The organism is Desulfovibrio sp. DV (assembly GCF_001936595.1).
In the GTDB taxonomy this organism is placed as follows: Bacteria; Desulfobacterota; Desulfovibrionia; order Desulfovibrionales; family Desulfovibrionaceae; genus Solidesulfovibrio.
Genome location: NZ_MLBG01000022.1, coordinates 1 through 46348 on the forward strand (window position 1 = coordinate 1; position 46348 = coordinate 46348).

Below are 46348 nucleotides of genomic sequence, written 5' to 3' on the forward strand. Positions count from 1 at the left end.
CCCCCCCGGCCGCCGGAGGCACTCCCCCTTCTCATTCCCGACCCGCCTCGCGCGGCATAAAATCGCGCAGGGTCGTTTCCAGTTCGGTCTGTCGGCTGCGGCAGGCGGCCAGGGTCTGGCTGCGGGTGGTGATGTCGGCAAAAAACGGCGCAAACCGGCTGGCCAATTCGCGGAAAATCCGATCCAGGCGGGCGGACAGGCGTTCGCTCAGTTCCTGACGCAGGGTTTCGCCGCCGACGGCCAGCCGCCGGCGCATCTCCCGCAGGAGCCTTGGCCGCTGCCAGTACAGGGCGCTGCCGGCCAGCAAGGCTCCCAGGGCCGCCACCACGCCGCCGGTGACGTCGATGACCGCGCTTTTGACCGACACGGCAAAGATGGTGCCCAAAACCACCAACGCCCCGCCCATGGCTGCCCGCGGGTCCATGGCGGCGACGGTTTTGGGATCAATGCCGGCCATGGGCCCGCCTTCGGCCAGGAGCGATTCCACCCGGCCGGCCACCTCGGCCAGAACCCGGTCGCGCTCCCCGGACAAGGGATCGCCCTCGGGGGCAGCCGCAGCCAGCCGCCGCAGCCGCAGCTCGTCCAGGAGCATCCGGGCATAGCCGGACACGCTTTCGAAAATATGGGCCGCGCCCTGGGTGGCGATGGACTCCACCTCGCGTTCCAGATCCCGGGCAAAGGCCTCGCCCAGTTCCTTGAGGCGGGCCGACGGGCCGCCGCCGCCCTTGCCGCGCCGCCACAGGCCGGTGATGGAGCGGCCAAGCATCCCGGACAGGGTCAGCTCGGCGGCAAAGGCTGCCTCGAACTCCCCGGCCAGCCGGGCGTAGGCAGCCTCGACCCGGGTGCGCAGCACTTCGGCCTCGCGCCCGGCGGCGTGGCGCGCCGCGTCCAGACGATTGCGGATGCGCCCGGCCTCGGTCTCGTCGGCGGCCAGTTCCTGCATCCGGCCATCGAGCATCCGGCCAAGCTCGTCCAGCAGATGGAGAGCCGATCGCCTCGTGGCATCGAGCTTGCCGGCGAAATGCCCGCCGCCGGCCGTGAGCTCCCGGATGTGGCGGCGAAGGGCCTCGATGCCGCCAGCCTCGGCGTCGCTTTGGCTTTTGACCGAGGACACCAGAAAGATCGTCGGTTCGGCAATCCCCCGGTCGCGGGCCAGTTCCCGCAGCCGGCCGGTGTTGACCGCGATCTGCTCGGGGCTGGCCAGATCGGCCATGGTCAGGGCGAAGGCCACGTTTCTGCCCCAGGTGTCGGCCACCAGATCGAAAAATTCCCAGGCCGAGCGGGAATAGGGATTGAGGGCGGAAAAGGAAAACAGCACCAGATCGGCGCGGGGGATGAAATGCTCGGTGATTTCCTGGTGGCGGTCGATGATGCTGTCCACGCCCGGGGTGTCGACGATGGACAGGCCATTAAGCAGCGGGCTGTCGACAGCCACCCGCACCACCAGTCCCCCGGCCTCGGTTTCGCCCGGCGTCCCGCCCCGGCCGATGATGCGGATGCGGTCGGTGCAGGGGTCCGGGGCCACATCCGTGACCGTTGTCCCGAGCAGGGCGTTAATGAGGCTGCTCTTGCCGGCCTTGACCTCGCCAACCACCACAAAGAGAAACGGCTCGGCCGCATGGGCCATAAGCGCCTGCGCCGTAGCGGCCGCTTCCGGCCGGCCGCAATGGGCAAGCAACTCGCACAGCCGGCCGAGATGTCCCGACAACTCGGCCTGCAGGGCCAGATAACGCGTTTCGAGCAAGGTGGTGGTCACAGGGCTCCCGTGTGCGCCGGCGTCAGCGCGGCAAAAACCAGTCCAGTCCCAGGGCGTCGATGCCGCCGGCATCGGCAGGAACCGGCTGGCCCTTTTTCCCGTCTGCCGGGCCGGAATGGCAGACCTCTTCGGCCCGGACCAGATCCGTGGCCGCGATGCGGATGGAATTGCCGTCGGTAAAGGCCCCGTCATCGCCGACATAGTGCATGAGAATGAGGCTAACCGGGCCGACGTCTTTGGATTTGAGGCTCCATTTCCAGGTGCGCAGGGTGCCAAAGGCATTGCCGCGCCATTCCTTGGGCTCGCCGTAGCGCTTTTTGAGGGCCTCGAGGATGCGGTCAAAGAACTGCAGGGAATCGTCGGCGTAGTTCATCTTGATGCGCACCACCCGCCCCTTGGCGGCGCACAGGCCGTAGTCCACATAGCCGCTGCGATAGCCCTTGAGTTCAGCCACGGGCATGACGCCGAGATAGGGCCGATGAAAGGCCCGATCCGCCTCGGCGGACATGAGCTTGCCGGCTTGTTCTTCCACGGTCTGGCCGAGTTTGATCCCGGCCAGGGAGTCGGGTCCGTCGGCAGCCCGAACCTCCCGGGCAGCCGCCACGAGGACAAAGGCCAGCACTACGGCCAGGACCGTCCGGCCCGGCCCGGCAAAACGTCTACGCATCACGACGACCTCCCCCAGGCCTCAGGAAAAATTGGCCAGGGCTTCTTCCTGGGTCGTAAAAATCGGAAAAATCTCAGTGTATCCCGATATTTCAAAGACTTCCTTCATGTAGTCCTTGATCGATGACAGCACCAGGCGTCCCTGGATCTTTTTAAGCTGCTGCAAAGCCAAAAGCAGCACCCGCAGGCCCGTGGAATTGATGTAATCCACGTCCCTGAAATCCATGAGCACTTTTTTCTTGCCCTGACCGAGTATCTCCATCACCTTGTCTTCCAGGACCTTGGACGTATTGCTGTCGAGCCTGCCGCCAAGCTCCAGCACCGTCACTTCGCCGCTCTCCTTCTCCACCAGTTGCATATCGCCCCCTTTGTGTGTGTCAGATGGTATCTTTTTCCAGCAGCAGGCGGTTGATCCCGCCCACGTGTTCATAGGCCACACGGTCCATGATCGCACGCACCAGGTGGATGCCCAGACCGCCTACGGGCCGGGCGTCGGCAGCGGCGGTGACATCGGGAGTCTTGGCCGTCAGCGGATCGAAGGGCCGGGCGGTGTCTTCCAGGACAAAGCGCAGCCGGCGTCCGTCCTGGGCCATGGTCACGTGGATGGTGTGTTCGCCGTCGTCCGGGTAGCCGTAGCTGATGGTGTTGGTTAGGAGCTCATCCAGGACGAGGCGAATCTGGTAACGCAGTTTGGCCGGCAGGCCATGGGCCTCGCCAAAGGCTTCCACGGCATCGGCCACGCGGTCCAGTTCCAGCAGACGGTTGGTTATGCGCAAGGAAAAACCCGGCAGCATCCTGTCCCCGGCGCGCGGTGCGAGTCACATCCGTCCGCTGCGCGTGAGCTTGGCCGTTGGGCGGGAATAAGGGTCCCTTGACCCGCGCCGGCGGCTCGTCAAATGGCCGGGCACGAACATTAAGCCCATGGCCGATTGCTTCAAAGTCCCCGTTTTCAAAGGCCCTGTCAAGGCGCGCCGGCGCCCTGGCCGGTTGCCAAGGGGCGGCGAGGGGCGCTAAAGGCTCCTGCCAAGGAGCATTGCCGCCATGAAAGACTTAAACTCCGCCCTGGCTGAAAACGAGGCCGACGCCACTGAAGCGTTTCTCAAATCCCTGCCGGAGCTGAAAGCCGGCGAGACCTTCCAGTTTGCCTGCCATCCCGAGGTGCCGTGCTTTAACGCCTGTTGCTCGGATCTGACGCTTATGCTCACGCCCTATGACGCCCTGCGTCTGCGCCGGGCCCTTGGCGTGTCGCCGGCCGATCTCATCAACCACTTTGCCAGTCGCCTCGAAGCACCGGACACCGGCTTTCCCATGCTGCATCTCAAGATGCGCGAGGAACGCCAGAAGCGCTGTCCCTTTGTGTCGCCCGAGGGCTGCAAAATATATGGCGACCGCCCCGGGGCCTGCCGCACCTATCCCCTGGGCCGGGCCACCAAACTCGACGACGACGGCGCGGTCATCGAACAGTTTTTCGTGGTGCGCGAGCCGCATTGCCAGGGTTTTGAGGAAACCAGGGACTGGAGCAGCGCCGGCTGGCTCACGGACCAGGATCTGGCCGTCTACAACCGGTTTAACGACCGCTACATGTTTCTTATGGCGCTCACCCGCGGCAAGGGCGTCGGGCTTTCGCCCAAGCAGATCCAGATGGTCTGGCTGGCCCAGTATCTGCCCGACGAATTCCGGAACCTGATCGGCAAGATGGGCATCTTCAATCTCGTGGAAGTCGATGCCGCCCGCCAGGAGCGCATCATGGCCGACGAGGAGGAAACGCTCCTTTTTGGCCTGGACTGGCTGGAGTTGGTCTTTTTCGGCCGCCAGGAACGCCTGCGCCGCAGACGCCATGACATTTGAGCACGAAAAAATCCTGGCCCGCCCGGCCCTGGCCGCCGCCATCGCCCGGCTGCGGCCGGGCCGCACGGTCGTCTTCACCAACGGCTGCTTCGACCTGCTCCACGCCGGCCATGTGGACGTGCTGACCCGGGCCAGGGCCCTGGGCGACCTGCTTGTTGTCGGCCTTAACGACGACGCCTCGGTGGCCCGCCTCAAAGGCACGCGCCGGCCGGTGACGCCCGCAGCCGAACGGGCCTACATCCTGGCCGGACTGGCCTGCGTGGATTTCGTGTCGCCTTTTGCCGAGGACACGCCGCTTGAACTCATCAAGGCCGTCTTGCCCGACGTGCTGGTCAAGGGCGGCGACTGGCCGGTTTCGGCCATTGTCGGCGGCGACGTGGTCACGGCCCGGGGCGGCCGGGTGGTGAGCCTGCCCCTGGCGCCGGGCCTGTCCACCACTGCCATCATCGAGCGGATCATCGCCTCGCACACCCCGTCCTGACCGAATCCGCCAGAAGGCTACGGCCCGAGCAGCAATTGGCCCGGGAACAGGATACGGCTGCCAAAACGCCACAGTTGGGCGTCCTTGCCGGTCAGCGTGACCTCGAAGACATCCCCGGCCCGGCAATCGGCCGGCAAGGCAAGCGCCACAGGACGCTGGGCCGGGGTCCAGGCTCCCCGGGTCTCGGCGGCAAAGGTCAAAATACGCTGCCGGCCCCCCTCCCCAACCCGGTCGATGGCGACCACATCCTGCGGGGAGGCGCTTCGCGGCAGGGCGACGAGCCCGGCCTGCCGGGGCGTTTCCAGCAGGACCAGGGTCAGCCGGGCCGGCTTTGCGGCATCGGCCGGCTGGTCCACAATCCAGGACCCATCCATGCTTTCGACCAGATTTTGCGCCCCTGTAACGGCCATGGCCGGGGCAAAGCCGAGCAGCCGCCATTTGCCGTCCGGCTCCCGGCGAAGGGCCGGCCAGTCGGACAGTTCCGGAAAGCGTTCGGCCAGTTCGCCGGCCGCAGGCAGCCGCATCCCCCCAAGGAATCGCTGCAGCCCCGGATCTTCGGCCAGACGCGGATAGATGGCCTGGGCCAGGATGAAGTTGCCGTACCGGGTGAAATGCATGGTGTCGGAATAGAGGTCGGCGATGGCGGCCGGATTTTCCGTCAGCCGGTCAAAGAGGGGCTGGGGATCGACCAGGGGCACGCCGGTCTTTTCGGCCACGGCCCGGTTGGCGGCGGCAATGGCCTGGCGGCCGAAGCCGTAGACGGCGTAGTGGCTGTCCTGGAGCGGAAACGGAATGCGGCCTCGTTCGATGGCCGGGGTGGAATCGGGCCGCACGATCCAGGGATAATTGACCAGGATGGTCTCGACGCCGTGGGCCGTGTCATCGGCCACGAGCCGTTCCATGTTGGCGGCGTAGCCGAACAGGTCGAGCTTTCGTTGCAGGATGGCGGCAAACAGGCCGGTTTTCGCCAGGGTTTCGGGCAGCACCCGGGAGCTTGTCCGATACAGGGCGCTTTGCCCAAGCAGCCGGCGCGCAGCAAAAGCCGGTTCTGTTCCGGCCGCACCAGGCTTGTTGACCAGGCCGCCAAGGCGGTCCGAAAGCCGCTCCCGCCCCTGCTCCAGGGCCTGGGTGGGGGTGTTGTAGGCCGCCATGACGTCGTTTATGCCGTCCATGACCACCACCATGTCCGGGGCCAGGAGCCGGCGCTCGGCTTCGAGGCGCAGCACGCTGTGCCAGGAATGGTAGCCGAACACACCGCCGTTTATGACCTCCACGGTCTTGCCTGTGCCGGCCAGGGCAATGGCAAAAAAGTCATTGAGAATGGCCGGGTAGGTATAGCGATTGTGCCCGGCGTTGCTGCCGATGGTGGTTGAGCCGCCAAGGCAGAGAATACGGTAGACGCCTTCTGGCTTGGGCACGGCAACGGGAGCCGCGCGGTAGCCCAGGTTGTTGGTGACGTATTCGGCCACGGCCCGGTCGGGCAGCAGCCGGTAGCCGAGGACCGGATCGACCTGGCCCAGGCCCTCGATGGAGGCCCAGCCGACATTGAGATCGGTCCTGTCCAGGGGCGGGCGGGCAAACAACCGGCAACCGACTTCCAGGGCGGCCAGCACCACCAGCACCGAACCGACGGCCAGGGCGCAATTGATCCAGAATCCGCGGCCAAAACTCCGTGGCATGACACGCTCCTCGCTCGTCTTGGCCAAACAGGCGGCATCGCCCCCTGTCCCGGCCGCAAAACAGCCGGCTTCGCGGGCCTGTCCGCTCCCTGTGGGGTCGGACAGGCACCGCTCGGCACATCCTGCCTCAAAATTGACGGAATATTTCTTGCTTGGTTACACCGGCAGGATTTTTTTGCCGCATCCCCGAATAAAAGAGAGGTCAGCCATGCTTGTCTCCGCCGACTCCATTGCCAGCACCCTGGCCCTGGCCCGCGACATCGCCCCGGCCCGGACCGGCAAGGCCGCCGGGACTGCGGCTTCCTCGCCGTTTGCTTCGGTCCTGGCCGACAACGCTGTCGCCGCAGCCCCGGACGCACCAACTGCCGCCACAGGCAGCCGGCACAGCGCCGCCTGGGAGGATTTTTACAGCCACCCGGTCATCGGCACAAGCGAGGACGGCCTCCCCATTGTCGGGGAAACCGAAGCCGAACTGGCCAACACCCGGGCCACCTACGCCAAAGTCGCAGCCGCCCATGGCCTCGACCCGCAACCCGCCGCAACCATTCAGGCCAGACTGCCGGTCACCGACGGCCTCCTGGGCCCGAAACTCGGCTATCATCAGGTGACGCTCATGCAACTGCCGATGGCCTTGACCCAGGCTTCGCTCAATACCCCGCTCTCCCGGCTGCCCTCCGACGCCGAGGCGTGAGTTACGGCAACCCCCAGCCGGCGGCCAAAGAGCGGTATTCGGCTTGGGGCAATACGGCCAAAAGCGGCCTGGCCCCGGGATCGAGCCAGGCGGCCAGGGCGGCGGCCTGTTCGGACGCCAGGCCGATACTGCCCCCGGTTGGCGGGCCGCCGGCCGGACGCACGTTGACAAACAGGCAGGTCCCGCCTTCGGGATCAATGCTTTGGTTGTTGTGCCCGATGACCACACCCCAGGCGTTGGCGCCGTCGTCGCGCACCATGCGGTCCTGGCGAAGCCCGCCCTCGGGCCGCTCATCCGGGCCGACCACCCGGCCAAACAGCGGTGAGGCCGGGTCGGTGATGCAGGACACGCGGTCCGTCACGGCCATATAGGGCAGCCGGACCCCGGCTGCCGCCGCCGTCTCGGCCCCGGCATAGCCAAAGGCTGCGGGCAGGGCGAAAAGTCCGGCCGGAGTGCGGCCATCACCCTGATGCTTGGCCGGTCCGCCGGCAAGGCCCGGCCAAAGGCCGCGCCCCACGCCAAGCCCTTTGCGGCCGAGCTGGCACGGCACGGGTTGCCCGGCCTCGGTCCAGGGCGCGCCCGGCCCGCTTCGGACAAAGCGCTGCACTGTCCCCCGGGTGGCCTGAAAATCGGCGGCCGTCACCAGCACGAGCTGGCGGGAATCGGCCACGGGAAATCCTGTCGAAGCCCGGCCCGACGCCCCAGGTGCCCCAGCCGTCCCAGGTGTCCCGGACGCCGGCGGCTGGCCGGCCGGGATCTCAGCCCCGGCCCGGCCCGGTGGCTGGGCAGGCGACAAGGCAGTGCCCCCGGCCCCGCCCCCGCCCGAAGCGAGGCCAGGAGCCAGAGGAGCGGCCGGCCCGGATCCGGCTCCCGCGGCCGGGCCGGCGGCAACAAGGCGTCCGGCTGCGGGATCGCCCGGCGTCGTCCCGGGACGGGTTTTGTCCGGGCCGGCAGCCGGCACAGTCCCGGCGGCAAGGCCGGGCGTCATGCCCTGCCGGTAATCCGGGGCCAGGACCGCCGCCCGACCGCCGCTTGGACCATAGACATCTTCCGGGCGCACCACAGGCGTCTTGCCGGTCACGCCCTGTCCGCCGTCCCTGGCCGGTTCGTCGGAACACCCGGCCAGGGCCAGACACACCAGCCCCGCGGCACCCAAATGTCGCAGCCAGGGAAACAACATGGCACCCTTCGCGTCCATCATGCCTCGGGGGATGCGGCCGCCTCGGCCGGGCCATCCCCGGCGTCGGCCTCGGAGGATGCCTGCTTGTCCCGGCGCTTGGGCCGCTTGCCGGACTGCAGCAGGCTGGCGAGCTTTTCAGCGGCCTTGTCGGTTTCCTCGGCCTTGCCGAGGTAATGCATCTCGCCCCGTGGCGAAATCCAGTGCCAACCGGCCGGTTTGACCAGTTCGTTGGCCCCATGACGCTGGAGATATTCCAAGGCCTTGGCCGCATCGAGTTCCCGGGCGCAGGCCGCCAGCATGTCTTCGGCATCAAAAACCGAAGCGGCATGGCGAAAGATTTCAAAAGCGCCGTGCACCACATCAAAAGGGGAAAAATCAGCTTTCCGGCGTCGCCCCGTCAGGACGGCCTCCAGAGTGTTCAAATCATTTCGCAGCGCTTTAAGCTCTTTAAGCGCCGCTTCACGGGCCTGGTCGCGCCTCTCTTCCAATGTTTTGCCGACAGCGGCCGCAGTGGCGTTTTTCGGGGGCATGGATTCCTCGCTGGTTTCCGCCAGCCTAGAAGAAAACCTCGGAAAAGTGGAGAACAAAGAAACGGACGAAAAGACGACCCGACACCTGGCGCAACGCTGCGCCGTCATAGCTATGACATGCAAAATGTGAATAAAGACATTGTCTTTCTCATGAATTACCTGTATCGAACTAAGTGGATAGCATTCATATCAAATCATGCCACGGAGCAGGAACCAAAGGGAGCACCAAATGGCTCAGGACGCCCAATACGGCAGCCAGCGCTTTCTCACGTTAACCCTCGGGGACGAGCTCTTCGCCATCGACATCTTCTCGGTCCGGGAAATTCTCGACTACACGGATATCACCCGCATCCCCCAGACCCCGGAATACATGCGGGGAGTGGTCAATGTGCGAGGCAGTGCCGTGCCTGTGGTGGATTTACGGATGAAATTCGGCCTGGGACAGGTGGAACGCACGCTGAACACCCGCATTGTCATTGTGGAAATCAAAAAAGAGGACACCCTGTCGGTCATGGGAGCCCTGGCCGACTCGGTCAAGGAAGTCCTGGAACTGGAAACCGACCGCATCGATCCGCCGCCGCGCATGGGTGCCGCCGTGCGGGCCGATTTCATCCGGGGCATCGGCAAACACGGGGACCGCTTCCTGCTCGTTCTCGATGTGGACAAGGTCTTTTCCAACGATGAAATACAGGACCTGTCCCGCATGATGGGCGATGAGACAACGACGCCCCCCGAATCGGCTCCCATCGGCTCGGACGAGGATTTCTTCAGATAGTCTGCAACACGCTCCGAATCCCCCTGCGTTGCCAGTGGCAACCGCGATGTCGAGCTTGAAAAGAAGTCACCGCGTCCGAAAGAACAGTTGTGGCTTTCGCTTGTAACACGAATCCGGAGTATATAATGTTTCGTAACCGTGGACTTGCCTTCAAACTCGGATCAGGCTTCGCCCTGCTTATCCTGTTCACTATCATCGTATCCTATATCGGATATATGAGTCTTGGAGACGTACTGTCACGAGTTGATAAAGCGGACAAGGTCAACGCCATCAGCGATGGCGTCACCAACGCCCGGCTGGATATACTCTACTTTATCAACAGCAAAGACACAGCCAAGCTCGACAGCTTCCGCAAGCATATCGGCACTGCCCGGGAAAGCGCCCAATCCCTCAAGCTCAGTCTGAAGGACCCTCGAAATATCGAGCGGATGGAGAATTTTGTTGCAGCGGCAACTGCCTATGAATCAGGGCTCTCACGCTACCTTGAAAGTGAGAAGGCCAGGGAAGATACTTTAAAAGTTGTTGTCGAATCAGCGAATGCCCTGCAAAAGATTACCGAGGAACTGATTGGCCGGCTGGGTGACCAACAAAAAAAGGCCGCTGATCCCGGTGCGGAAAATGCCGGCCGGCTCGCGAGCCTACGTATCAAGCTCGCCGACCTCGAGCAACAGTTCCTGCGCGCCCGCATCGAAGTGTTGTACTATCTCTGGCGGGGCGACAAGACGCACATGGACACCGCCCGCTCCATCCTCGACAAGCTCATTGCCCTCGCCCGCGAAACATCGACCCTGCTGGCCACCGCCGAAGACCGGGCCCTGATGGTCGAACTTATTGCCAAGGCCGAAACCTACAAAAACCGGATGGACGGTTTTGTCCAGGCGGCCGATGCCCAGGCGGTCGTGGTCAAAGACATGGCTGCCACTGCCGACAAGGCCGGCAAAATCGCTGACGACGCCGTGGATGCGCAGCAGCAAGCCATGGCCGCCGAGGCCCGCACGGCCAATCTGACCAGCCTTGGCGTCTCGGCTGCGGCCGTGCTGCTTGGCATCCTGTTTGCCGTCATCATCACCCGGGCCATCCTGCGCGGTGTCCGCGGTGCCATCACCGTAGCCGAGGCCATGTCCCACGGCGACCTCGACGTGGCTGTGGTTATCGACAGCCGCGACGAGATCGGCACCCTGCTCACGGCCATGGACCGCATGATCGCGGCCGAACGCATGGCCGCCGGGGTGGCCGGCAGCTTGGCCGACGGCGATCTCAGCGTGTCCGTCGTCCCCCGGTCGGACAAGGATGTGCTGCTGCGCAGTATGCTCGAAATGATCGAACGCCTGCGCGATGTCGTGGGCGAGGTGCAGTCCGGTGCCGAAAACGTGGCCTCAGGCAGTGAGGAAATGAGCGCCTCGGCCGAATCGCTCTCCCAGGGGGCCACAGAACAGGCCTCGGCCGTGGAGGAATCCTCCTCGGCCATGGAAGAAATGGCTTCCAGCATCCATCAGAATGCCGACAACGCCAGCCAGACCGAATCCATCGCCATCAAGGCGGCCGGCGATGCCCGCGAATCCGGACAGGCCGTGACCCAGGCCGTGGCCGCCATGAAGGAAATCGCCGGCAAGATCTCGATTATCGAGGAAATCGCCCGGCAGACCGATCTGCTGGCCTTAAACGCCGCCGTGGAAGCGGCCCGGGCCGGCGAACACGGCCGGGGCTTTGCCGTCGTTGCCGCCGAAGTCCGCAAGCTGGCCGAACGCAGCCAAGCTGCGGCCTCGGAAATCACCCAGCTGTCGCGCTCCTCGACCAGCGTGGCCGAACGGGCCGGCGAACTGCTCGGCAAACTCGTTCCCGACATCCAGCGCACCGCCGATCTCGTCCAGGAAATAAACGCCGCCAGCCAGGAACAATCCACCGGCTCCTCCCAGGTCAACAAGGCCCTGCAACAGCTCGATCAGGTCATCCAGCAAAACGCCTCGGCCTCCGAAGAGCTGGCCTCCACTTCCGAGGAACTCTCCGCCCAGGCGGAACAGTTGCAAGCGAGCATCTCCTACTTCCGTCTCGACACCTCCATGCAGCGGCCGGTCCAACTCCGTCCCAAGGCCGTCACGGCCTCGCGCAAGGGCAGGCCAACCCCGGCGAAGCCGTCCGCCCCCAAGGCTTCCGGGACAAAGTCCAAGGCCGCAGCCCTGTCCATCGACATGGAAGAGGAGGATGATCAGTTTGAACGCTTTTAAGACGCCGGGGCACACCCGCCCCTCGGTCAAACCGGACGCCATGGAGGCAGCCCATGACGGACATTGATCCCTCCATCGGACTCTATGTCGAAGAAACCCGGGAACTTCTGGGCGAACTCGAACGCGGTCTGCTCGAACTGGAAACCAACCCCGGCGACTCGGAACGCCTTGACGCCTGCTTTCGGGCCATGCACACCATCAAGGGTGGCGGCGCGATGTTCGGCTTTGACGAAATTTCGCGCTTCACCCACGATGTGGAAACCGTCCTTGATCGGGTACGCTCGGGCGAACTCCCCGTGACCAAGGAGCTTTTGACTCTGACCCTGGAGGCCAAAGACCATATTCTGGCCTTGCTCGAGGCTCCCCGGGACGGTGCCGGGACCGAATTGCGCACGGCCTCCGACACCCTGCTCGCCTCCTTTGCCGCATACCTGCCGGCCGGCAGCCATGGCGCTGCAACGGCCGGGGCCACCGCCCACACCCATGCCGCCGCCGAGACCGACGAATACGCCTGCCCGTCCCAACCCGGCCCCCCCGGCATCTACTGGGTGCGCCTTCGTCCTGCGCCAGCCATGCTGCATACCGGCAACGACCCTGTGCGCCTTTTGGCCGAAATGGACACCATGGGCCTGGTCCGCGTCCTGCGGCACGGCCCCATCCCGGCCCTGGACGATGTCGACTATGACCCCGAGGCCGTTTACGGTGTTTTCGACCTGTTTGTATGCACGCCGTGCAGTAGTGAAAACCTGCGGGATGTCTTCATCTTCGTGGAGGGCGACTCGGATATCTCCATCACCCGCATCCACACCGGACTCCTGCGCAGCAGCGACCTCGACGAACTGCTGGCAACCCTTGCGGGCCGGGATGAGGCCGACGACGATACCGTCCGGCGACACCTGGAAGCCGCCTTTGCCGCCAAAGTGGCGACCATCGAAACGGCAAAAAGCACCATCCAGGCCCAGAAGATCCAAAACGCTCCCGGCGTCGCCGCCCCGGCCCGGCAGCACGCCGTGGCCGCGGCGACCACCTTGCGGGTGGATGCCGGCCGACTGGACAGTCTGGTCAGCATGGTCGGCGAACTGGTTATCCTGCAATCCCGCCTGCGACAGGCGGCCAAGGCCAGGGACCTCGACGCCGTGACCGAGGTGGACGAGGATCTCGAACGCCTGACCGACACCCTGCGCGACGTGGCCCTGGGCCTTCGCATGTTGCCCATCGGCTCGGTGTTCAGCCAATTTGCCCGGCTGACCCGCGATCTGGCCGAAAATCTCGGCAAGGATGTGGAATTCGTGGCCCATGGCGGCGAAACGGAACTGGACAAGACGGTTATCGACCGGATCAAGGACCCGCTGGTCCATCTGCTGCGCAACAGCCTCGACCACGGCCTGGAGCCGCCGGCCGACCGGGAAGCCGCCGGCAAGCCCCGGCGGGGCCGCATCACCCTTTCGGCCATGCACTCGGCCGGCAACGTGGTGCTCACCATAAACGATGACGGGCGCGGCATTGATTCGGCAGCGGTACGCCGCAAGGCCATTGAGCGCGGACTCATTGCCGCGGATGCCGAACCTTCGGAAAAGGAACTGCTCGACTGCATCTTCTTGCCGGGCTTTTCCACTGCGGCCAAGGTGTCCGATGTGTCCGGCCGGGGTGTCGGCATGGATGTGGTCAAGCGCAACATCGAAGCGCTTCGCGGCACCGTCGAACTCGACAGCGCCCTCGGCAAAGGAACCACCGTCACCGTCCGGCTGCCGCTGACCCTTGCCATCATTGACGGCTTCAACGTCATGGTGGGCGGCGATTCCTTCATCGTCCCCCTGGCCAATCTGCGGGGATTCCAGGAACGGTTTGTGGCTGATGCGGTGCGCACGGTGGAAACCCTGGAGCGCATGGGAGAAATGATGCCGGTTGTCAGTCTGCGCCGACTGTTTGCCGTTCCCGGCCAACAACCGGACTACGAACGTGTGGTGATCACCGAGACCGAAGGCGAGATGGTTGGCTTTTGCGTGGACCGGGTCATTGGCCGACAGCAGGCCGTCATCAAAAGCCTGGACGACTGCTACCGACATCTGAAATGGATTTCCGGCACGACCATCAACGGCGACGGCAGCATTTCGCTGATCCTGGATGTGCCCCAACTGGTCCGATTCGTGCGTTCCCGTGAAGAGAGCCGCTTGCACGCAAGCGAACCCTTTCGTACACTCCCGCAGTAGGCGGGTTTTTGAGGAGTGGCCATGGAACTGACCCAATTTGAGGATGGCAAGACGCACGTGCTCGGCATTGCCGGGAAATGCAGCGTGGAACACGCCGCCGCCCTGCGCGACGCCCTGCTGGCAGCGCTGGCCACGACCCCCAATCTGGCTCTCGATGTCTCTGCGGTTGAGGAAGCCGACATCACCTTCCTGCAACTGCTGCTCTCCACGGCGATCACCCTGGAACAAAACGGCGGCGTCCTGACCCGCCATGGCCCCATGTCCCAGGCGGCCCTGGCTGCCGCCCGGGTTTCCGGTTTCACCCAAACGCCCCAACTCACAAACTTCTTCTCCGACGAGGGACGAAATGGCTAAACGCATCATGACAGTGGACGACTCAGCCAGTGTCAGGCAGATGGTCGCCTTTACGCTGAAAAAAGAGGGCTATGACGTCATTGAGGCCTGCGATGGCAAAGACGCCCTGTCCAAGCTCACCGGCACCATTGATATGGTTATAACCGACCTCAATATGCCCAATCTCGACGGCATCGGCCTCATCAAGGGCATTCGGGCCCAGGCTGCCTATAAGTTCATTCCGGTCGTCATGCTGACCACCGAATCCCAGGCCGGCAAAAAGGCCGAGGGCAAGTCCGCCGGGGCCACCGGCTGGATTGTCAAGCCGTTCACCCCGGACCAGCTCCTGGCCGTGGTCAAAAAAGTGCTGCGCTAACACGCTCCCGCCCGAAACCATGGCCCCGGCATGTCCGGGGCTTTTTTTCAAGGCGATCGCCCGGCCCCGGACCGCAGGCCGGGCCGGGGTCTTCGTTCCCGCCTCCCCCCATCGATTGGAAACACAGGCACATCATGAAGCGTACGTACCTCTGGTCAATTATCGTCCTCCTCAATGTCGGCGTGGTCGCGGCCTGCGTCGCAGTATTTTTCAATTTCTTCACTGTCTCCATCTACCGCAAAGAGGATTCAAAATTTCTGCAGCAAATGGCTTCCCTTGAAATACAGGCGGGCAACAAGGCTCCGGATGCGGCCAAGAACCAGGCTGACTTCGACTTCCGAAAGCCGCATCCCTACGCAGGATACAAGCCGCAGCCCAATGTCAAATACAGTTCCGGCGAAACCTTCACCAATGCCCTGGGTTTCAAATCCCCGGAGCTGTCCGCCAAGGGTCCTGATGAAATCCGCATCGCCATGGTCGGCGGTTCTGTCGCATTCCAGGGCTCAGCCGGCACCAATGCAGACGACATCATTGCCAAAGTGGCCCAGAAAATTGCCCTGAAAGGGAAAAAAGTCAGCTACATCAATGCCGGAGCCTTGTCGTATATCTCCAACCAGGAACTCAATGTCCTGGTCGACGACATCATAAGCCAGGATGTGGATATCGTTGTCTCGCTTGACGGATTCAATGATGTCCATCACATCATGTTCTACAATGGCCGGGTCGGCTGGCCGGCCTTTCGCTGGGACAATTTCGGTGACACGTCCAGCCAGACGAAAAGCCAGTGCCCGCCGTACTATCCCTCCATCGAACCCAATCCGCGAAACAACGTCGCCATCGCCAACGCCCTGGACAATTATCTGGAAAACATCCTGAAGATGTCCCAGGTCTGCGAGGCCTTCGGCGTCGGCTATCTGGCTGTGCTGCAACCGCTCAAGCAGTTTGGTCCGAAGCAATGCCAAAGCCAGCCACCGTCCAACGACGAATATTTTGATCGCAAGGCGGCCTTCTACTGCCAGGTCATCAATGCGTTTGGGCAATGGGACGGGGGGCAGAGCAAAACCGCCGCCTTTGTAACCATGGCCGACGCCCTGTATGACCGTCAGGATCTCTTTATCGACGAATGCCATTTCAGCCTTGAGGGCAATGAACGCATCGCCAACAACATCCTGCAAACGCTGGAGACCAGGGGTTTTCTCGACAACACGGGGCACAAACGCCCCCTGGCCCGGGTCCGGGCCGGAGCGCCCCGGGTCGAGGCGGCCAGTGATTTCTTTGATCCCCGGACGCTGGACGCAACGGTCCAAACAACCGGTCTGCGGGACATCGAATCCGATCCGGCCGGCCGATGGCGCTGGGCTGTTGGCCCGGAGTCGCGTATCTCCTTCCCGCTGCAACAGGCCAGACCCATGCGCCTGGAGTTTGCGATAAGTAACCCGTTTCCAGGGCAAAGCGTTGTCCTTTCCATCAACGGACAGGAAGTCAAACGCTACGACAACCTGCCGGCAACACCCTGGCTGACCGCAACATTGTCAGAATCCCTGCCCTTTGACGCCCAAGCCGGAACGAATGAAATTGTTTTCACCTACAGCCTGCAAAACGGCCAGGGTGCAACACTCGGCAGTTCCGATCAGACCCCGTACGCTGTCTCGTTTACGTCCCTGCGTTGCAACTAAGCCTGCCTGCAGCAGGCCAGTCTCTGCTGCGCTCAAACAAGAAGGCCCGGTTCATACCCGGGCTTTTTTTGTGGTCGTTCCTGCCTCTCCCGCTTCCAATCCCGCCCCTGGCCTGGATTCCCCTGGCCATTGTGTGGTTTGGTCTGGGTTTGGCCTCGGCGGCCGACCTCATCTTCCCGGGCGCGTTTTTTCCGGTGGTCCTGGCCACCTGTTCCGGGGGGTTGGCCGTCGATCCGCTCTATGTGGACGCGGTACGCGTCCTGGGCTGCGGCCGGGCGGCGGTGTGGCGCAAGGTGCTGTTGCCCGGGTCGCTGCCCTCGGTGGTGACCGGCGTGCGGGTGGGCCTGGGCATCGCCTGGATGACCCTGGTCGCGGCGGAATTTATCGGCGTGCGCGGGGGCTACGGCCTGGGCTATATGATCATGAGCGCCCGGGATCTGCAGCGCACCGACATGGTCATGGCCGGCATGGCTGCCATTGGCCTGATCGGGCTTGGCATGGAGTGGTGCCTGAAGCGCCTTTCCCAACCACTCATGCGCTGGCAATGACCATGGCCGCGACCCTGACCATTCGCGATCTCGGCAAGACCTATCCGGCGACAGGCGGGCGGCCGGCGGTCACGGTACTGGACATGGACGAACCCTTCAGCGCCCTGGACTGCCAGACCCGAAACCGGATGCAGGCTTTTCTCATCGACGTCTGGGCCAAGCGACGGGACACCATCCTCTTTGTCACCCACAACATCGAGGAGGCTGCCCTTTTAAGCGACCGCATCGTGGTCATGACGCCAAAGCCCAGCCGGATCGAGGAGATTGTGCCCATTGATTTGCCGCGCCCCAGGCAACGGACTGACGCGGCGGTCAATGCGCTTCGGTCCCGGATATTTGAAACCCTGGGGCGACTGCGCCGCGAGGAACGTTGACCCCGGCCGCCTGCCCTCCGTATGCTTGCTGGTCGCAACCATCGAAACGACGCCGCCGCAGGGCCAGGGGCGCAGACCCGCCAAGGGCCGAGAACCCGACGCCGCATCGATGTGAGAAAAGGAAAACGCCGCCATGGCCATATTGGGATTCGTCAACGTCAGGAAATTGCTCCTGGAATTGGCCCAGCACCACAGCGTGGAGGTGGTCCTCAAGATCGCCGTGGACACCCTGGCGGCGGTCTCAAGCGTGGCCATGGTGCGGGTCTGGCTCATCGAACCCGGCGACCTTTGCGCCAACTGCAAGGACAGCCGGCAGTGCCCGGACAAGAGCCGCTGCCTGCACCTCAAAGCCAGCGCCGGAAAATCCCTCATCGGCCCGACCACCTGGGATACGATCACCGGTTCATCCTTCAGCCGCTTCCCTATCGGCATCCGCAAGGTCGGTCAGATCGCCCAATCGGGCAAACCCATTGAACTCCTCGAAATCAAGCCTGATGAAAAATGGGTGGCCGATCCACAGTGGGTCAGGCGGGAAAAGATCGTGGGCTTTGCCGGCCAGCCGCTGATCTGCCGCGACGAGGTCCTGGGCGTCCTGTCGGTCTTCACCCGCCAACAGCTCGAACAAGGGGCGCTGGAAATGCTGCGCATGGTGGCCGACCATCTGGCCTACGCCATTGCCAATGCCCGGGCCTTTGAGCTGGTTGACAGCCTCAAGCAGCAGATCGAACTGGAAAACGCCTATCTGCGCGAGGAAATAAACGAAGCACAGTCGTTTAAAGGCATTATCGGGCAAAGTGAAGGCATCGAGCAGATTCGCAAGGTTATCCGCATGGTCGGCCCCACCGACGCCAACGTGCTCATTTACGGCGAGTCCGGCACGGGCAAGGAGATGATCGCACGCGAAATCCACAACCACAGCGAGCGGTGCGACAAGCCCATGATCAAAATCAACTGCTCGGCCATCCCCCGGGAGCTTTTTGAGAGCGAATTTTTCGGCCATGCCCGGGGCGCTTTCACCGGGGCGGTCAAAAACCGTATCGGCTATTTCCAGGCAGCTGACGGGGGGACGCTTTTTCTCGACGAGGTGGGCGAAATTCCCATCTATCTGCAAAGCAAACTCTTGCGCGTGCTCCAGGAAGGCGAATACCAGCGGGTGGGCGAAGAGACCGTACGCAAGGTCAATGTGCGTATCATCTCAGCAACGAACAGGAATCTGCACGCCGAAATCCAGTCCGGCCATTTTCGCGAAGACCTCTACTACCGCTTGCAGGTCTTCCCGGTGGTGGTGCCGAGCCTTAAGGACCGCAAGATCGACATTGCGCTCCTGGCCGATCATTTCATCAAGCTGAGCTGCAAAAAAATGAACCGGCCTCTCGTGCGGCTCACTGAACCGCAGATGGGCCGGCTTGTCGCCTACGACTGGCCCGGCAACATCCGGGAACTGCAAAATATCGTGGAGCGTATGGTGATCACCGCCCAGGCCGATCAGGTGCTGCTCGAACTGGGCCATGGCCCGGGCGGCCCCAAGGAATGCGCGCCAACCGCGGCGAGTGTGGCGCTGCCGGAACGCATCCTGACGGAAAAGGAACTGCGCGAACTGGAAACAGCCAACATGCAGGCGGCGCTGCGCCACACGAACTGGCGGATCTACGGCCATCGTGGCGCGGCCAAACTGCTTGGCCTCAATCCCACGACGCTGATCTCGCGGCTGAAAAAACTCGGCATCTACCTGCCCCGCTCCCAGCCCGAGGAGTAGCTCTTATTCCTCGAGAAGCGTGCTTTTGGAGCTGTCGGCAGACCGGAACGCCGGCACGAATTGCTCAGAGCAGGCCAAGCAGGCGCACTACCAGCGGCGCAAAGCCGGCCGTGAAAATGCCGGCCAAGATCATGGCCAGCCCGGCCATGGCCCCCTGCTGCTCGCCTTCCATGAGCGCCGTGGCCGTGCCCTGGGCATGGGACACCGTCCCCAGGGCCAACCCCCGGGCCACGGGATGGCCGATGCCGACGCGGCTGAGTAACCACCCGCCAAAAAGCGACCCCAGAGTGCCGGTTGCCACCACAAAAGCGGCGCTCAGCGCCGGTATCCCCTCATAAATCCGCGAAATTTCCACGGCAAAGGGAATGGAGACGCCCTTGGGCAGGATGGAGACCACCACCTCCCGGGGCAGTCCCCCCAGGCTGGCGATCAACCCGGCCGACAGCATGGCCAGAAAGGCCCCAAGTCCCACGCTGGCCACAATGGCCAGCCCGTGGCTGCGCAGCAGACGGCGGTGGCGATAGAGCGGCACGGCCAGACCAACCGTCGCCGGACCGAGCAGCGCGGTCATGACGTCGCGGGCCGGGGCGTAGACGGTGTAGGGCAGATCGCAGGCGACCAACACCGCAATGACGATGCCGGCGCTTAAGGCCACGACATTGAGCAACGGGTGGTTGACCGTCAGATACAACCGCCGGCAGGCCAGATACGTGGCCACGGTCAGGACAATAAAGCTTGCCAGCAGGAACGGATTGTCCATCTCAGGCTCTCCTGCGGTGCAGAAACAAGGTCAAAAAGCCCACCGCAAAAAACGGCAGCACCGAACTGACCACCACTGCGGCCAGGAGCACGAATCCGTACTGGTAAAAGACACCGCCCCAGTCCATGAGTCCCACGGCAATGGGGATGAAGAAAAAGACCAGATGGCGCAACAGGAAGTCTGCAGTCTCGGCCACATAATCAAGCTTGACCACACCCAGACACAAGAGGGCAAACAAGAGCACCACACCGACCACATTGGCCGGCACAGGCAGAGCCAGGGCCTCGGTGAGCCACCGGCCGGCAAGATACACGCCCCACAGGATGCCAAGCTGTCCCAGATACTTCACAATACGCATGGTTCCCGCCTTGCTTTGCCGCCGGGGATGGAACTTTTCCCGGCGCACGGCTCCATACGCCGGCCGGCTCTTGGGGACAACCCCTGGCCGCCCGGGATCTCGACGGCGTGCGCCATGTGACCCTGACCGCCGGCACCACCGCCTGCCCCGACGACGGGGCACTCTATCTCGGCCGGTCCGCCGCCGCCATTGTGGCTGCCACCGGACTGCCGGTGGAAATCCAGTTCGAACCGCTGCACGACCAGGGCCTCTACGCCCGGTTGCGGGACATGGGCGTCACCGACGTCGGCATCCATGTGGAGAGTTTCAATCCGGCCGTGCGCCGCCGCATGCCCCCGGGCAAGGCCGAAGTGGACTTGCAGACCTATTTCGAGGCCTTTGCCGCTGCCGTGGCCGTGTTTGGCCGCAACAAAGTCAGCACCTACGTGATCCTGGGCCTGGGCGAGGATGTGGAGGTCACCCTGGACGGCTGCCGCCGCGCCGCAGCCCTTGGCGTCTATCCCGTGGTGGTGCCGCTGCGCCCCCTGCTCGATTCCTGTCTGGCCGAAGCCAGGCCGGTCGATCCGGAGTATCTCGGCGGCATGTACCGGGCGGTGGGAAAGATGCTGACCGACCAGGGGCTGGCCGCCGAGCACAGCACGGCCGGCTGCGTGCGCTGCCGGGCCTGCTCCCTGCTCCAGTTCACCGAGTCTCCGCTCCCCCCGAAGCCGGCGGCCATAGCTGCTCCTGCGGCTGTGGCCGATGCCGCCGCCGTGACCGTACGGGTGGCCGAGACTCCGGACGAAATCGAGGAATACCTGCGCCTGCGCCACGAAGTCTTCGTGTCGGAGCAAGGGATTTTCCCGGTCAGCGACCGCGACGCCCATGATACGGACGCCCTCCCCATTCTCGCCCTGGTGGCCGGACGTCTGGCCGGGGTGGTGCGCTGCTACCGCCATCGGGGCGGCGTATGGTACGGCGGCCGGCTGGCCGTGCGGCCCGAATTTCGCAGTGGCGTCAATATCGGGGCGCTGCTCGTGCACAAGGCCGTGGAACTCATGCGGGCAAACCCCACCGTGAAACGTTTCCTGGCCACGGTGCAATTCCAAAACGTCTGCTTCTTCCAGCGCATCGGCTGGGTGCGCCTGGGGAAACCGTTTTTGCTGCAGGGCAAAAAGCACCAGATTATGAAAAAAAAGCTGCGCGAGGGGGACTTGTGATCGTTACCGCCGTCCCCTTAAGCGAGACCGCCTTCACGCTGACCTCGGACCTGCACACCGCCGTCTCGGACCAGTCTCCGGACTTTGGCGGCAATGGCCTGGGCCCCATGCCAAGCGAACTGCTCCTGTGGTCCGTGGCCGCCTACTTTGGCCAGGCCATCCGCTACGTGGCCGCCCGGAGACGGCAGACGATCGAGGATTTGTCCCTTGCGGTATCCGGCGTCAAAGACGCCAAGGCATTTTGCTTCGGTGAGATTGTTATTCGCGTATCAGCCGCCTTTCCCCAGGAACTCCTGGAGAGCATTGTTCGCCTGGCTGACCGGTACTGCTTTGTGCCCAACAGCTTATTGACACCGGTTCTGGTCGAAGTTGCATCTGTTGAGCCGGTTTAGCAGATTCCACTCTGACATTTTACTGTTGCTGCCAGCGCCAGAATCATCTCATCAACGAAATTTCGTTATAAACCCTGAACTTTCTTGGCTCGCAACGATATTCAATTGTCCCCCCTCACCAATCGGGTGGATGTCTGTCGGCACAGCCGGTCGGACGTCCTCCCGATTTCTTGTATTCATTTAAAATAAATTACTATTTCATGAAAACAAGCGCCTCGGCAATGGCAGGAAACGCCCGGCATCGTCCTTGCTAAGGCCCCTGCTCAAACCTGGCGCAGCAGCGCCCGGCCATCCGGTGTCACCATCTTCGGAGCAGGGGCATACCGGTGGACCGCCTGCTGCGGGATACAGCGGTCGGGAAGCCCAGGCGGCAAGGCCCGCCCTTCCCGGCCGCAACACGCTTAACCATTCGCTTGCGCGAAAGGAGAACGCTCATGTCCAAACACCAGACCCCCCTGCTCGATCAGCTCGAAACAGGGCCGTGGCCCAGCTTCGTGTCTGACATCAAGCAGGAGGCCGCCCATCGCAGCGCCAATCCCGAGGGGCTGGATTACCAGATCCCGGTGGATTGCGCCGACGACCTGCTTGGCGTGTTGGAACTGTCCTACAAGGACAAGGAAACCCACTGGAAGCACGGCGGCATCGTCGGCGTCTTCGGTTACGGCGGCGGTGTCATCGGGCGCTACTGCGATCAGCCCGACCTGTTCCCGGGTGTTGCCCACTTCCACACCGTGCGCGTCAACCAGCCGGCCGGAAAGTACTATACTGCCGAATACCTGCGCGGCATCATGGACATCTGGGAGCTGCGCGGCTCGGGCCTGACCAACATGCATGGCTCAACCGGCGACATCGTGCTGCTTGGCACCACCACGCCCCAGCTCGAAGAAGTCTTTTACGAGCTCTCCCACACCATGCGCACCGACCTCGGCGGCTCGGGCGGCAACCTGCGCACCCCGGCCGACTGCCTGGGCAGCTCGCGCTGCGAATTCGCCTGCTACGACACCCAGGATCTGTGCCACACCCTGACCACCGACTACCAGGACGAGCTGCACCGCCCGGCTTTTCCCTATAAATTCAAGTTCAAATTCGACGGCTGCCCCAACGGCTGCGTCTGCTCCATCGCACGTTCCGACTTCTCGGTCATCGGCACCTGGAAGGACGACATCCGCATCGACCAGGAGCGCGTCAAAGCCTATGTCGCCGGCGAGTTCAAGCCGGGCGGCGGCTCCCACTCCGGTCGCGACTGGGGGGCTTTCGACATCGTCAAGGAAATCGTGGACCGCTGCCCCACCGGCTGCATGAGCTACGACGGCACCAAGCTGACCATCGACAACGCCAACTGCACCCGGTGCATGCACTGCATCAACACCATGCCGGCGGCTGTGAAAATCGGCAAAGATACCGGCGCTACGATCCTCCTTGGAGCCAAGGCCCCCATCCTGGACGGGGCGCAAATGTCTTCGCTGCTCGTCCCCTTCGTCAAGGTGGAAAAGCCCTATGACGAGATCAAGGAAGTCATCGAAAACATTTGGGATTGGTGGATGGAAGAAGGCAAGAACCGCGAGCGCGTAGGCGAGACCATGAAGCGTCTGTCCTTCCAGAAGCTGCTCGAGGTCACCAACATCAAGGCCATGCCGCAACACGTCAAGGAACCGCGCTCCAATCCGTACATCTTCTTCAAAGAAGAGGAAGTGCCCGGCGGTTTTGCCCACGACGAGGCGGCCTACCGCCAAAGACACATGCGATAAGCGGGGGACACAGGAAATGGCATTCATCTCTTCCGGCTACAATCCCGACAAGCCCATGGAAAACCGGATCACGGACATCGGTCCTCGCCATTACGAGGAATTCTATCCGCCGGTCATCAAGAAAAACAAAGGCCAGTGGGACTACCACGAGATCATAAAGCCCGGCGTGCTCAAGCATGTCGGCCTGTCCGGCGACGTGGTCTATACCGTGCGGGCCGGCGGGGCGCGGCTCATGAGCGTTACGCACATCCGCGAGATTTGTTCCATCGCCGAGAAGCATTGTGGGGGGCATCTGCGTTTCACCACGCGCAACAACGTGGAATTTATGGTCGAGACCGAGGCCGCCGTCGAAGCGTTGCTGGAGGATCTTGCCTCCCGCAAGTTCGCTGGCGGGAGCTTCAAGTTCCCGGTCGGCGGCACCGGCGCCTGCGTCTCCAACATCGTCCACACCCAGGGGTATGTCCACTGCCACACCCCGGCCACCGACGCCTCCGGCCCGGTCAAAGCCGTCATGGACGACATGTTTGCCTACTTCCAGTCCATGACCCTGCCGGCCATGGTCCGCATCTCGCTGGCCTGCTGCCTCAACATGTGCGGCGCAGTGCACTGCTCCGACATTGGCATTGTCGGCATCCACCGCAAGCCCCCCATCGTCGAGCACGACCGCCTGGACAACATCTGCGAAGTGCCCCTGGCCGTGTCCTCCTGCCCGACCGGGGCGATCAAGCCGGTCAAGGTCGAAGTCGACGGCAAAAAGGTCAACTCCGTGGCTGTAAATGCCTCGCGCTGCATGTACTGCGGCAACTGCTACACCATGTGCCCGGCCATGCCGCTGGCTTCCGGCGAAGGCGACGGCATCGTGCTCATGGTCGGCGGCAAGGTGTCCAACCGCATCTCCATGCCCAAGTTCTCCAAAGTCGTTGTGGCCTTTATCCCCAACGAGCCGCCCCGCTGGCCGACGCTGTCCAAGATGATCCGGCAGATTGTCGAAGTGTATGCCAGGGAAGCACGCAAGTACGAGCGCCTGGGCGAATGGGCCGAGCGCATTGGCTGGGAGAAGTTCTTCGAGCTGTGCGATCTGGAATTCACCCACCACTGCATCGACGACTTCCGTGATCCGGCCTACTACACGTGGCGTCAGAGCACCCAGTTCAAGTTCACCAAGCACGTCGAGGCGTAATAACAACTTCCGGGCGGGGAGCGATCCCCGCCCGGATCACTCCAGGGAGAAGACGGCATGTCTTCCGGGAAAAAGCAGGTCTTGAATTTGTGACGGGAAAGACGGGCAAGTCCAAATGTTACTTCAGCGATTTCTGCAAGATATGCCCGAACAAAATGCAGCGTGAATTGAAAAAAATCCTTTCTTACAGGCCATCAGAACAACACCACTTAAAAACTGTACTTGGCGCTGCCAGGGATTTCAGCACCGCCGGCCTGACCGTTTTGCCCACTTCCCAACACTTGATTCAACATTGGCTTAAGCTTGTTAAGCGCACTATTTTCATCGGCCTGTCCATTGCTGCGATAGTTTAACCGGGGAGAGGATTTAAGTCCTGACTGGCCGGTTGTCTTATCGTCATTGCCAACCTTCGGAGCGGCATCAGGTTGATTTCCTGCATATGCAATGCCTGAATAAAGAACACCACACACAACGAACAGAATGAGTGTTTTCATACAGCCTTCCAAGATAGAAATTTGCTATGCATTTGCTGCGCCCGGCAAGCCTTGACGATCTGGCCGGCATGTCTTTCCGACAGCAGAGCGGGGAAGATCCACCCGGCTCGCCGGAGCAATGGTGGCTCCCGTCAAGCTCAAAAAGCAACTTTCGCGTCTCGACTTGGCAACGCACCCGGTCCAATCATACGAACCCCAGATGGGTTCCCAAAGGGTGTCAGTCCCTTTGGCCGCCGGAGGCACCGTGTCCATATGCGTTTCGGTCATTTCGCATGGAGTTGCAAGGCATGAGACCAGCAAAACAAAAAGGCCCGGTGGTTAACCGGGCCTTTTTCAAGGAAAATTACTGGGGTGACTGATGGGGCTCGAACCCACGACAACCAGGGCCACAACCTGGGACTCTACCAACTGAGCTACAGCCACCACTGACGAAGAAGGAGCTATTTAACCAACAGCCGGCCAACTGTCAACAGGTTTTTCCCTCACTTGCCCAAAAGGACCGGCCGCGCTATCGTTGTCCGGCAAGTCACCCGCCGTTTCTTGCCACTCCTACCCAAACCAGCTAAGGATCTTTTCATGGATAAACTGCTCATTCGGGGCGGCAAGCCCCTTCATGGCCCCATTCGGGTCAGCGGTTCGAAAAACGCCGCCCTGCCCATCCTCCTTGCCGCGCCGCTGCTCACGAAGCAGGCGGTGGTCCACAATGTCCCGCGCCTGCGCGACATCCACACCACGCTCAAACTCAACGACATCCTCGGCTGTCCCTCCACCTTCGAGGGCAACACCGTCACCATGGAACCGTCCGCGGCACTCAATCCCGAGGCCCCCTACGATCTGGTGAGCACCATGCGCGCCTCGGTCCTCGTTCTTGGCCCGCTTCTGGCCCGCACCGGCCGCGCCCGGGTGGCCCTGCCCGGCGGCTGCGCCATCGGGGCCCGGCCCGTCAACCTGCACCTGACCGCCCTGGAAAAGATGGGGGCCACCTTCACCCTGGAGGCCGGCTATATCGAAGGCCGCTGCGACGGCCTGACCGGAGCGGAGATCCTTTTCGACTTCCCGACCGTCGGCGGCACGGAAAACCTGCTCATGGCCGCCAGCCTGGCCCAGGGCACGACCGTGCTGGAAAACGCCGCCCGCGAACCGGAAGTGGCCGATCTGGCCGATTTCCTCAATGCCATGGGGGCTAAAATCACCGGACACGGCACCTCGGTCATCACCATCGAAGGGGTGCCGCAGCTTGGCGGCGGCGTCTACAGCGTCATGCCCGACCGCATCGAGGCCGCCACCTATATGATCGCAGCGGCCATCACCGACGGCGAACTGCGCCTGGAATGCTGCCCGTTTATGGAACTCGACGCGGTGGTCTCCAAGCTTAGGGAGATGGGTGTTGCGATTGAGGCCACCAACGCCGGGGTGGTGGTGCGCCGGCGCGAACAGCTCATCGGCGTGGATGTGGCCACCCAGCCCTATCCCGGGTTCCCCACCGACGTGCAGGCGCAAATCATGTCGCTTATGTGCGTGGCCATGGGGTCGAGCTCGATTCGCGAGACGATTTTCGAAAACCGCTTCATGCACGTCCAAGAACTGGTCCGCCTGGGCGCACAGGTCCGTATCTCCTCCCAGACCGCCTTTATCCGGGGGGCCAAGGGCCTGGCCGGCGCACCGGTCATGGCGTCTGATCTGCGGGCCAGCGCCTCGCTGGTCCTGGCCGGTCTGGCCGCCCAGGGCGAGACCCTCATTCAGCGCGTCTACCATCTGGATCGGGGCTACGAGGCCATGGAAGTGAAACTTCGTAACGTCGGGGCGGATATCGAACGCATCGCCTGACATCCGCCACGGAGGTCGCCATGCCGTCAGTCTTTCGCGCCTTGGTTGCCCTCGCCTGCCTGGCCCTGGCCGGGCCGGCCCAGGCCTACGGCCTTTTCACCTGTGTGGACGCCGCCGGCCGCGAGGTCTGCGTCATCGACACCGGAACGGCCACCGACATCATACCCAGCCAGCTGTGCAACGCCTCCTGCCCGCCCTGCGCCGGCCGCTGCGACGCGGCCCGGCGCTACGAGGGACAGGCCGGTCACTGGCAGAAAGGCTGGCAGGTGGCCCCGGGCATTGATGGCGACAACCGCATGGTTCCCGGAGCCGGTCCCCGGGAAGATGCCCGGATCATACTGCAGGACGGGCTGGTCGCGCCCGAGGCTCCCCCGGTGCTGCCCCCGTCGGGCTATACCGGCTCTTGACGGGCCTCCCGGTTTGCGTTTAGATTCGGCCCATGCAGACTCGTCAGACCGCCACGCGCATCGCTTTTTTCGGACCGTATTATTATTACGGCCTTCGCGCTCGCGGCTTGGCGGGTGGTGGGGCCAGATAGGGCCACACCGCAAAACTCCGCCGACAAGGGCCGCGGGCAACATGCCCGGCGGCCCTTTTTCATAAGCGCTGCCGGGTCCCGGCTCCAGGCGACAACCGCCAGGGAGAATGACCATGACCATCGGCAAATCCATCCGTCTTGAGCGCATCATCAACCGCGACACCGGCCGCACCATCATTGTGCCGCTTGATCACGGCGTCACCGTCGGCCCCATCGAGGGCATCGCCGACATGCGCGAGACCGTGACCAACATTGTGGCCGGCGGGGCCAACGCCGTGCTCATGCACAAGGGCGTTGTGCGCTGCGGCCACCGGGCCCGGGGCCGCGACGTCGGGCTCATCATCCATCTTTCGGCCAGCACCAGCCTGTCCCCCTTTCCCAACGCCAAGACCCTGGTGTGCACGGTGGAAGAGGCCATGCGCCTGGGAGCCGACGCCGTGTCGGTCCACGTCAATCTCGGCGACGCCACCGAAGCCCGGATGCTCGACGACATGGGCCGGGTCACCGAGGCGGCCGTGTCCTGGGGCATCCCGGTCCTGGCCATGATGTACGCCCGGGGTCCGAAGATTTCCAACGAGTTCGACGCCGACGTGGTGGCCCACTGCGCCCGGGTGGGCAACGAACTCGGGGCCGATATCGTCAAGGTCCCCTACACCGGCGACCCGGACAGCTTTGCCAGGGTGGTGGCCGGGTGCTGTGTGCCGGTGGTCATTGCCGGCGGCCCCAAGACCGATACCACGCGCGACTTCCTGACCATGATCGCCGACAGCGTCATGGCCGGCGGCTCCGGCTTGTCGGTTGGGCGCAATATCTTCCAAGACCCGGACCCGGCCAAGTTGCTGGAAGCCGTTACGGCCATTGTCCACGAAGGCAAAAGCGTGGACGCGGCCATGGCGATGCTCGGACGGGGGGAATAACGAGTTCAATAGCACTTCGGGCATGGGATGTTTATCATATCAGCCTCAATAGGTAGAGTCGCAAAGGACTCCCTCTGATACGAGGTAAACATAGGTGCCCAATTAACAATGGCAGAGGAGGGCGAAAGACCACTCCTCTGCCATTGGGAAACCATACATCATCTTATGCAAAATGACACACTCAAAAGAATAAACAAAACATGCAATAATAACACAAGTATCTAATCGTCGGCAGCCAGTCTATAAAATGCATATGCATTACTATTATTTCTGCTGCGCTTCAACATAGAAATCCCAACCGGTGTAATTTCATTATCATCGTCGACAATCCCATTTCTTTGAAACAAATCAATAGAATCTTTAGAAAATAAACCATTACGCAATAGCTGCTGGAATTCATCTCCCAAGCAGGAGCTCTTAACAGTGTAAAAATTTTTTTCCCCCATTTGTTGCCTCATCGTCGGAACGATAATTTTTCTAATTAAATTTCCAGCCATTTTTGTATTAAAACAAGGCCCGTCTTCATACGTCATGGCATTCGTTTGGTCATATTCATCATTTGAAGACTGCGTGAGATTGTCTAATTTTTTAATCAAACGAGCGAGTTCTGCACGCTTTTGATCGAGTTCTTTGTCTTTTAACTCAATTTCATTTATAAATTTCTGCTTTTCTTCTTCTTGAAGCCTTGCCTTATCAGCCAATTCTTCTATGATCTTTGTACGTTCCTCAACTTTTCCTTTCAACTCCTCTTTGCTTTCCTCTACTTCTTGCCGAATATCTTGCAATTGCGTCAAGTTTGGTCGCATATTAATATTTGCACACATAGCATTATATCCTTCATCAAGATGCCTAAGCCTCTCACCAAATCCACTCTCTATCCTAACAAGCAATTCAGCAATGTCCTTAGTAAACTTATAAGTATTATTATAAAATGTATTACTAGTTTCTGTGGCCTTAAAATAAAAAAGAGCCGATAGAGCTATTGAAAACAATGCCAACACCAGCGACAACAGACTTGAAAAATCAAATACAATATTAAATTGCGTAACAAACAATTTATACGATGCGAAACAAACAAATACAAAAATAGACACACCAACAGATATATCAACAATCAAACTCTTCAGCTTCTGAGGCGACGATTCTTCCACACAATCCTCCTACGTTTTTTACTGCTGCTTCGTCATAAACCATCTAACCACCCACTCTTGTCATTTATATAAACCAACGAATAATCTGCCGTCAAGGCTGAGCCCCATTAATAATTACTCAGTGCCGCGTCAAACCGATAGATCGTCTGGCTCGTATACTGCTCGGCAATGACCGCCGCGTTGCGGTCGGCTTCGCGGGCGCTTGGCGCGAAATGGTCGTTTAGGGCGATGGCCGACAGCGCCAGTTTGTGGCGCTTGGCGAAATGGCCGTAGACAATGGCGTCGGACAGGCAGCCCAGACGGTTGGGCACGACCAGGATCACCTCCAGGCCCAATTCCAGGGCGAAGTGGTAGTTGTAGCGCCTCTGGCCCAGCGGCACGGCCAGACCGCCGGCGCTTTCGACCAGCAGCGCGTCGCGGTCCGCGCCTAACGCCTCGATCCTGGCCACGCATTCGGCAAAGGGAAACGGGTCAAAGACGAAACACGGCGAGGCCGGTTCGACGGCCGTATAAAGCGTCACCGCATCCTCGGGAGCAAGCCCTGCCTGCCTGGCCACAAAGGCCGCGTCGTCATCCTCGGGATAGCCCGTGGCCACGGGTTTGACGTAGCGCACCGTCCGGCCCTCGGCCTGGAGCTTTTGGGCGAAAAGGGCCGAAAAATACGATTTGCCGATGCCGGTTCCGGTCCCGGTAATGAAATAGCGCGTCATCCGAGCACCGCCTCGACCGCATCGAACGCGATGTCGGCCAGCTTGTCGATTTCTTCCAAAGTGATCACGTACGGCGGCATGAAATAGATCATGTCCCCCAGGTTTCGCAACCAGGCCCCGCGCTTTATCGCCTCGCGGTAGATGCGAAACCCGGTGCGCTCCCGCCAGTCAAAGGCCGTGCCCGCCTGTGGGTCGGCGGCCAGGGAGACGGCCGTGATCCAGCCGGTGGAGCGGATGTCGGACACATGGCGATGCCCGGCAAAGCGTTCCCGCACGGCGGCCTGCAGATGGGCGATCTTGGGCTTGTTGGCCGCGATCACGTCGTCCTCTTCGAAAATGCGCAGCGTCTCGCAGGCCGCGGCACAGGCCAGCGGATTCCCCGTGTAGCTGTGGCTGTGCAGGAAGGCCTTGTCCTCGGCGTAGTCGTGGTAAAAGGCGTCAAAGACCGCGTCGGTGGTCAGGACGCACGACAGCGGCAACGTGCCGCTGGTGATGCCCTTGGACAGGCACATAAAATCCGGCGACACGCCGGCCTGCTCGCAGGCGAACATGGTGCCGGTACGGCCAAAGCCCACGGCGATCTCGTCGGCGATAAGGTGGCAGCCGGCGGCAGCGGTTGCCTGGCGCAGCCGGGCCAGATAGGCCGGCGGGTGCATGTGGAAATTGCCGGCGCACTGGACCAGCGGTTCGATGATGACCCCGGAGAGGACCTCGGCGTTGGCCTCGATGGCCGCCTGCATGGGGCCGAAGCACTCGGCCTGGCAGGTTTCGCGGGTTTTGCCGCAGGGACAGGCATGGCACACCGGCCCGGCCACCTCGATTTGCGGCACAACCAGCGGGGCAAAGGGCGCGGCGTACAGCGCATCGCCGCACACGCCAAGGGCCCCGGCCGTCTCGCCATGGTAGCCGTTGGTCAGATAAATAAACCGGCATTTCTCCGGGTGGCCCAGGTTGCGCCAGGAGGCGTGGCTCATCTTGAGCGCCGCTTCCACGGCACAGGAGCCGTTGTCGGCGAAAAAGACCCGGGTCAGACCGTCCGGAACCACGGCCAGGAGACGGGTAGCCAACTCCTCGGCCGGGCCGTGGGTGCAGCCGGCGAAAATGACGTGTTCCAGGCGGGCCAACTGCTCTCCCACCGCCCGGGTGATGCGCGGATTGGCATGGCCGAACAGGTTGACCCACCACGAAGAAATGGCGTCAATATAGGCCCTTCCCTCCCGGTCATAGAGGTAAATCCCTTGACCCCGGTCGATAAAGACGGGAGGATGGTTCTCGTGGTCCTTCATCTGGGTACACGGATGCCAGATCCGCATGGCCTCCTTCCCGACAACGTGAGACATGAGCACATCCTTTTTCGGTAAATACATCGTCCCCGAAGCAGCCGCGCTGCGCAACTCGGACAGCTATCGGACCATTCCGCCAGTCGATGACGGCGCGGCCCGGGAAGTCCTCTATTCGGGCACGAGACTTTTAAACCTCGCTTCCAACAACTATCTTGGCCTCTCCAGCCACCCCGAACTCATCGAGGCCTCGGCCAAGGGTCTGGCCCGCCACGGCTGCTCGTCCGGGGCCTCGCGCCTTATTACCGGCAACTTCGCCCTGGCCGAAACCCTGGAAGCGGAGCTGGCCACCTTCAAATACCAGGAAGCGGCCCTGGTCACCGGCAGCGGCTATGCCGCCAATCTGGCCGTTTTCTCCGCCCTGGCCGACCGGCGCACCGTGGTCTTTTCCGACCACTTGAACCACGCCAGCATCATCGACGGCATCCTGCTGTCCAGGGCGCGGCTGGTGCGTTACCGCCATCTGGACATGGCCCATCTGGAACGGTTGCTTACCCGCGAGGCCATGGTCGAAAAAAAGATCATCGTCACCGACACGGTGTTCAGCATGGACGGCGACGTGGCCCCCTTAGCGCGATTGGTCGAGCTTGGCAAAGCCCATGGGGCGCTCATCGTTGTGGACGAGGCCCACGCCATGGGCGTGCTCGGCCGGGGGCGCGGACTGGCTGCGGCCCTTGGGCTGTCCGACGACGTGGACGTCCATGTGGGGACGCTTTCCAAGGCGCTGGGATCGCTTGGCGGCTATGTGGCCGGCCGGGTGGAGACCATCGAACTCCTGCGCAACCGGGGCCGTTCGTTCATTTTTTCCACGGCCCTGCCGCCGGCCGTGCTGGCCGCCTCCCTGGCCGCCCTGCGCCATATCAAGTCCAACCATGGCCTGGGGGCGCGGCTTATGCGCCTGTCCAAGGAAGTGCGCGACCACTTAAACAGCCTGGGCTTTGACACCATGGGTTCCACCACCCAGATCATTCCCGTGGCCTGCGGCCGCAACCGGGTGGCTCTGCATGCCCAGGCCCTCCTTCGGGCCGAGGGCCTGCTGGTCGCCGCCGTGCGTCCGCCGACCGTTCCCCAGGGTTCGGCCCGGCTTCGCCTGTCGCTTCGGGCCGATCTCACCGACGACGACGTCAAACGCATCCGCCTCGGTTTTTCCAGGCTCCGGGTTTCCTTTTTCCCATGACCGACGTGGTATTCTGCTCCGGCTTTGCCGGTCCCGAGGCGCTCTTTCCCGGCCTTTCGGGGCGCTGGCAGTTTGCCGCGCCGTTTCTTGACGGCGACGAGGCGGCCATGCTGGCCGTTATGCGCGCCAACCCGGCCCGCGTCCTTGGCGGCTGGTCCACCGGGGCGCACATCATCCTCAAGCACGCGGCCGAACTGTTGCCGCGCTTTGAACGGGTGGTGCTTTTCTCCCCGTTTCTGCGCTTTGCCGACTGCTTCCCGCCGCGCCTGACCCGGGCCATGGCCGCCGGCCTGGCCGTCGATCCCGAGGCCACGGTGCGCGGCTTTTGGCAAAACTGCGGCATTGCCGGCCAGCCGGCCTGGAATCCGGCCTGGGCCGGGCCGCTTGGCGACGCCCTGGCCTATCTGCTGGTTTCCGAGGCCAAAGCCGAGCCCGTTGCCGCCGGCCATGTCATCGTCGTCTCCGGCGAAACCGACCGCATCGTGCGCCCGGCCGCCGTGGACAAAGCCCTGGCCGCCCTGCCCAAAGCCGCGCACCGCGTCCATCCCGGCGGGCATTTCCCGGATTTGAACCTGCTGGCGAGCCTGTTGTGGCCCTGACCGTTGCCGACATCCGCCGCCGTTTCGACCGGGCCGGGGCCAGCTACGAGGCTGCAGCCGAGGTCCAGCCCGTGGTGGCGACGCATCTGGCCGGGCTGTGTCCGTCGCGCCTGACCGGCCGGGTCTTGGAAATCGGGGCCGGCAGCGGCCTGCTTACCCGCCAGCTTGCCCCGCGTCTGGCTGCGGGCGGGCTCTACGTGGCCCTGGATCTCTCGCCTGGAATGCTTGGCCATGCCGCCCTGCCAACGGGCGTGTGCCGGCTGGCCGCCAATGGCGAGGCCGTCCCCTTTGCCCCGGGAACGTTTGATTTCCTGGCTTCGGCCTCGGCCATGCACTGGTATGCCGATCCGGCCGCCTCGATTGCGGCCAATGTGGCGTTGGTGCGGCCCGGCGGCAGCTTTGCCCTGGCCGTGTACGTGGCCGGGACGCTGGGGGAATTGGAAGAGGCGTCGCAGGTAACGGGCTTTGGCTCGGTCTATCCCATGCACCCTGCGTCGTATTACCGGGACATGCTGCAAAGCCTGCCCGGCGTGGTCTGGCAGATCAAGGAGACGCGGCACACGGTTGTCCACGACAGCGTGCGGGCGCTTTTAAAAAGCCTCAAGGGTGCCGGCGTGACCCACACGGCCGGCCGGCGCGAGGCCAGTCCGGCCCGATACCGGGAATTCGTGCAGTATTATGAGGCGCACTTTGGTGCTGGCGGGGGCGTGGCGGCAAGTTACCACGTGGCCGTGGTGGCCGGCTCTAGGCCAGCAGCCCCCGCTTGTTGAGTCTCCAGGCGTAAAAGACCACCAGTCCGAACATGGCTATGCCAAGGGCCTGGGCCATAAGGCCGGTCGGGCTGGTCACGGCTGCCGGGTCGGTCTTGAACCAGACCACGGCCGTGGAAAAGAGATTCAGCGCAAAGGCCAGGGCCAGCACGTTGACCGCCTGCCGGCGCAGGGAAAACAGAAGCGAGACGCCGATCAGGCTCAGCCCGGCGTTGGCATAGCCCATGACCCGGTCCAGGGCCGTGAACCTGGCCAGATAGGCCTGCTGCTCCGGGGCCATGTCCACGCCGCCGGCCGAGATGAAAAACATGGCCACGATCACCTGCACGCTGCTTATCAGGTAGAATAAAAAGATGATCCAGACCAGAATGGGCCGCTTGCGCTGCGGGGCCGCATCCGTCTGGGTCGGGGTCTCATCGGTCATGGCCGCCTCCTTGTTTTCCCGGCCACTCTATGAATCACCCGCCCCTGCGTCAAATACCGTCGCGCCCGCCTCCGGCCTGTCTCGACAAAACCTTCACGACACTTTACAGCTTTGACGTTTGCCGAGACAGGGAGGGGGCATGGCGAAGATTTTAGTCATCGACGACGACACGCATATCCGCGAGGTGTGCAAACTGGTCATCGAGAGCATGGGCCACGAGGTGACCGCCCAACCGACCCTGGCCAAAGGCCTCGATGCCCTGGACCATGAATTTTACGACGTGCTCTATCTGGACGTCGATCTGCCCGACGGCAACGGCCTCATTGCCATCCCCAAGATCACCGAGCGCGAACGCGCCCCGGAAGTCATCATCTTTACCGGCGCGAGCTATCCCAACGGCGCGGAGCTGGCGATTAAAAACGGGGCCTGGGACTATATCGAAAAGCCGGCCACGGCCGAGTCCATGACCCTGCCCCTTATCCGCGCCCTGCAGTACCGCAAGGAAAAATTCGCCCACCGCCCCCCAACTGTGGCGCTTAAGCGCGAAGGCATCATCGGCAACAGCCCGCGCGTGGCCAGCTGCCTTGATCTGGTGGCCCAGGCCGCCAACTCCGACGCCAATACGCTCATTACCGGGGAAACCGGCACCGGCAAGGAACTCTTTGCCCGGGCCATCCACGACAACAGCGAACGGGCCGACGGGCCGTTTGTCGTGGTCGACTGCTCGAGCCTGACTGAAACCCTCATCGAATCCGTGCTTTTTGGCCACGCCAAGGGAGCCTTTACCGGTGCGGAGAAAAAGCAGGAAGGGCTGATCAAGCAGGCGGACAAGGGCACGCTTTTTCTCGACGAAGTGGGCGAGCTGCCCATTTCCCAGCAAAAGGCCTTTTTGCGCGTTCTCCAGGAACACCGTTTCCAGCCGGTCGGGGCCAAGGAAGAAGAGACCAGCGATTTCCGGCTGGTGGCCGCAACCAACAAGGACCTCGAAACCCTGGTGGCTGCCGGCGATTTCCGAAACGACCTGCTCTTTCGCCTGCGCACCATGCACCTAAATATCCCGGCCCTGCGCTATCGCGGCGAGGACATCCGGGAGCTGGCCATTTACTACATGAATGCCTTCTGCAAGAAGTACAAGGTGCCGCTCAAGGGCTTTTCCCCGGAGTTCCTCGACAGCCTGGAAGCCTACGACTGGCCGGGCAACGTGCGCGAACTGGTCAATCTCATGGAAAACATCATCGTGCGCGCCCAGTACGAGCCAACGCTTTATCCCAAGCACCTGCCCCCGGAAATCCGCATCCGCATCATGAGCGGCCGGCGCCAGGAAGGCATCACCGCCCAGGACAACGAGATGCTCCCGGTCCAGGAACAGGGCGGGTCCGGCCCGGAACTGGTGCTGACTCCTTTTGACGACTACAAAAAGGATGTGGAGCACCGCTATTTCAAGCTGCTCATGCAGACGGCCGGCGGCGACATCCACAAAGCCTGCGAACTGTCCGAACTTGGCAAGCAAAGCCTGTACCGCTACCTGCGCATCCACGGCATCCCCACCCGGACCTGATAAGCCCGGCCGCGCTGCGCCAACGTCCCCGGAGTCTGTATGGCCGTCGTCTTTGCCTATATCACCACCGAGTCCGTCGAGCAGGCCGAACAGATCGGCCGCGCCCTGGTCGCTGAACGGCTGGCCGCCTGCGCCAACATCCTGCCCGGGATGCGCTCCATCTACCGCTGGAAAGGGGCGGTGGAGACGGCTGAGGAAACCGTGCTCATTGCCAAGACCCGCGACACCCTGGCAACGGCCCTGGCCGAGCGGGTCCGGGAACTGCACAGCTACGAAGTCCCCTGCATCGTCACCCTGCCCATCACCGGCGGGTTGCCCGATTTTCTGCGCTGGATCGACGATGAAACAGCCCCGCTTTGACCCCACAACCGCATGAAGGAGACGCCACCCATGCGCATTCTCGTTTCCGGCTCCCTGGCCTACGACCGCATCATGAGCTTTCCGGGCAGCTTTGCCGACCATATCCTGCCCGACAAGATTCATATTCTAAACGTCTGCTTCCTGGTCGAAGGCCTGGAAGAGAAGTTCGGCGGCACAGCCGGCAACATCGCCTATTGCCTGCGCCTGTTGGGTGAGACGCCGACCATCGTGGCCACGGCCGGCAAGGATTTCGCCGCCTACGAAGCCTGGCTTCGCCACTGCGGCCTGTCCCTGGACGGCATCCGCCGGGTCAACAGCGAATTCACGGCCGGGGCCTACATCACCACGGACAAGTCCGACAACCAGATCACGGGGTTTAACCCCGGAGCCATGAAGCATCGGGCCGAGTATCCGGTGGACGACTGCGATCCGGCCGACACCTTTGCCGTGCTCGCCCCGGGCAACCTCGAGGACATGCAGGACTTCACCCGCCGCTACAAGGCCAAGGGCATCCCCTGCATGGTCGATCCGGGCCAAAACATCCCGGCCTTTTCCGGCGATCAGCTGACCGAAATGCTCACCGGCGCGACCTATCTCATCTCCAACGACTACGAGTTGCAGATGATCCAGAATGCCACGGGTCTGACCCAGGCCGAGATCGTGGCCCGGGCCGGCTCGGTCATCACCACCCTTGGCGAAAACGGCTCGGTCATCCGCCAGGGTGCCAGCGAGATCGTCATCCCGCCCTGCCCCGTGGCCGACGTCAAAGACCCGACCGGCGCCGGCGACGCCTTCCGGGCCGGCTTTATCAAGGGCCTGTCCCTGGGCAAGACTCCGGCCGAGGCGGCCCGCCTCGGTTCGGTCTCGGCGGCCTATGCCGTGGAAAAGCACGGCACCCAGGAACATCAGTTCACCTGGCAGGAATTTAGCGACCGCTACGCCGCCGCCTTCGGCCCCCTGTAGCCAGCCTGCCACCGCTCCACACCGGGGACGTCGCGCCGGCAAACCGCCCGTCCCCGGCCAAAGGAACCCCCTCTATCATGGCCCGCATCACTTCCGAAGACGATTTCCTGGCCCTGCTGGACAGCCATTTCCCCCGCACCGGGCAAGGCATCGTCCTGCCGCGTGGCGATGACGCCGCCATCATTGCCTGCCCGGCACAGCTTTGCGTCACCACCGACCTCTTTGTCGAGGACGTCCATTTCCGGCGGCGCTATTTCACCCCCGGCCAGATCGGGGCCAAGGCCCTGGCCGTCAATGTCAGCGACGTGGCCGCCATGGGCGCGATACCGGCCGGCTTCGTGCTGGGCCTCGTGTGCCCGGACGACGCCGACCGCGACTACTGGGACGCGCTTCTCGCCGGTATGGCCGCCCTGGCGATCCGCCACAACGTCCCCCTGGTCGGCGGCGACCTGTCCAAGGGGGAGAAAATTGCCGTGTCCGTCACGGTCTGGGGCGCACCCGGCCCGTCCGGACGCCTGCTCACCCGGGCGACCGGGGCAGCCGGCGACGTGCTGGTGGCTGTCGGCCACCTGGGTCTGGCCCGGGTGGGACTGGCGGTGCTGGAAAAAGACGGCTCCGCAGCGGCAGCCGACTGGCCGGCGGCCGTGGCCGCCCACCTGGCTCCGGTCCCGCGCCTGGAAGCCGGCCTGGCCCTGGCCGCCCTCCCCGGCGTCACCTCCTGCATGGATGTCTCTGACGGGCTGGCCCGCGATCTGCCGCGCCTTTTGCCGCCGGGCTGCGGCGCCGACCTCTTTTTCCCACCGGCTGCCCTGCACCCGGAGGTCACGGCCCACGCCGCAGGCCATGGCCGGCCGCCCGAGAAAGTGGCCTTTTTCGGCGGCGAGGACTATGCGCTGCTCGCCACCGTCGCCCCGGCCGCCCTGCCGGCCCTGCGTGCCGCCCTGCCCGAGGCCAGCCCCATCGGCCGGGTGACGACCAAACCCGGATTTACCTTAAACGGCGCGCCCATAAACGAACGCGGCTTCGACCACTTCGGCTGACAACCATGGGACAACTTCTTTTCGGCGCGGTCATCATCAGTTTCTCGGCCGTGTTCGTGAAGCTGGCCGGCGTCCCCCCGGCGGTGTCGGCCTTTTACCGCATGTTTTTTGGCGGCCTGACCCTGCTCGTCATGCTGGCCGCCACCCGCAACCTGTCGGCCGTACGCCGGAGCCTCGCCTGGCCGGCCCTGGCCTGCGCCGTTTTTTTCTGCGCCGATCTGCTGTGCTGGCACGCCAGCATCAATTATATTGGGCCTGGGCTGGCCACACTGGTCGGCAATTTCCAGGTCTTCCTCATCACCATCGTGGCTGCGATCCAGGCCCGCCGCCTGCCCCGCACCGGGTTTCTGGCCGCCATGGGACTGGCTGTGGCCGGCCTCTATCTGGTCGTCGGGCGCGGCTTTGCCGAGCAGACCCCGGAGTTCCGCCTGGGCGTGGGGTACGGGCTGGCTACGGCCGTTTTTTACGGCCTGTTCATCCTGACGCTCAAAAAAGCCGTCACCGACGGCGGCCGGGCCGGCCCCATGGCGGCCATGGCCGTGTTGTCCCTGGCCGGGGCCGTCCTGCTTGCTCCGGTGGTCCTTTTGGGGGGCCACAGTCTGGTTCTGCCGACGGCGACCGGCCTTTTCTCCCTCCTGGGCCTTGGCGTCATCGGCCAGGGCATCGGCTGGCTGGCTATTTCCACCGGTCTGGCCGGCGTCCGCCCGGCCCTGGCCGGACTCATCCTGCTGTTGCAGCCCACCTTGTCCTATGTCTGGGACGTGAGTTTTTTCGGCAAGACCACCGGCCCGGTGGAACTGTGCGGCGTGGCCCTGGCCCTGGCCGGCATCTACATCGGCTCCACCCGGCGCAGCTGACCCCGCCTCGCAGTCCCGACAATCGGCACAGGCGAAAACAAAGCCAATTAACTGAATTTATTCTATTTAAAAAAAGCGTCAGCCCAAGGAGGCTTCCATGGATCTTGGCCTCACCGTCATCGGCGTGGTGCGTTCGCCGCTCACCGACAAAGCCACGGCCCCGAAATTTGAAACCGACAACGCCCCCCGGCCGAGATCGTCCTTGATGCGGCCTATGGGCAGGCAGCCAGGGATCTGGCCGTGGGCCAGGAGATACTCCTTTTCACCTGGCTGCATCTGGCCGACCGCACCTGCCAGGCCGTCCACCCCCGCCACGACCTGAGCCGGCCGCTGACCGGCGTGTTTTCCACCCGCTCCCCGGACCGGCCCAATCCCATCGGCCTGCATCAGGTGCGCATTACGTCCATTGCCGGCAACGTCATTGGCCTCAGCGCCCTGGAAGCCCTGGACGCAACACCGGTCATCGACATCAAGCCCCTGGCTGATCGCGGCGGCAAAGGCTGACCGGGGGGGCGCAAAAACAAATGGACTGCCAGCCAAGACTTGCTATCATAGAAAAAAAAGACCTATCATGGGGCAACGTCTGCACGCTTGCATCCATAAGGAGTCGCCCATGCCGAAGAAAGAACATGTGAAAAAAGTCAATGCCGTCATCTGCGCCTATTTCGCCCACACCGGCTACCTGAGCCGCGACGAGGCCAAGGAACTGTGCGGTCTGGAAGACAGTGCTTTCGAGGAGGCCTATAAAAAGGCCGGCAACATCTTCAGCAAGATCGGCTCGGAACCGGACAAGGGTGTCAGCAAACTCTTTGTCCATCTGTCCCACGAAGTCGACGAATACATGAAGCACATCAGCGGCTACGGCATCGCCTAGCCCGCCCGCCATAGATCGCCCCGGCCCGGCCTTGCGCCCGGCCGGGGCTTTTTTACGGCCGGTCCGAAGAATACGGGAAGCAAAAGGACTGCGAGAGCGGCCCGTGTGGACGCCAACCCTTTTCAATGTCGGCCGATTCCGTTACAGCCAGCCCTTGCCCGCAGCAACCAAGGAGTCGCCCATGCCGTCACTGTCGTTCATGCTCGCCTACCTCGTTTTCGGCGCAGTTGCCGGCGTCATAGCCGGCCTGCTTGGGGTTGGCGGCGGCATTGTCGTGGTCCCGGCCCTGTTCTGGTTTTTCACCGCCCAGGGCTTTTCCCCGGACATCATCATGCAGATGGCCCTTGGCACGTCCTTGGCCGCCATCATGTTCACCTCGATCTCCAGCCTTCGGGCCCACCATCGCCGGGGCGCAGTCCTGTGGCCTATTGTCAAAGCCATCACCCCGGGCATTCTCATCGGCACTTTTGCCGGTTCCTGCGTGGCCGCCAAGCTGCCCACCGGCTTTCTCAAGGGCTTTTTCGTGTGCTTTCTCTATTACGTCGCCATCCAGATGCTGCTCAACATCAAGCCCAAGGCCAGCCGCCAGATTCCGGGCCAGGCCGGCATGTTCGGGGCCGGGTTTGGCATCGGCGCGGTGTCGAGTCTGGTCGGCATCGGCGGCGGCACCTTGTCCGTGCCGTTCATGGTCTGGTGCAACATCGCCATGCACACGGCCGTTGGCACATCTGCGGCCATCGGCTTCCCCATCGCCCTGGCCGGAACCGTGGGATACGTCGTCAACGGCCTGGGCGCGGCGAACCTGCCGCCGCTGTCTTTCGGCTATATCTATCTGCCGGCCCTGGTCGGCGTGGCGGCTGTCAGCATCCTGACCGCCCCCTACGGCGCAAAGCTCGCGCACAAGTTGCCGGTCCCCACCCTCAAGCGCTTCTTCGCCCTGTTCGTCCTGGCCATGGCCACGCGGATGCTGTGGGGCATGTTCTAACCCGCCACAACAGAAAGGATCTCCATGCTGCAACCCCTCTTCGGACTGGCCGTCATCCTGGCCGTCGCCGCGCTCGTGAGCGAACGCCGGGGGACAATCCCCTGGCGCATGGCAGCCGGAGGCCTGGCGTTGCAGTTCGCCCTGGCGGCGCTGATGCTCAAGGCCCCCTTTTTGCGCGGCGTGTTCATGGGCCTAAACGCCCTGGTTGGCGCCATGGACGAGGCCACCCGGGCCGGCACGGCCTTTGTGTTCGGCTATGTGGGCGGCGGCCCGGCCCCCTTTGCCGCAACCGATCCCGGCGCGACCTTCATCCTGGGCTTCCAGGCCCTGCCGCTGGTCATCGTCATCGCCGCCCTGGCCGCCCTGCTCTATTACTGGAACATCCTGCCCCATGTGGTCCGGGCCTTTTCCCTGCTTCTGGAGAAGGCCATGGGCATTGGCGGCGTGCTTGGCGTCGGAGCCGGGGGCTGCATCTTCCTCGGCATGATCGAGGCCCCGCTTCTCATTCGCCCCTATTTAAACCGCATGACCCGCAGCGAACTGTTCGCCATGATGGCCACCGGCATGTCCTGCATTGCCGGCACCATGCTCATGCTCTACGCCACGGTCTTAAAGTCCGCCATCCCCGATGCCCTGGGGCACATCCTCACCGCCTCGGTCATCCACGCCCCGGCAGCGCTGCTCATTGCCGGGCTGATGCTCCCGGAAACCGGCCAGCCGACCCTTGGCCGCACCATTCCCAAGTCCACGGCTTCGGGCAGCATGGATGCCATCGTGTCGGGCACGGCCGACGGCCTGCGCCTTTTCTGGAGCATCATCGCCACCCTGCTCGTGTTCGTGGCCCTGGTGAAGCTGGCCAATATCCTCCTTGGCGCCATGCCCGATCTGGCCGGCGCGCCCATCACCCTGGAGCGGGCCCTGGGCGTGGTCATGGCCCCGGCCGCCTGGCTCATCGGCGTGCCCTGGGCCGAGGCGTCCACGGCCGGGTCGCTCCTTGGCACCAAGATCGTGCTCAACGAATTCATTGCCTTCATCGACATGGCCAAACTGCCGGCCGGGTCGCTGTCGGACCACTCCCGGCTCATTATGACCTATGCCATGTGCAGCTTTGCCAACTGCGGCTCGGTGGGCATCCTGTTGGCCGGGTTGACCTCGCTTTGCCCGGAGCGCAAGGCCGAGATTACGTCTCTGGGTGGTCGGGCGCTGCTTGGCGGGGTGCTGGCGTCGTTGTCGACAGGGGCCGTGGTGGGGATTCTGGCGGCGTTTTAGCGGGAACGACCCGCTCTTTCTCAGCCACATGCAGGCCGACGAGCCGGGCCATGAAAAAGACCATGTAGAACTGGCCGGCAATGCCCTCCAGCACGGACAGCGTCCGGGCCACGGGTGATATGGGCACGATGTCGCCGTAGCCGGTGGTCAGAAGCGTCACATAGCTGAAGAAAAAAAGCAGGCGCTGCTGCTCCTGGTCGGGCAGGTGTTGCCCGTGCACGGTGAAATCAAAGGCTGCCGGGTTGAGGCGGAGCACCAGGGAATAAAGCACATACCACATGGCCCCGACGAACAGATAGACGCAAAGCCCGCCAAGCACCGTGTCCAGGTCAACCCGACGTTGCCGGGACAAATACTGCGACACCTCAATAGCTGTAAACAGAATGACGGTCGCAACGAGAACGTCCCCAAAAATATCAACATACAACAATCCGGTTGTATATTTTACGACAACCGCACATGCACAAAGTCCCGTCAGAACACAGTTTGTTCTATGCAACCAGCTCTTTCCGGCAATGCCCAAGGCCGCCAGCAATATCCCAAGAAACAGGATATCCTGGACAACAGCCCCTGGCGCGCCATCGACAAAGGGCGAGGCCACGAGCTGCAGGAGCAAGGCGGCCAGCAGCCAATGGAACCGTTTGCTGGTGGTGGTGGCGGCTGTGGTGATCCGGGGGGAGACAGTGGGCATGGCGACTCCTTTGCCTGGGAGCTACCCGAGCCGGCAGCCCGCGGCAAGGGGGGTTACAGCAGGGCCGCGCCGCTTAAAAGCATGACGAACCGCTTGTAGAGATCGATGTCAAAGGAGCCGGCCATTTCATGGCGCATGATGCGCAGGGCTTCAAAGGGCCGCACGGCATCGGCGTAGCAGCGCCTGGAGGTCAGGGCGTCGTAGACATCGGCCAGGGATACGGCCCGGACGTGGACCGGTATGGCCTCCCCGGCCCGGCCTCCGGGATAGCCCCGTCCGTCGAGCTTTTCGTGGTGCATGAGAATGCACTCCCGGGCCAGACGCGACAGGGACAAGCCCCGGCAAAGCCGGACCCCCAGGGCCGGATGCTCCTTGATGGCCAAAAACTCCTCGGGCGTGAGCCGCCCTGGTTTGGACAGGATGGCCGCATCCACGGCCTCTTTGCCGCTGTCGTGCAACAGCGCCCCGACGCCGGCCTGGACGATGCTGGCCGCCGGCAACCCCAGGGAGCGCAGCAGAAAGACCGTGTACACGAAGACATGCACGCCATGGCTGAAGACATCGTAATCATGGGCCATCAGCGCCCCCATCCGGGCCAGCCCGACCTCGGAACACAAAAAAGCCACGCTGTCGCGGGCATAGCCCACAAACAGCCGGCCATGCACGTCGGAGACGGCCTGGGGCAGGCGTTCCCGGATGAGATCGCTTACGATGTCGCAGCAATTGTGGTAAAAAACCGCAGCCTTGTCGGCGATGGGCAACTGCGGCCCAAGGAGCGCCCCAGGCAGATGGCGGCGCATATAGGCCCGGTAGCTGTCCCGCTCGTCCCGGTGGATAAAGACCGTGCGCACGCCGTATTCGCCAAGCATTTTCCGGCGCACCCCGGTGAGCGCTTCGCCGCTTCGGGCAAACAGCGTATGGGTATCGCCGTGGCGCAGATAAATTTGAAATTCTCCCGGGGCATGGGGAAACAAATGCACCACCGGGATCGGATGGTACTCGCTGGCCGGATCGACCGGCGGGGGCGGTGCAAGCTGCGTCATCGTGCGTTTGACTTTGTTACATTTTCTAATCAAATCTTTGGCAATTTGTGCTTTCGATGGCGCGAGACAACAACCTAAGTCTTGTAATTAAAACGTTTTTAAATAAAAAAAGCGGATTCCCTGCCCCGAAGGTCAACTTTGCCCCGAGTGTTAGCAAAACCCGGACCCAAAAAAAGGGGGAGCACCATGTGCGGCAGATTCGCCCTGGCCGTGCCACGGCGGTTGGTGGCCGAAGCCATGGGCGTGCCGGATATGCCCGAGGTAGCGGCCCGACCGGAGATTTTCCCGTCACAGCTCATCGAAGCCGTGTTCACGGCCCGTGAGAGCGGACGGCGCATGGCCGGCCTGTTTCGATGGGGATTTGTTCCGGTGTTTCGCAAGGATGATCCGGCGGCGCGGCCCATGCACAATGCCCGGTGCGAGACCGTGCTCACCCTGCCCTCGTTTCGGGCGGCGGCCCGCTACCGGCGCTGCATCGTGCCGGCCCAGGGCTACTATGAGTGGCGAAAGGAGCCCGGAGGGCGCAAGACGCGGTTTTTCCTGAGTGTGCCGGGCACGCCCGTCCTTGGCCTGGCCGGCATCTATGAGCGCACGGTCACCGCCGCCGGCGAGGTGCGCGACACGGTCGCCATCCTCACCCGGGAGGCGACAGGTGTTGCGGCCTCTGTCCATCCCCGGATGCCGCTTTGCATCCCCACCCAGGCCATGGAGGCCTGGCTTGATCCGGGACGCACCGAACGGATGGATATCGAACCGCTGTTGGCCCTGGCCCCGCCCGGTGGGCTCAAGGCAAGCGCAGACCTGGGCCAGCCGTCGCTTTTGGTACTGTGAGGAAATGCCCCCTCAGGCAAGGGGCTTTGGGCGGAGTATCGCCCTGACTTGGGACAAGAGCGGAGGAAAGGCCGGCCCGGCGCTGGGATCAGCCCGGCTGGCGCCCCGAAGGCGCGGCGCGGCCGGGCAACTCGTAAGGGGCGACGAACTCAAAGACCGTGCCCACCCCGGGAGTGCTGGCCACCGTCAGCCGGCCGCCCATGGCCTCGGCCAGTTTGCCGGCAATGGCCAGCCCCAGGCCCGCGCCGCCAAAGCGCCGGGTCTTGCTGCCGTCGGCTTGGCGAAACGGTTCGAAAATGCTTTCAAGCTGGTCGGGCGAAAGCCCGATACCGGTATCGCGGACAGCCAGGGTGATGGCCAGCGAGGCCGGAGCGCCCGACGAATCCGAGGGAGGCAGCGCCTGGGCGGTCGCCGCAACGTCGATCCTGCCTGTTTCCGAGAACTTGACGGCATTGCTGAGCAAGGCAGCCAGGATCTGGCGCAGCCCGTCGCCGTCGCCCACAACCAGCTCCGGCACCCGACGGTCCACGGTCCAGGTCAGGGCCAGTCCCTTCTGGCTGGCTGCCCCGCCAAAAGAGCTGACCACGCCCTGGATGATATTGGCGAAGCTAAACGGGGTCCGGCGCGTCCGGGCGGCCCCGGAATCGAGGCGGGCAAAATCCAGCACGCTCTCAAGCAGAGCGGCCAGGGTGCGCCCGGATTCCGTGAGCGTCTCGACCAGTTCCTGCTGCTCGGCCGCCAGGGGAGTCGTCCCAAGCAGTTCGGCCATGCCCAGGATGCCGTTTAAGGGCGTGCGGATCTCGTGGGACATGTTGTCCATGAATTCGTGCTTGAGCCGGTCTGCGGCCAGGCTGGCCTCCTCGGCCAGCCGGCGATCCGTGACGTCTTCCATGATCCAGATAGAGCCTTCCTGGGGGCGCTCCGCGAAGAGCACCTGGCCGATTATGCGGCACCAGAAATCCGTGCCGTCGCTGCGCTGCATAACCAGCACGGTGTCCACCCGCTCGCCCCGGCCAAGCGCTGGGTAGTAACGCTGGCCAAAAGCCTCAAAGGTGGCTTCATCCGGATAAAACGAGGCCGTGGAAAGGCCGACCGCCTGCCCCTGTTCCATGCCGAAAAGCTCGTGGAAGCGTGGATTGGCCCGATCGGACGGCCCGGTCAGTCGACAAAGGCGATGCCAATGGGGCTG

Annotated in this window: 49 protein-coding genes, 1 tRNA gene and 1 pseudogene; 33 read left to right on the forward strand and 18 right to left on the reverse strand. The window is 63.1% G+C overall.

Annotation, left to right across the window (positions count from 1 at the left end; all coding sequences use genetic code 11):
* Window positions 1–31: 31 nt before the first annotated feature.
* The 4 genes from DVDV_RS07430 to DVDV_RS07445 are packed head-to-tail and all read right to left on the reverse strand — an operon-like array spanning window position 32 to window position 3198.
* The gene (locus DVDV_RS07430; RefSeq protein ID WP_075354055.1) at window positions 32–1756 is read right to left on the reverse strand and encodes a dynamin family protein; all 1725 of its coding nucleotides are present in this window, start codon (window positions 1754–1756) and stop codon (window positions 32–34) included.
* 22 nt (window positions 1757–1778) lie between these two features.
* Window positions 1779–2423, reverse strand: coding sequence for a hypothetical protein (locus tag DVDV_RS07435; RefSeq protein WP_075354056.1), 645 nt, complete (start codon window positions 2421–2423; stop codon window positions 1779–1781).
* 21 nt (window positions 2424–2444) lie between these two features.
* Window positions 2445–2780 (reverse strand): STAS domain-containing protein, encoded by a 336-nt coding sequence (locus tag DVDV_RS07440; protein WP_075354057.1) that lies wholly within the window; start codon window positions 2778–2780, stop codon window positions 2445–2447.
* A 19-nt stretch (window positions 2781–2799) separates the two neighbouring features.
* Window positions 2800–3198, reverse strand: coding sequence for an ATP-binding protein (locus DVDV_RS07445; RefSeq protein ID WP_254845296.1), 399 nt, complete (start codon window positions 3196–3198; stop codon window positions 2800–2802).
* A 265-nt stretch (window positions 3199–3463) separates the two neighbouring features.
* Here DVDV_RS07445 and DVDV_RS07450 point away from each other — a divergent pair, with 265 nt between their 5' ends.
* Together DVDV_RS07450 and rfaE2 are read left to right on the forward strand one after the other, a co-directional pair.
* Window positions 3464–4270: a YkgJ family cysteine cluster protein gene (locus DVDV_RS07450; RefSeq protein WP_075354059.1), complete on the forward strand. Its 807-nt coding sequence runs from the start codon at window positions 3464–3466 to the stop codon at window positions 4268–4270.
* Window positions 4260–4751: a D-glycero-beta-D-manno-heptose 1-phosphate adenylyltransferase gene (rfaE2, locus tag DVDV_RS07455; RefSeq protein ID WP_075354060.1), complete on the forward strand. Its 492-nt coding sequence runs from the start codon at window positions 4260–4262 to the stop codon at window positions 4749–4751. Before DVDV_RS07450 ends, rfaE2 begins: the two co-directional genes overlap by 11 nt.
* Window positions 4752–4768: 17 nt before the next feature.
* Here rfaE2 and DVDV_RS07460 read toward each other — a convergent pair whose 3' ends face one another.
* Window positions 4769–6430, reverse strand: a complete 1662-nt coding sequence (locus tag DVDV_RS07460) for an SGNH/GDSL hydrolase family protein (RefSeq protein WP_075354061.1) — start codon at window positions 6428–6430, stop codon at window positions 4769–4771.
* A gap of 208 nt (window positions 6431–6638) precedes the next feature.
* Here DVDV_RS07460 and DVDV_RS07465 point away from each other — a divergent pair, with 208 nt between their 5' ends.
* Window positions 6639–7121: a hypothetical protein gene (locus DVDV_RS07465; RefSeq protein ID WP_075354062.1), complete on the forward strand. Its 483-nt coding sequence runs from the start codon at window positions 6639–6641 to the stop codon at window positions 7119–7121.
* Between the two features lies 1 nt (window position 7122).
* Here the strand turns inward: DVDV_RS07465 and DVDV_RS07470 are convergent, their stop codons facing one another.
* Both DVDV_RS07470 and DVDV_RS07475 read right to left on the reverse strand, forming a co-directional pair.
* Window positions 7123–8301: a hypothetical protein gene (locus tag DVDV_RS07470; protein ID WP_254845297.1), complete on the reverse strand. Its 1179-nt coding sequence runs from the start codon at window positions 8299–8301 to the stop codon at window positions 7123–7125.
* 17 nt (window positions 8302–8318) lie between these two features.
* Complete coding sequence (locus tag DVDV_RS07475; RefSeq protein ID WP_075354064.1) at window positions 8319–8831, reverse strand: hypothetical protein; 513 nt, start codon at window positions 8829–8831, stop codon at window positions 8319–8321.
* 229 nt (window positions 8832–9060) lie between these two features.
* On the opposite strand from DVDV_RS07475, the gene DVDV_RS07480 reads away from it, so the two are divergent.
* From DVDV_RS07480 to DVDV_RS07520, 9 genes are all read left to right on the forward strand, one after another.
* On the forward strand, window positions 9061–9606 hold the full coding sequence (locus DVDV_RS07480) for a chemotaxis protein CheW (RefSeq protein ID WP_075354065.1): 546 nt from the start codon (window positions 9061–9063) through the stop codon (window positions 9604–9606).
* Between the two features lie 125 nt (window positions 9607–9731).
* Window positions 9732–11831, forward strand: coding sequence for a methyl-accepting chemotaxis protein (locus DVDV_RS07485; RefSeq protein ID WP_075354066.1), 2100 nt, complete (start codon window positions 9732–9734; stop codon window positions 11829–11831).
* Window positions 11832–11884: 53 nt separating this feature from the next.
* Window positions 11885–14041 (forward strand): chemotaxis protein CheA, encoded by a 2157-nt coding sequence (locus DVDV_RS07490; protein ID WP_075354067.1) that lies wholly within the window; start codon window positions 11885–11887, stop codon window positions 14039–14041.
* A gap of 21 nt (window positions 14042–14062) precedes the next feature.
* A complete protein-coding gene (locus tag DVDV_RS07495; RefSeq protein WP_075354068.1) occupies window positions 14063–14395 on the forward strand; it encodes an STAS domain-containing protein in 333 nt (110 codons plus the stop codon).
* Window positions 14388–14750 (forward strand): response regulator, encoded by a 363-nt coding sequence (locus tag DVDV_RS07500; protein ID WP_075354069.1) that lies wholly within the window; start codon window positions 14388–14390, stop codon window positions 14748–14750. The genes DVDV_RS07495 and DVDV_RS07500 overlap by 8 nt, the downstream gene beginning before the upstream one ends.
* 134 nt (window positions 14751–14884) lie before the next feature.
* A complete protein-coding gene (locus DVDV_RS07505) occupies window positions 14885–16426 on the forward strand; it encodes a hypothetical protein (protein ID WP_075354070.1) in 1542 nt (513 codons plus the stop codon).
* 68 nt (window positions 16427–16494) lie between these two features.
* A complete protein-coding gene (locus tag DVDV_RS07510) occupies window positions 16495–16974 on the forward strand; it encodes an ABC transporter permease (protein WP_303046327.1) in 480 nt (159 codons plus the stop codon).
* A 2-nt stretch (window positions 16975–16976) separates the two neighbouring features.
* Entirely contained in the window at window positions 16977–17348 is a 372-nt protein-coding gene (locus DVDV_RS07515; RefSeq protein WP_254845299.1) for a hypothetical protein, read from the forward strand.
* 133 nt (window positions 17349–17481) lie between these two features.
* On the forward strand, window positions 17482–19104 hold the full coding sequence (locus tag DVDV_RS07520; RefSeq protein WP_075354072.1) for a sigma 54-interacting transcriptional regulator: 1623 nt from the start codon (window positions 17482–17484) through the stop codon (window positions 19102–19104).
* Window positions 19105–19168: 64 nt separating this feature from the next.
* On the opposite strand, the gene DVDV_RS07525 is transcribed toward DVDV_RS07520, so the two are convergent.
* Window positions 19169–19864 (reverse strand): LrgB family protein, encoded by a 696-nt coding sequence (locus DVDV_RS07525; protein ID WP_175577078.1) that lies wholly within the window; start codon window positions 19862–19864, stop codon window positions 19169–19171.
* Between the two features lies 1 nt (window position 19865).
* Window positions 19866–20222, reverse strand: a complete 357-nt coding sequence (locus tag DVDV_RS07530; protein WP_075354098.1) for a CidA/LrgA family protein — start codon at window positions 20220–20222, stop codon at window positions 19866–19868.
* Between the two features lie 107 nt (window positions 20223–20329).
* Here DVDV_RS07530 and DVDV_RS07535 point away from each other — a divergent pair, with 107 nt between their 5' ends.
* From DVDV_RS07535 to DVDV_RS23270, 5 genes and pseudogenes are all read left to right on the forward strand, one after another.
* A complete protein-coding gene (locus DVDV_RS07535; protein ID WP_254845300.1) occupies window positions 20330–21421 on the forward strand; it encodes an MSMEG_0567/Sll0786 family nitrogen starvation N-acetyltransferase in 1092 nt (363 codons plus the stop codon).
* On the forward strand, window positions 21418–21813 hold the full coding sequence (locus DVDV_RS07540) for an OsmC family protein (protein ID WP_075354073.1): 396 nt from the start codon (window positions 21418–21420) through the stop codon (window positions 21811–21813). The genes DVDV_RS07535 and DVDV_RS07540 overlap by 4 nt, the downstream gene beginning before the upstream one ends.
* Before the next feature lie 434 nt (window positions 21814–22247).
* Window positions 22248–23561: a dissimilatory-type sulfite reductase subunit alpha gene (gene dsrA / locus DVDV_RS07545; protein WP_075354074.1), complete on the forward strand. Its 1314-nt coding sequence runs from the start codon at window positions 22248–22250 to the stop codon at window positions 23559–23561.
* A gap of 16 nt (window positions 23562–23577) precedes the next feature.
* Entirely contained in the window at window positions 23578–24741 is a 1164-nt protein-coding gene (gene dsrB, locus DVDV_RS07550; protein WP_075354075.1) for a dissimilatory-type sulfite reductase subunit beta, read from the forward strand.
* Window positions 24742–24830: 89 nt separating this feature from the next.
* Window positions 24831–24878: pseudogene (locus DVDV_RS23270) on the forward strand (dissimilatory sulfite reductase-asociated protein DsvD); the annotation flags it as partial.
* Window positions 24879–24950: 72 nt separating this feature from the next.
* Here the strand turns inward: DVDV_RS23270 and DVDV_RS23275 are convergent.
* Window positions 24951–25235: a hypothetical protein gene (locus DVDV_RS23275; RefSeq protein WP_254845302.1), complete on the reverse strand. Its 285-nt coding sequence runs from the start codon at window positions 25233–25235 to the stop codon at window positions 24951–24953.
* A gap of 347 nt (window positions 25236–25582) precedes the next feature.
* Window positions 25583–25658, reverse strand: a tRNA-His gene (locus DVDV_RS07560).
* A 153-nt stretch (window positions 25659–25811) separates the two neighbouring features.
* Between DVDV_RS07560 and murA the strand changes: the two genes are divergently transcribed.
* The 3 genes from murA to DVDV_RS07575 all read left to right on the forward strand — a co-directional run bounded on the left by murA (window position 25812) and on the right by DVDV_RS07575 (window position 28517).
* A complete protein-coding gene (gene murA, locus DVDV_RS07565) occupies window positions 25812–27062 on the forward strand; it encodes a UDP-N-acetylglucosamine 1-carboxyvinyltransferase (RefSeq protein ID WP_075354076.1) in 1251 nt (416 codons plus the stop codon).
* A gap of 20 nt (window positions 27063–27082) precedes the next feature.
* On the forward strand, window positions 27083–27469 hold the full coding sequence (locus tag DVDV_RS07570) for a hypothetical protein (RefSeq protein WP_075354077.1): 387 nt from the start codon (window positions 27083–27085) through the stop codon (window positions 27467–27469).
* Window positions 27470–27713: 244 nt separating this feature from the next.
* On the forward strand, window positions 27714–28517 hold the full coding sequence (locus DVDV_RS07575; RefSeq protein WP_075354078.1) for a 2-amino-3,7-dideoxy-D-threo-hept-6-ulosonate synthase: 804 nt from the start codon (window positions 27714–27716) through the stop codon (window positions 28515–28517).
* A 221-nt stretch (window positions 28518–28738) separates the two neighbouring features.
* Here DVDV_RS07575 and DVDV_RS22170 read toward each other — a convergent pair whose 3' ends face one another.
* From DVDV_RS22170 to bioA, 3 genes are all read right to left on the reverse strand, one after another.
* Window positions 28739–29668, reverse strand: a complete 930-nt coding sequence (locus DVDV_RS22170) for a hypothetical protein (RefSeq protein WP_139311553.1) — start codon at window positions 29666–29668, stop codon at window positions 28739–28741.
* A gap of 107 nt (window positions 29669–29775) precedes the next feature.
* Window positions 29776–30378 (reverse strand): dethiobiotin synthase, encoded by a 603-nt coding sequence (gene bioD / locus DVDV_RS07585; protein WP_075354080.1) that lies wholly within the window; start codon window positions 30376–30378, stop codon window positions 29776–29778.
* A complete protein-coding gene (bioA, locus tag DVDV_RS07590; protein ID WP_254845301.1) occupies window positions 30375–31718 on the reverse strand; it encodes an adenosylmethionine--8-amino-7-oxononanoate transaminase in 1344 nt (447 codons plus the stop codon). Before bioA ends, bioD begins: the two co-directional genes overlap by 4 nt.
* Here bioA and bioF point away from each other — a divergent pair.
* The 3 genes from bioF to DVDV_RS07605 are packed head-to-tail and all read left to right on the forward strand — an operon-like array spanning window position 31717 to window position 34264.
* Window positions 31717–32895 carry an 8-amino-7-oxononanoate synthase gene (bioF, locus tag DVDV_RS07595; protein WP_075354082.1) on the forward strand — a complete coding sequence of 393 codons (1179 nt, stop codon included), beginning with the start codon at window positions 31717–31719 and terminating at the stop codon, window positions 32893–32895. The genes bioA and bioF overlap by 2 nt on opposite strands.
* Window positions 32892–33494 carry an alpha/beta hydrolase gene (locus tag DVDV_RS07600; protein WP_075354083.1) on the forward strand — a complete coding sequence of 201 codons (603 nt, stop codon included), beginning with the start codon at window positions 32892–32894 and terminating at the stop codon, window positions 33492–33494. Before bioF ends, DVDV_RS07600 begins: the two co-directional genes overlap by 4 nt.
* A complete protein-coding gene (locus DVDV_RS07605) occupies window positions 33485–34264 on the forward strand; it encodes a methyltransferase domain-containing protein (RefSeq protein WP_075354084.1) in 780 nt (259 codons plus the stop codon). Before DVDV_RS07600 ends, DVDV_RS07605 begins: the two co-directional genes overlap by 10 nt.
* Here the strand turns inward: DVDV_RS07605 and DVDV_RS07610 are convergent.
* Entirely contained in the window at window positions 34239–34688 is a 450-nt protein-coding gene (locus DVDV_RS07610; protein ID WP_075354085.1) for a hypothetical protein, read from the reverse strand. The genes DVDV_RS07605 and DVDV_RS07610 overlap by 26 nt on opposite strands.
* A 139-nt stretch (window positions 34689–34827) precedes the next feature.
* Here DVDV_RS07610 and DVDV_RS07615 point away from each other — a divergent pair, with 139 nt between their 5' ends.
* From DVDV_RS07615 to DVDV_RS07655, 9 genes are all read left to right on the forward strand, one after another.
* Window positions 34828–36246, forward strand: a complete 1419-nt coding sequence (locus DVDV_RS07615; RefSeq protein ID WP_075354086.1) for a sigma-54 dependent transcriptional regulator — start codon at window positions 34828–34830, stop codon at window positions 36244–36246.
* A 39-nt stretch (window positions 36247–36285) separates the two neighbouring features.
* Window positions 36286–36606 (forward strand): divalent-cation tolerance protein CutA, encoded by a 321-nt coding sequence (cutA, locus tag DVDV_RS07620; RefSeq protein WP_075354087.1) that lies wholly within the window; start codon window positions 36286–36288, stop codon window positions 36604–36606.
* 30 nt (window positions 36607–36636) lie between these two features.
* Entirely contained in the window at window positions 36637–37569 is a 933-nt protein-coding gene (locus DVDV_RS07625) for a carbohydrate kinase family protein (protein WP_075354088.1), read from the forward strand.
* 77 nt (window positions 37570–37646) lie between these two features.
* The gene (gene thiL / locus DVDV_RS07630) at window positions 37647–38609 is read left to right on the forward strand and encodes a thiamine-phosphate kinase (RefSeq protein WP_075354089.1); all 963 of its coding nucleotides are present in this window, start codon (window positions 37647–37649) and stop codon (window positions 38607–38609) included.
* Between the two features lie 5 nt (window positions 38610–38614).
* Window positions 38615–39466, forward strand: a complete 852-nt coding sequence (locus tag DVDV_RS07635) for a DMT family transporter (RefSeq protein ID WP_075354090.1) — start codon at window positions 38615–38617, stop codon at window positions 39464–39466.
* A gap of 240 nt (window positions 39467–39706) precedes the next feature.
* On the forward strand, window positions 39707–39970 hold the full coding sequence (locus DVDV_RS23890; protein WP_368482912.1) for a TrmO family methyltransferase: 264 nt from the start codon (window positions 39707–39709) through the stop codon (window positions 39968–39970).
* A gap of 109 nt (window positions 39971–40079) precedes the next feature.
* A complete protein-coding gene (locus DVDV_RS07645; RefSeq protein WP_075354091.1) occupies window positions 40080–40340 on the forward strand; it encodes a hypothetical protein in 261 nt (86 codons plus the stop codon).
* A 181-nt stretch (window positions 40341–40521) separates the two neighbouring features.
* Window positions 40522–41325, forward strand: a complete 804-nt coding sequence (locus DVDV_RS07650) for a sulfite exporter TauE/SafE family protein (RefSeq protein WP_043634257.1) — start codon at window positions 40522–40524, stop codon at window positions 41323–41325.
* A gap of 24 nt (window positions 41326–41349) precedes the next feature.
* Window positions 41350–42594: a NupC/NupG family nucleoside CNT transporter gene (locus DVDV_RS07655; RefSeq protein ID WP_075354092.1), complete on the forward strand. Its 1245-nt coding sequence runs from the start codon at window positions 41350–41352 to the stop codon at window positions 42592–42594.
* Here the strand turns inward: DVDV_RS07655 and DVDV_RS07660 are convergent.
* The gene (locus DVDV_RS07660; RefSeq protein WP_075354093.1) at window positions 42506–43285 is read right to left on the reverse strand and encodes a potassium channel family protein; all 780 of its coding nucleotides are present in this window, start codon (window positions 43283–43285) and stop codon (window positions 42506–42508) included. The two genes, DVDV_RS07655 and DVDV_RS07660, sit on opposite strands and share 89 nt — an antisense overlap.
* Window positions 43286–43338: 53 nt before the next feature.
* A complete protein-coding gene (locus DVDV_RS07665) occupies window positions 43339–44328 on the reverse strand; it encodes an HD-GYP domain-containing protein (RefSeq protein WP_075354094.1) in 990 nt (329 codons plus the stop codon).
* Between the two features lie 186 nt (window positions 44329–44514).
* Between DVDV_RS07665 and DVDV_RS07670 the strand changes: the two genes are divergently transcribed.
* A complete protein-coding gene (locus tag DVDV_RS07670; RefSeq protein ID WP_075354095.1) occupies window positions 44515–45159 on the forward strand; it encodes an SOS response-associated peptidase in 645 nt (214 codons plus the stop codon).
* A gap of 88 nt (window positions 45160–45247) precedes the next feature.
* Here the strand turns inward: DVDV_RS07670 and DVDV_RS07675 are convergent.
* On the reverse strand, window positions 45248–46348 hold a 1101-nt coding region (locus DVDV_RS07675), incomplete at its 5' end, for a HAMP domain-containing sensor histidine kinase (protein ID WP_139311554.1).

What these genes read in the sequence shown, in the direction of transcription:
- DVDV_RS07435 (WP_075354056.1), bottom strand. Translation starts at nt 2,423, where the DNA reads ATGCGTAGACGTTTTGCCGGGCCGGGCCGGACGGTCCTGGCCGTAGTG.
- DVDV_RS07440 (WP_075354057.1), bottom strand. Translation starts at nt 2,780, where the DNA reads ATGCAACTGGTGGAGAAGGAGAGCGGCGAAGTGACGGTGCTGGAGCTT.
- DVDV_RS07450 (WP_075354059.1), top strand. Translation starts at nt 3,464, where the DNA reads ATGAAAGACTTAAACTCCGCCCTGGCTGAAAACGAGGCCGACGCCACT.
- rfaE2 (WP_075354060.1), top strand. Translation starts at nt 4,260, where the DNA reads ATGACATTTGAGCACGAAAAAATCCTGGCCCGCCCGGCCCTGGCCGCC.
- DVDV_RS07460 (WP_075354061.1), bottom strand. Translation starts at nt 6,430, where the DNA reads ATGCCACGGAGTTTTGGCCGCGGATTCTGGATCAATTGCGCCCTGGCC.
- DVDV_RS07465 (WP_075354062.1), top strand. Translation starts at nt 6,639, where the DNA reads ATGCTTGTCTCCGCCGACTCCATTGCCAGCACCCTGGCCCTGGCCCGC.
- DVDV_RS07470 (WP_254845297.1), bottom strand. Translation starts at nt 8,301, where the DNA reads ATGTTGTTTCCCTGGCTGCGACATTTGGGTGCCGCGGGGCTGGTGTGT.
- DVDV_RS07475 (WP_075354064.1), bottom strand. Translation starts at nt 8,831, where the DNA reads ATGCCCCCGAAAAACGCCACTGCGGCCGCTGTCGGCAAAACATTGGAA.
- DVDV_RS07480 (WP_075354065.1), top strand. Translation starts at nt 9,061, where the DNA reads ATGGCTCAGGACGCCCAATACGGCAGCCAGCGCTTTCTCACGTTAACC.
- DVDV_RS07485 (WP_075354066.1), top strand. Translation starts at nt 9,732, where the DNA reads ATGTTTCGTAACCGTGGACTTGCCTTCAAACTCGGATCAGGCTTCGCC.
- DVDV_RS07490 (WP_075354067.1), top strand. Translation starts at nt 11,885, where the DNA reads ATGACGGACATTGATCCCTCCATCGGACTCTATGTCGAAGAAACCCGG.
- DVDV_RS07495 (WP_075354068.1), top strand. Translation starts at nt 14,063, where the DNA reads ATGGAACTGACCCAATTTGAGGATGGCAAGACGCACGTGCTCGGCATT.
- DVDV_RS07500 (WP_075354069.1), top strand. Translation starts at nt 14,388, where the DNA reads ATGGCTAAACGCATCATGACAGTGGACGACTCAGCCAGTGTCAGGCAG.
- DVDV_RS07505 (WP_075354070.1), top strand. Translation starts at nt 14,885, where the DNA reads ATGAAGCGTACGTACCTCTGGTCAATTATCGTCCTCCTCAATGTCGGC.
- DVDV_RS07515 (WP_254845299.1), top strand. Translation starts at nt 16,977, where the DNA reads ATGGCCGCGACCCTGACCATTCGCGATCTCGGCAAGACCTATCCGGCG.
- DVDV_RS07520 (WP_075354072.1), top strand. Translation starts at nt 17,482, where the DNA reads ATGGCCATATTGGGATTCGTCAACGTCAGGAAATTGCTCCTGGAATTG.
- DVDV_RS07525 (WP_175577078.1), bottom strand. Translation starts at nt 19,864, where the DNA reads ATGGACAATCCGTTCCTGCTGGCAAGCTTTATTGTCCTGACCGTGGCC.
- DVDV_RS07530 (WP_075354098.1), bottom strand. Translation starts at nt 20,222, where the DNA reads ATGCGTATTGTGAAGTATCTGGGACAGCTTGGCATCCTGTGGGGCGTG.
- dsrA (WP_075354074.1), top strand. Translation starts at nt 22,248, where the DNA reads ATGTCCAAACACCAGACCCCCCTGCTCGATCAGCTCGAAACAGGGCCG.
- dsrB (WP_075354075.1), top strand. Translation starts at nt 23,578, where the DNA reads ATGGCATTCATCTCTTCCGGCTACAATCCCGACAAGCCCATGGAAAAC.
- DVDV_RS23275 (WP_254845302.1), bottom strand. Translation starts at nt 25,235, where the DNA reads ATGAAAACACTCATTCTGTTCGTTGTGTGTGGTGTTCTTTATTCAGGC.
- murA (WP_075354076.1), top strand. Translation starts at nt 25,812, where the DNA reads ATGGATAAACTGCTCATTCGGGGCGGCAAGCCCCTTCATGGCCCCATT.
- DVDV_RS07570 (WP_075354077.1), top strand. Translation starts at nt 27,083, where the DNA reads ATGCCGTCAGTCTTTCGCGCCTTGGTTGCCCTCGCCTGCCTGGCCCTG.
- DVDV_RS07575 (WP_075354078.1), top strand. Translation starts at nt 27,714, where the DNA reads ATGACCATCGGCAAATCCATCCGTCTTGAGCGCATCATCAACCGCGAC.
- bioD (WP_075354080.1), bottom strand. Translation starts at nt 30,378, where the DNA reads ATGACGCGCTATTTCATTACCGGGACCGGAACCGGCATCGGCAAATCG.
- bioF (WP_075354082.1), top strand. Translation starts at nt 31,717, where the DNA reads ATGAGCACATCCTTTTTCGGTAAATACATCGTCCCCGAAGCAGCCGCG.
- bioA (WP_254845301.1), bottom strand. Translation starts at nt 31,718, where the DNA reads ATGTCTCACGTTGTCGGGAAGGAGGCCATGCGGATCTGGCATCCGTGT.
- DVDV_RS07600 (WP_075354083.1), top strand. Translation starts at nt 32,892, where the DNA reads ATGACCGACGTGGTATTCTGCTCCGGCTTTGCCGGTCCCGAGGCGCTC.
- DVDV_RS07610 (WP_075354085.1), bottom strand. Translation starts at nt 34,688, where the DNA reads ATGACCGATGAGACCCCGACCCAGACGGATGCGGCCCCGCAGCGCAAG.
- DVDV_RS07615 (WP_075354086.1), top strand. Translation starts at nt 34,828, where the DNA reads ATGGCGAAGATTTTAGTCATCGACGACGACACGCATATCCGCGAGGTG.
- cutA (WP_075354087.1), top strand. Translation starts at nt 36,286, where the DNA reads ATGGCCGTCGTCTTTGCCTATATCACCACCGAGTCCGTCGAGCAGGCC.
- DVDV_RS07625 (WP_075354088.1), top strand. Translation starts at nt 36,637, where the DNA reads ATGCGCATTCTCGTTTCCGGCTCCCTGGCCTACGACCGCATCATGAGC.
- thiL (WP_075354089.1), top strand. Translation starts at nt 37,647, where the DNA reads ATGGCCCGCATCACTTCCGAAGACGATTTCCTGGCCCTGCTGGACAGC.
- DVDV_RS07635 (WP_075354090.1), top strand. Translation starts at nt 38,615, where the DNA reads ATGGGACAACTTCTTTTCGGCGCGGTCATCATCAGTTTCTCGGCCGTG.
- DVDV_RS07645 (WP_075354091.1), top strand. Translation starts at nt 40,080, where the DNA reads ATGCCGAAGAAAGAACATGTGAAAAAAGTCAATGCCGTCATCTGCGCC.
- DVDV_RS07650 (WP_043634257.1), top strand. Translation starts at nt 40,522, where the DNA reads ATGCCGTCACTGTCGTTCATGCTCGCCTACCTCGTTTTCGGCGCAGTT.
- DVDV_RS07655 (WP_075354092.1), top strand. Translation starts at nt 41,350, where the DNA reads ATGCTGCAACCCCTCTTCGGACTGGCCGTCATCCTGGCCGTCGCCGCG.
- DVDV_RS07660 (WP_075354093.1), bottom strand. Translation starts at nt 43,285, where the DNA reads ATGCCCACTGTCTCCCCCCGGATCACCACAGCCGCCACCACCACCAGC.
- DVDV_RS07665 (WP_075354094.1), bottom strand. Translation starts at nt 44,328, where the DNA reads ATGACGCAGCTTGCACCGCCCCCGCCGGTCGATCCGGCCAGCGAGTAC.
- DVDV_RS07670 (WP_075354095.1), top strand. Translation starts at nt 44,515, where the DNA reads ATGTGCGGCAGATTCGCCCTGGCCGTGCCACGGCGGTTGGTGGCCGAA.